General features: G+C 67.9%; 54 protein-coding genes, 1 tRNA gene and 1 pseudogene (2 of these 56 running past the window's edge). 34 read left to right on the top strand and 22 right to left on the bottom strand.

Annotation, left to right across the window (positions count from 1 at the left end):
- Positions 1-1,563, top strand: the 3' portion of a protein-coding gene (locus ASD05_RS28980; protein WP_056600217.1) for an adenylate/guanylate cyclase domain-containing protein. 369 nt of this gene lie to the left of the window's left edge; the window shows 1,563 of its 1,932 coding nt (coding positions 370-1,932); its start codon lies off the left edge, out of view; its stop codon occupies positions 1,561-1,563.
- Between the two features lie 32 nt (positions 1,564-1,595).
- Here the strand turns inward: ASD05_RS28980 and ASD05_RS28975 are convergent, their stop codons facing one another.
- Positions 1,596-3,590 (bottom strand): acetoacetate--CoA ligase, encoded by a 1,995-nt coding sequence (locus ASD05_RS28975; RefSeq protein ID WP_056600216.1) that lies wholly within the window; start codon positions 3,588-3,590, stop codon positions 1,596-1,598.
- A gap of 100 nt (positions 3,591-3,690) precedes the next feature.
- Here ASD05_RS28975 and ASD05_RS28970 point away from each other — a divergent pair, with 100 nt between their 5' ends.
- The 7 genes from ASD05_RS28970 to fahA are packed head-to-tail and all read left to right on the top strand — an operon-like array spanning position 3,691 to position 9,984.
- Positions 3,691-4,443 carry a TetR/AcrR family transcriptional regulator gene (locus ASD05_RS28970; RefSeq protein ID WP_056600213.1) on the top strand — a complete coding sequence of 251 codons (753 nt, stop codon included), beginning with the start codon at positions 3,691-3,693 and terminating at the stop codon, positions 4,441-4,443.
- Positions 4,440-5,384, top strand: a complete 945-nt coding sequence (locus ASD05_RS28965) for an ABC transporter substrate-binding protein (protein WP_056600209.1) — start codon at positions 4,440-4,442, stop codon at positions 5,382-5,384. Before ASD05_RS28970 ends, ASD05_RS28965 begins: the two co-directional genes overlap by 4 nt.
- A complete protein-coding gene (locus ASD05_RS28960) occupies positions 5,381-6,238 on the top strand; it encodes an ABC transporter ATP-binding protein (protein ID WP_056600206.1) in 858 nt (285 codons plus the stop codon). The genes ASD05_RS28965 and ASD05_RS28960 overlap by 4 nt, the downstream gene beginning before the upstream one ends.
- A complete protein-coding gene (locus ASD05_RS28955) occupies positions 6,231-7,001 on the top strand; it encodes an ABC transporter permease (protein ID WP_056600204.1) in 771 nt (256 codons plus the stop codon). The genes ASD05_RS28960 and ASD05_RS28955 overlap by 8 nt, the downstream gene beginning before the upstream one ends.
- On the top strand, positions 6,998-7,792 hold the full coding sequence (locus tag ASD05_RS28950) for an ABC transporter permease (RefSeq protein ID WP_082572484.1): 795 nt from the start codon (positions 6,998-7,000) through the stop codon (positions 7,790-7,792). The genes ASD05_RS28955 and ASD05_RS28950 overlap by 4 nt, the downstream gene beginning before the upstream one ends.
- Positions 7,793-7,844: 52 nt before the next feature.
- Positions 7,845-8,651: a cyclase family protein gene (locus ASD05_RS28945; RefSeq protein ID WP_007832619.1), complete on the top strand. Its 807-nt coding sequence runs from the start codon at positions 7,845-7,847 to the stop codon at positions 8,649-8,651.
- A 10-nt stretch (positions 8,652-8,661) separates the two neighbouring features.
- Complete coding sequence (gene fahA / locus ASD05_RS28940) at positions 8,662-9,984, top strand: fumarylacetoacetase (RefSeq protein ID WP_056600201.1); 1,323 nt, start codon at positions 8,662-8,664, stop codon at positions 9,982-9,984.
- A 52-nt stretch (positions 9,985-10,036) separates the two neighbouring features.
- Here fahA and ASD05_RS28935 read toward each other — a convergent pair.
- The 3 genes from ASD05_RS28935 to ASD05_RS28925 all read right to left on the bottom strand — a co-directional run bounded on the left by ASD05_RS28935 (position 10,037) and on the right by ASD05_RS28925 (position 11,529).
- A tRNA-Gly gene (locus ASD05_RS28935) sits at positions 10,037-10,112 on the bottom strand.
- A gap of 63 nt (positions 10,113-10,175) precedes the next feature.
- The gene (locus tag ASD05_RS28930) at positions 10,176-11,078 is read right to left on the bottom strand and encodes an NAD(P)/FAD-dependent oxidoreductase (protein WP_056600198.1); all 903 of its coding nucleotides are present in this window, start codon (positions 11,076-11,078) and stop codon (positions 10,176-10,178) included.
- Entirely contained in the window at positions 11,068-11,529 is a 462-nt protein-coding gene (locus tag ASD05_RS28925; protein WP_056600195.1) for an RrF2 family transcriptional regulator, read from the bottom strand. The genes ASD05_RS28930 and ASD05_RS28925 overlap by 11 nt, the downstream gene beginning before the upstream one ends.
- A gap of 106 nt (positions 11,530-11,635) precedes the next feature.
- Between ASD05_RS28925 and ASD05_RS28920 the strand changes: the two genes are divergently transcribed.
- The 3 genes from ASD05_RS28920 to ASD05_RS28910 all read left to right on the top strand — a co-directional run bounded on the left by ASD05_RS28920 (position 11,636) and on the right by ASD05_RS28910 (position 14,532).
- Positions 11,636-12,754: a helix-turn-helix domain-containing protein gene (locus ASD05_RS28920; protein ID WP_056600192.1), complete on the top strand. Its 1,119-nt coding sequence runs from the start codon at positions 11,636-11,638 to the stop codon at positions 12,752-12,754.
- Positions 12,755-12,849: 95 nt separating this feature from the next.
- Positions 12,850-13,890, top strand: coding sequence for an alpha/beta hydrolase family protein (locus ASD05_RS28915; protein WP_056600189.1), 1,041 nt, complete (start codon positions 12,850-12,852; stop codon positions 13,888-13,890).
- 177 nt (positions 13,891-14,067) lie between these two features.
- On the top strand, positions 14,068-14,532 hold the full coding sequence (locus ASD05_RS28910) for a hypothetical protein (RefSeq protein ID WP_056600184.1): 465 nt from the start codon (positions 14,068-14,070) through the stop codon (positions 14,530-14,532).
- Positions 14,533-14,609: 77 nt separating this feature from the next.
- On the opposite strand, the gene ASD05_RS28905 is transcribed toward ASD05_RS28910, so the two are convergent.
- The 5 genes from ASD05_RS28905 to ASD05_RS28885 form a co-directional block, all read right to left on the bottom strand.
- Complete coding sequence (locus ASD05_RS28905) at positions 14,610-15,053, bottom strand: MaoC family dehydratase (RefSeq protein ID WP_056600181.1); 444 nt, start codon at positions 15,051-15,053, stop codon at positions 14,610-14,612.
- A gap of 10 nt (positions 15,054-15,063) precedes the next feature.
- A complete protein-coding gene (gene boxA, locus ASD05_RS28900) occupies positions 15,064-16,350 on the bottom strand; it encodes a benzoyl-CoA 2,3-epoxidase subunit BoxA (protein ID WP_056600179.1) in 1,287 nt (428 codons plus the stop codon).
- A gap of 135 nt (positions 16,351-16,485) precedes the next feature.
- Complete coding sequence (gene boxB, locus ASD05_RS28895; RefSeq protein WP_056600176.1) at positions 16,486-17,913, bottom strand: benzoyl-CoA 2,3-epoxidase subunit BoxB; 1,428 nt, start codon at positions 17,911-17,913, stop codon at positions 16,486-16,488.
- Between the two features lie 31 nt (positions 17,914-17,944).
- Complete coding sequence (gene boxC, locus ASD05_RS28890; protein WP_056600174.1) at positions 17,945-19,621, bottom strand: 2,3-epoxybenzoyl-CoA dihydrolase; 1,677 nt, start codon at positions 19,619-19,621, stop codon at positions 17,945-17,947.
- A 403-nt stretch (positions 19,622-20,024) separates the two neighbouring features.
- Positions 20,025-20,972 carry a helix-turn-helix transcriptional regulator gene (locus ASD05_RS28885; RefSeq protein ID WP_056600172.1) on the bottom strand — a complete coding sequence of 316 codons (948 nt, stop codon included), beginning with the start codon at positions 20,970-20,972 and terminating at the stop codon, positions 20,025-20,027.
- Between the two features lie 163 nt (positions 20,973-21,135).
- On the opposite strand from ASD05_RS28885, the gene ASD05_RS28880 reads away from it, so the two are divergent.
- From ASD05_RS28880 to ASD05_RS28840, 9 genes are all read left to right on the top strand, one after another.
- Complete coding sequence (locus tag ASD05_RS28880; RefSeq protein ID WP_056600170.1) at positions 21,136-21,624, top strand: DUF4863 family protein; 489 nt, start codon at positions 21,136-21,138, stop codon at positions 21,622-21,624.
- Positions 21,624-23,174 (top strand): 3,4-dehydroadipyl-CoA semialdehyde dehydrogenase, encoded by a 1,551-nt coding sequence (locus ASD05_RS28875; RefSeq protein ID WP_056600167.1) that lies wholly within the window; start codon positions 21,624-21,626, stop codon positions 23,172-23,174. The genes ASD05_RS28880 and ASD05_RS28875 overlap by 1 nt, the downstream gene beginning before the upstream one ends.
- A gap of 31 nt (positions 23,175-23,205) precedes the next feature.
- Entirely contained in the window at positions 23,206-24,753 is a 1,548-nt protein-coding gene (locus ASD05_RS28870; protein WP_056600165.1) for a benzoate-CoA ligase family protein, read from the top strand.
- Positions 24,754-24,907: 154 nt separating this feature from the next.
- On the top strand, positions 24,908-25,723 hold the full coding sequence (locus tag ASD05_RS28865; RefSeq protein WP_056600162.1) for an alpha/beta fold hydrolase: 816 nt from the start codon (positions 24,908-24,910) through the stop codon (positions 25,721-25,723).
- Positions 25,724-25,848: 125 nt separating this feature from the next.
- On the top strand, positions 25,849-27,018 hold the full coding sequence (locus ASD05_RS28860; protein ID WP_007832653.1) for an ABC transporter substrate-binding protein: 1,170 nt from the start codon (positions 25,849-25,851) through the stop codon (positions 27,016-27,018).
- Between the two features lie 156 nt (positions 27,019-27,174).
- Positions 27,175-28,047, top strand: coding sequence for a branched-chain amino acid ABC transporter permease (locus tag ASD05_RS28855; RefSeq protein WP_056600159.1), 873 nt, complete (start codon positions 27,175-27,177; stop codon positions 28,045-28,047).
- Entirely contained in the window at positions 28,044-28,994 is a 951-nt protein-coding gene (locus ASD05_RS28850; RefSeq protein WP_056600156.1) for a branched-chain amino acid ABC transporter permease, read from the top strand. The genes ASD05_RS28855 and ASD05_RS28850 overlap by 4 nt, the downstream gene beginning before the upstream one ends.
- A 124-nt stretch (positions 28,995-29,118) precedes the next feature.
- Positions 29,119-29,868 (top strand): ABC transporter ATP-binding protein, encoded by a 750-nt coding sequence (locus ASD05_RS28845; RefSeq protein WP_056600153.1) that lies wholly within the window; start codon positions 29,119-29,121, stop codon positions 29,866-29,868.
- Positions 29,868-30,569 (top strand): ABC transporter ATP-binding protein, encoded by a 702-nt coding sequence (locus tag ASD05_RS28840; RefSeq protein ID WP_056600150.1) that lies wholly within the window; start codon positions 29,868-29,870, stop codon positions 30,567-30,569. Before ASD05_RS28845 ends, ASD05_RS28840 begins: the two co-directional genes overlap by 1 nt.
- A gap of 16 nt (positions 30,570-30,585) precedes the next feature.
- Here ASD05_RS28840 and ASD05_RS28835 read toward each other — a convergent pair whose 3' ends face one another.
- Positions 30,586-31,293, bottom strand: a complete 708-nt coding sequence (locus ASD05_RS28835; protein WP_056600148.1) for a Crp/Fnr family transcriptional regulator — start codon at positions 31,291-31,293, stop codon at positions 30,586-30,588.
- Positions 31,294-31,421: 128 nt separating this feature from the next.
- Here ASD05_RS28835 and ASD05_RS28830 point away from each other — a divergent pair, with 128 nt between their 5' ends.
- The 5 genes from ASD05_RS28830 to ASD05_RS28810 all read left to right on the top strand — a co-directional run bounded on the left by ASD05_RS28830 (position 31,422) and on the right by ASD05_RS28810 (position 37,470).
- Complete coding sequence (locus ASD05_RS28830) at positions 31,422-32,342, top strand: 3-keto-5-aminohexanoate cleavage protein (protein WP_056600146.1); 921 nt, start codon at positions 31,422-31,424, stop codon at positions 32,340-32,342.
- Between the two features lie 33 nt (positions 32,343-32,375).
- Positions 32,376-33,584 carry an ABC transporter substrate-binding protein gene (locus tag ASD05_RS28825; RefSeq protein WP_056600143.1) on the top strand — a complete coding sequence of 403 codons (1,209 nt, stop codon included), beginning with the start codon at positions 32,376-32,378 and terminating at the stop codon, positions 33,582-33,584.
- Positions 33,581-34,534, top strand: a complete 954-nt coding sequence (locus tag ASD05_RS28820; RefSeq protein ID WP_056600362.1) for a 3-hydroxyacyl-CoA dehydrogenase NAD-binding domain-containing protein — start codon at positions 33,581-33,583, stop codon at positions 34,532-34,534. The genes ASD05_RS28825 and ASD05_RS28820 overlap by 4 nt, the downstream gene beginning before the upstream one ends.
- A gap of 325 nt (positions 34,535-34,859) precedes the next feature.
- Positions 34,860-36,662, top strand: a complete 1,803-nt coding sequence (locus ASD05_RS28815; protein ID WP_056600141.1) for a feruloyl-CoA synthase — start codon at positions 34,860-34,862, stop codon at positions 36,660-36,662.
- Positions 36,663-36,687: 25 nt separating this feature from the next.
- Positions 36,688-37,470 carry a crotonase/enoyl-CoA hydratase family protein gene (locus tag ASD05_RS28810; RefSeq protein WP_157610337.1) on the top strand — a complete coding sequence of 261 codons (783 nt, stop codon included), beginning with the start codon at positions 36,688-36,690 and terminating at the stop codon, positions 37,468-37,470.
- Between the two features lie 10 nt (positions 37,471-37,480).
- Here the strand turns inward: ASD05_RS28810 and ASD05_RS28805 are convergent, their stop codons facing one another.
- Entirely contained in the window at positions 37,481-38,803 is a 1,323-nt protein-coding gene (locus tag ASD05_RS28805) for a hypothetical protein (protein WP_056600139.1), read from the bottom strand.
- A gap of 91 nt (positions 38,804-38,894) precedes the next feature.
- Between ASD05_RS28805 and ASD05_RS28800 the strand changes: the two genes are divergently transcribed.
- From ASD05_RS28800 to minE, 5 genes are all read left to right on the top strand, one after another.
- Positions 38,895-39,317 (top strand): hotdog fold thioesterase, encoded by a 423-nt coding sequence (locus ASD05_RS28800; protein ID WP_056600136.1) that lies wholly within the window; start codon positions 38,895-38,897, stop codon positions 39,315-39,317.
- 91 nt (positions 39,318-39,408) lie between these two features.
- The gene (locus ASD05_RS28795) at positions 39,409-40,692 is read left to right on the top strand and encodes a solute carrier family 23 protein (protein WP_200955516.1); all 1,284 of its coding nucleotides are present in this window, start codon (positions 39,409-39,411) and stop codon (positions 40,690-40,692) included.
- Between the two features lie 130 nt (positions 40,693-40,822).
- On the top strand, positions 40,823-41,581 hold the full coding sequence (minC, locus tag ASD05_RS28790) for a septum site-determining protein MinC (protein WP_007836826.1): 759 nt from the start codon (positions 40,823-40,825) through the stop codon (positions 41,579-41,581).
- A gap of 64 nt (positions 41,582-41,645) precedes the next feature.
- Positions 41,646-42,461 (top strand): septum site-determining protein MinD, encoded by an 816-nt coding sequence (gene minD / locus ASD05_RS28785; RefSeq protein WP_056600357.1) that lies wholly within the window; start codon positions 41,646-41,648, stop codon positions 42,459-42,461.
- Positions 42,462-42,463: 2 nt separating this feature from the next.
- Positions 42,464-42,736 carry a cell division topological specificity factor MinE gene (minE, locus tag ASD05_RS28780; protein WP_007836823.1) on the top strand — a complete coding sequence of 91 codons (273 nt, stop codon included), beginning with the start codon at positions 42,464-42,466 and terminating at the stop codon, positions 42,734-42,736.
- A gap of 15 nt (positions 42,737-42,751) precedes the next feature.
- On the opposite strand, the gene ASD05_RS28775 is transcribed toward minE, so the two are convergent.
- Together ASD05_RS28775 and ASD05_RS28770 are read right to left on the bottom strand one after the other, a co-directional pair.
- Complete coding sequence (locus tag ASD05_RS28775; protein ID WP_056600132.1) at positions 42,752-43,675, bottom strand: alpha/beta fold hydrolase; 924 nt, start codon at positions 43,673-43,675, stop codon at positions 42,752-42,754.
- Between the two features lie 217 nt (positions 43,676-43,892).
- On the bottom strand, positions 43,893-44,495 hold the full coding sequence (locus ASD05_RS28770) for a TetR/AcrR family transcriptional regulator (protein WP_056600129.1): 603 nt from the start codon (positions 44,493-44,495) through the stop codon (positions 43,893-43,895).
- Between the two features lie 169 nt (positions 44,496-44,664).
- Between ASD05_RS28770 and ASD05_RS28765 the strand changes: the two genes are divergently transcribed.
- Both ASD05_RS28765 and ASD05_RS31130 read left to right on the top strand, forming a co-directional pair.
- Entirely contained in the window at positions 44,665-45,609 is a 945-nt protein-coding gene (locus tag ASD05_RS28765) for a CysB family HTH-type transcriptional regulator (RefSeq protein WP_056600125.1), read from the top strand.
- Between the two features lie 235 nt (positions 45,610-45,844).
- Positions 45,845-46,003, top strand: a complete 159-nt coding sequence (locus ASD05_RS31130) for a hypothetical protein (protein ID WP_413749001.1) — start codon at positions 45,845-45,847, stop codon at positions 46,001-46,003.
- 99 nt (positions 46,004-46,102) lie between these two features.
- Here ASD05_RS31130 and ASD05_RS28755 read toward each other — a convergent pair whose 3' ends face one another.
- Complete coding sequence (locus tag ASD05_RS28755; protein ID WP_056600354.1) at positions 46,103-46,540, bottom strand: RcnB family protein; 438 nt, start codon at positions 46,538-46,540, stop codon at positions 46,103-46,105.
- A gap of 231 nt (positions 46,541-46,771) precedes the next feature.
- On the opposite strand from ASD05_RS28755, the gene ASD05_RS28750 reads away from it, so the two are divergent.
- The gene (locus ASD05_RS28750) at positions 46,772-47,410 is read left to right on the top strand and encodes a GDSL-type esterase/lipase family protein (RefSeq protein ID WP_056600119.1); all 639 of its coding nucleotides are present in this window, start codon (positions 46,772-46,774) and stop codon (positions 47,408-47,410) included.
- Here the strand turns inward: ASD05_RS28750 and ASD05_RS28745 are convergent, their stop codons facing one another.
- From ASD05_RS28745 to ASD05_RS28730, 4 genes are all read right to left on the bottom strand, one after another.
- Positions 47,411-47,926 carry a class IV adenylate cyclase gene (locus ASD05_RS28745; RefSeq protein WP_056600116.1) on the bottom strand — a complete coding sequence of 172 codons (516 nt, stop codon included), beginning with the start codon at positions 47,924-47,926 and terminating at the stop codon, positions 47,411-47,413. It lies immediately after the preceding gene.
- 108 nt (positions 47,927-48,034) lie between these two features.
- Positions 48,035-48,394: a hypothetical protein gene (locus ASD05_RS28740; RefSeq protein WP_056600112.1), complete on the bottom strand. Its 360-nt coding sequence runs from the start codon at positions 48,392-48,394 to the stop codon at positions 48,035-48,037.
- Positions 48,391-48,984 carry a cob(I)yrinic acid a,c-diamide adenosyltransferase gene (locus ASD05_RS28735; RefSeq protein ID WP_056600109.1) on the bottom strand — a complete coding sequence of 198 codons (594 nt, stop codon included), beginning with the start codon at positions 48,982-48,984 and terminating at the stop codon, positions 48,391-48,393. Before ASD05_RS28735 ends, ASD05_RS28740 begins: the two co-directional genes overlap by 4 nt.
- A gap of 14 nt (positions 48,985-48,998) precedes the next feature.
- The gene (locus ASD05_RS28730; RefSeq protein WP_056600351.1) at positions 48,999-49,499 is read right to left on the bottom strand and encodes a DinB family protein; all 501 of its coding nucleotides are present in this window, start codon (positions 49,497-49,499) and stop codon (positions 48,999-49,001) included.
- A gap of 74 nt (positions 49,500-49,573) precedes the next feature.
- On the opposite strand from ASD05_RS28730, the gene ASD05_RS28725 reads away from it, so the two are divergent.
- The gene (locus ASD05_RS28725; RefSeq protein ID WP_056600105.1) at positions 49,574-50,998 is read left to right on the top strand and encodes an FAD-binding oxidoreductase; all 1,425 of its coding nucleotides are present in this window, start codon (positions 49,574-49,576) and stop codon (positions 50,996-50,998) included.
- An 88-nt stretch (positions 50,999-51,086) separates the two neighbouring features.
- Here the strand turns inward: ASD05_RS28725 and ASD05_RS28720 are convergent.
- The 4 genes and pseudogenes from ASD05_RS28720 to ASD05_RS28705 form a co-directional block, all read right to left on the bottom strand.
- Positions 51,087-51,936, bottom strand: a pseudogene (locus tag ASD05_RS28720) (CsgG/HfaB family protein).
- Between the two features lie 115 nt (positions 51,937-52,051).
- Positions 52,052-53,014, bottom strand: coding sequence for a ParB/RepB/Spo0J family partition protein (locus ASD05_RS28715; protein ID WP_056600101.1), 963 nt, complete (start codon positions 53,012-53,014; stop codon positions 52,052-52,054).
- Positions 53,014-53,559: an RBBP9/YdeN family alpha/beta hydrolase gene (locus ASD05_RS28710; protein ID WP_056600098.1), complete on the bottom strand. Its 546-nt coding sequence runs from the start codon at positions 53,557-53,559 to the stop codon at positions 53,014-53,016. Before ASD05_RS28710 ends, ASD05_RS28715 begins: the two co-directional genes overlap by 1 nt.
- A 45-nt stretch (positions 53,560-53,604) precedes the next feature.
- Positions 53,605-54,070, bottom strand: the 3' portion of a protein-coding gene (locus tag ASD05_RS28705; RefSeq protein WP_056600095.1) for a ParA family protein. It continues 455 nt past the right edge of the window; 466 of the gene's 921 nt are visible here — the last part of the coding sequence; its start codon lies beyond the right edge, outside the window; its stop codon occupies positions 53,605-53,607.

Here is a 54,070-nt window from a genome sequence, read left to right as displayed (position 1 = left end):
TCGCCCGAGCTCGACAGCATCTACGTCAGCAACGAGAAGGGCCAGATGCTGATGGCGCTGCGCTACCCGGTGCCGGCCATGCGCCACATCGAGCGCGGCGCGAGGTTCACCACCGAGACGTGGCAGTACATGCTGCCGCTGGACGCCGAGGCCGACGTGCAGCAGCGCTACGCCACGCAGCGCGTCGCATCCTTCCGCAGCAGCTACGACCCGACGCAGCGCGGCTGGTATTTGCAGGCCCGCAAGGCACAGGGGCCGGTCTGGACGCAGCCGTACGTATTCGCCGCCGCGCAGGAGCTGGGCGTGACCTACGCGCTGCCGAGCCAGCGCAGCTATGCGGACAACGCAGCGCAGGCCATGGTGGTGGCGGGCGATGTGTCGCTGGGACGGCTGTCGGAATTCGTGCGCCAGTTCAGCAGCGACGGCTACGGCGACAGCGCACTGCTGAGCGCCGACGCCCGCGTGCTCGCGCGCAGCGACATGCCGGGCGTGCTGCACCAGCTGGAGCCGCCGACCGGCGTGCTCGGCGCCTTGCACGCGAACACGGTGATCGGCGGCACGGCGGGCAGTGGCTCGAACAGGAAGTTCTCCTTCACCTACGAAGGTCGCCGCTACCTGGTGCAGGCCTCGCGCATTCCCAGCACCGGATGGCAGCTCGTGAGCTGGGTGCCCGAAGACATGCTGCTGGGCGAGCTGCACCGCGCGGTGCTGTGGGGCCTGTTGCTGGCGCTGGCCTTCCTGGCGATCGCGCTGTTCATCTCGCTGAAGCTGTCGAAGCTGGTGACCTCGCCGGTGGAGAATCTTTCGCACATCGCGCGCAGCATCGGCCTGCTGGAGCTCGACAACCTGCCGCGCGAACCGAGCCGCGTGCTCGAGATCCAGCACCTGGACCAGGCCCTGGACGACTCGGCGCGCAGCCTGAAGGCCTTCAGCAAGTTCGTGCCGGTGGACGTGATCAACCAGCTGATCGACGCGGGCCATGCGCTCGCGCCCTCCGGTTCGTCGCGCCGCGTGACGGTGATGTTCACCGACGTGGAGGGCTTCACCTCGATTTCGGAATCGCTGGACACCGACGTGCTGGTGAGCATGCTGACGGAGTACTTCAACTTGGCGGCGGGCGTGTTCGCACGGCACGGCGGCGTGGTCGACAAGTTCATCGGCGACGGCATCATGGTGCTGTGGGGTGCGCCCTCCGACCTGAAGGACGCGGAATACCAGGCCTGCGTGGCCGCGTTGGAGCTGCACGTGGAGATGGGCGAACTCAACCGCAAGTGGCACGAGCAGGGGCTGCCGAGGTTCCGCACCCGCATCGGCATCCACACCGGCATGGTGATCGCGGGGGTGCTCGGCTCGAACGACCGGCTGTCGTACACCGCGTTCGGCGACCCGATCAATGTGGCGAGCCGCATCGAGGGCATAAACAAACAGCTCGGCACGCAGACGCTGATTTCCGAGGCCACCTTCGCGGGGCTCGGCGGCCGGCTTCACGCACGCCGCATCGAAGAATTGGTGGAGCTGCGCGGCCGGCAGACGCGCATGGTGCTCTATGAGCTCACGGCCTGAGCTCGCTCGTGGGTGCAAAGCTCATGCGCCCCTCATGCGGAGGCACGCTGCGCGGCAAAGGCCACGAACCAGTCGAGGCTGCCGGGGTTGGCCATCGCCTCGCGGTTCACCACCTTCTCGATCGGCTGGCCCAGCAGCAGCTTCTTGATCGGCAGCTCCTGCTTCTTGCCCGAGAGCGTGCGCGGTATCTCGGCCACCTGGAAGATGTCGTTGGGCGCGAAGCGAGGCGACAGCGAAGTCTTGATGGCGTTGTTGATCTTCGCGCGCATCGCGTCGTCGAGCGCCACGCCGGGGCGCAGCACCACGAACAGCGGCATGTAGCTGTCGCGGCCCAGGTATTCGAGATCGACCACCATCGAGTCGAGCACCTCGGGCAGGCCCTCGACCGCGCTGTAGATCTCGCTGGTGCCCATGCGCAGGCCCTGTCGATTGATGGTGGCGTCGCTGCGGCCGTAGATGATGCAGCCACCGTCGGTGCCGATCTTGATCCAGTCGCCGTGGCGCCAGACGCCGGGATAGGTGTCGAAGTAGCTCGACAGGTAGCGCGCGTTGCCCTCGTCGCCCCAGAAGTAGAGCGGCATCGACGGAATCGGCTTGGTGCACACCAGCTCGCCGACCTCGCCGACGACGGGCTGCCCGTTGTCGTTCCAGCCCTCGACCGAATGGCCCAGCTCGCGGCATTGCATCTGGCCCGGCACTTCGGGCAGGTCGCGGTTGCCGCCGACAAAAGCGCCGCAGAAATCGGTGCCGCCGGAGATGTTGCACCACCACACCTCCTTCGAGCCCGCATCGAGGATCTGCTGCGAGCCCCAGCGCTGCACCTCTTCGGGCAGCGGCGAGCCGGTGCTGCCGAGCGCACGCACGCGCGAGAGATCGCCGCACTCCTTTGCGACGAGGCCCGACTTCATGCAGTTGGTGAAGTAGGCCGCGCCCGCGCCGAAGAAGGTGACGCGGTGCTTCGCAACGAAGCGCCACAGCACGCCCCAGTCGGGCTTCTCCTTGCTGCCCGCCGGATTGCCGTCGTAGATGCAGATGGTGGCACCGAAGGCCATGCCCGAGAGCTGCGAGTTCCACATGACCCAGCCCGTGGAGCTGTACCAGTGGTAGCGCTCGCCGAAGTTGTTGGCGCCGTAGCTCGCGCCTACGTCGTTGTGCAGGCCGCAGGCATGCATGGTGAGGATGATGCCGCCCTGCCCGTGCACGATGGGCTTGGGCAGGCCGGTGGTGCCGCTCGAATAGACGATCCAGATCGGATGGTCGAAGGGCAGCCATTCGGGCTCGAAGGCGGCGACCTCGGCGTCGTTGCGCGCGATGGCCTGTGTCCATTCGACGTCGTGCGGCACGGCGCTGGCGGCATACGGCGACTTCACGAGCAACAGCTTCTGCACGCTGGGCAGCTGGCCGCGCAGCTCCTGCAGCACGGCGCTGCGGTCGAGCGGCTTGCCGCCATAGTGCACGCCGTCGACGGCGATCAGCACCTTGGGTTCGATCTGGCGAAAGCGGTCGGCCACGGCGGCCGTGCCCATGTCGGGCGCGCACACGCTCCAGATCGCGCCGATGCTGGAGCACGCGAGGAACGCGACCATGGTCTCGGGCACGTTGGGCATGTAGGCCGCAATGCGGTCGCCGCGCTGCACGCCGAGGGACTTGAGCATGAGCGCGACCGACGCGACCTGGCGCCGCATCTCCGGCCACGACATCTCGCGCACTTCGCCGCGCTCGTTGTCGCTCACGATGGCAGGCATGCCGGCCGCGTGCGCCGCGTCGACATGGCGCAGCACCTCGCGGGCGTAGTTGACCTGTGCGCCGGGGAACCAGCGCGCGCCGGGCATGCGCGACTCGGCGAGCACGGCCGTGTGCGGGGTGGGCGACTCGATGCGGGCGTAGTCCCAGATGCTCTGCCAGAAGGCGTCGAGCTCGGTGACGGACCAGCGCCACAGGGCGTCGTAGCTGTCGAAGCGAAGGCCGCGCGTCTCGCGCAGCCAGTCTTGATAGAGGCGGATCTGGGGGATGTTGGGGGCGGGCATGGCACGAGCGTAGCGCCGCGAACGAGCGTGCTCAATGGGGGTTGACCTCAGGGTTTGTACGTGTGTTCAATGTTTTTGTACAAGTGTTCAATACGCCCCGATGAGCACCCGCACACCCACCGCAAGGCGCGGCACCTCGCGTGCCGCGACGCCAGCCCCCGCCGCAGTCACCACCGAGACTGCGCGGCCCGACCGCAAGCAGGCGATCCTGCTGGCGGCCGAGAAACTTTTTGCGCAGCACGGCTACCACGTGGTGACGATCCGCCAGATCGCCGAAGAGGCCGGCGTGCCGCTGGCGCTGGTGGGCTACTACTACGGCCAGAAGCACGAGCTGTTTCACGCGATCTTCGAACACTGGAGCCATTCCATCGAGGCGCGGCTCGCAGGACTGGCCGCGGTGAACGTCGACCCCGACGACGCGCGCACGCTGCCGCGCATCATCGATGCCTTCACCGCGCCCGTGCTGGCGCTGCGAGCGAGCGCCGAGGGCGAGTACTACGCGCTGCTGGTGGCGCGCGAGCTCTACCACGCCACCGAGGAAGCCGACCGCGTGCTGCGCAGCTACTTCGACCCGCTGGCCGAGGCCTACATCGACGCGCTGCACCTCGCGCTGCCGCACGCCACGCGCAGCCAGGCGGCCTGGGGCTACCAGTTCGCGCTGGGCGCGCTGCTGCACCACCTGAACGACAGCCGCATCGAACGCCTCACGCGCGGCGAGAACAGGCGCGCCGACCCGGCCGTGGCGCCGATGCTCGTGAACTTCATCGTCGGCGGCCTGCGCGCCGCACTGCCGCGCCCGAAGACCCCCAGAACCCCACGCACGAGAACCACCCCCAGGAGACAAAAGACATGATGAAACGACGCACCCTGCTGTCGGCGCTTGCCGCGGCATCGGCTGCCGCGGCACTGCCTTCGCGCGCCCAGTCCAACCCGAAGATCGTGTTCGGCTACACGGCCGTGACCGACTTCGCCTCGGTGTTCGTCGCGGCCGAAGAGGGCTACTTCAAGAAGCGCAACCTCGATGTCGAGCTCAAGTTCATTCCGCTGAATTCGACGATCCCGGCGGCGCTGCAGTCCGACTCGCTGCAGATTGGCGGGCCCACGCCCTCGGTCTTCCTGCAGGCGGTGGACGGCGGGCTCGACCTCGTGCTGGTGGCCGGCGGCGGCCTCACCTCGAAGACGATCACCGGCTTCGGCCTGGTGGCGCGCGCGGGCTCGGGCATCAAGGGCCCGCAGGACTGCGTGGGCAAGAAGATCGGCGTGCCGGGCCTCGGTGCCTTCCTGCACGTGACCTTCCGCGCGTGGCTGAAGGACAGCGGCGTGGACTACCGCAAGGTGAACTTCGTCGAGGCCGCGTTCCCGCAACACGCCGACCTGCTGCGCGGCGGTTCGGTCGATGCGGTGGTGTCGGCCGACCCGTTCATGAGCCGCATCACCGAGAGCGGTGCGGGCTACGTGGCCTCGTACTACTCGACCTTCCTGCCGGAGAACAACCAGACCATCGTGCATGCGGCCAAGCGCGAGTGGGTGGCGAAGAACCCGGCCGTTGCGCGCGCGTTCCGGGAGGCGCTGGTCGAATCGGCCGCCTTCATGCAGCAGCCGAGGAACGACGCCAAGGTGCGCGCGGCCATCGGCAAGTACATCAAGCTCCCGTCCGAGGTGCTGGCCAAGGTGCAGATCTCGCCGCCCGGCCCCGTGGTGACGGAAAAGCAGCTCGCCTACTGGACCGGGCTGATGAAGGAGCAGGAGATGCTCAAGACGAGCATCGACGTGGCGAAGCTGGTGGCGAAGTGATCGCAGCACCCGCCCCCGTCACCGCGCGCGCCGCACTGTCGGCGAGTGCCTTTCGTTCGCCGACCGTCCCCACGATGCAAGCCACCCCCTTCCTGTGCTTCGACGGCGTGACCATCCGCCTCGGCGGACGCGAGATCCTGTCGCCCACCTCGTTCGACGTGGCGCGCGGCGAGTTCGTCTGCATCGTCGGTCCCAGCGGCTGCGGCAAGACCACGTTGCTGCGTGCGGCCAGCGGGCTCGTCAGCGCGAGCGCGGGCGAGGTGCGGCGCAACGGCGCGAAGATGACCGAGCCTTCGCGCGAAGTGGCTTTCGTGTTCCAGGACTACGGTCGCGCGCTGCTGCCCTGGCGCACGGTGGAAGGCAACGTGAGCCTCGCACTGGAAGCGGCCGGCGTGCCGACAGCGGAGCGCGCGCCGCGCATTGCCGATGTGCTCGCCAAGGTCGGCCTCGCGAAGCATGCGCAGAAGTTTCCGGTGCAGCTCTCAGGCGGCATGCAGCAGCGCGCACAGATCGCCCGCTGCCTCGCGCAGAAGCCCGAACTGATGATGATGGACGAGCCCTTCGGCGCGCTCGACGCACTCACGCGGCAGAGCCTGCAGGACGAACTGGCGCGGCTGGTGCGCGACGACGGGCTCACGGTGCTGTTCGTGACGCACGACCTGGAAGAGGCCATCTACCTCGGCGACCGCGTGATCGCGCTGCAGGCCAACCCTGGCCCCGGTCGGCCGAGCCTCGCGCGGATGATCGACGTGAAGATCCCGCGTCCGCGCGACCAGCTCTCGACCAAGGAGCATCCGGAGTACCTGCACCTGCGGCGCGAACTCTTCGCCTTCATCGAGCAGGGCCATGACTGACAGCCGCCTCTACCGCTGGCTGCGGCCGTGGGTGTTTCCCGTCGTGCTGGTCGGCGCCTTCGAGTGGTACGCGCGGCGCGCGGCCGCACTGGGCAGCGACGCGCTCGCACCGCCCAGCGCTGCGGCCAAGGCCTTCATGGGCGCAGCGACGGACGGCTCGCTCTGGACGGCCACCGGCTTCACGCTGGGCACTGCCGCGCTTGGGTTGCTGCTGGGCGCGGTGCTCGGCATCGCATTGGGCGTGGTGCTCGGGCTCTCGCGCCGCGCGGCGCAGTTGGGGTCGGTCTCCATCGAAGTACTGCGCCCCGTGCCTTCGGTCGCGCTGATTCCGCTCGCCATGCTGACCTTCGGCTTCGGCGTGCGCATGGAGCTGGCCATCGTCGCTTTCGCCACCTTCTGGCCGCTGCTGGTGTTGGTGCAGTCGGCGGTGCAGCAAGTCGAGCCGCGGCTGCTCGAGGTGAGCCGCGTGCTGGGCCTGTCGTCGCGCGAGCGGGCCTTCAAGATCGTGCTGCCGGCCATCGTGCCGCGCCTGTTCGTCGCGCTGCGGCTGGGCGTGGCGGTGGCGCTGGTGGTGGCCGTGACGGTGGAGATCGCGGCCAATCCGAACGGCATGGGCTACGCAATGATGATCGCGCAGCAGAGCTTCGACCCGGCGCTGATGCTCGCGTGGCTGGTGTGGATCGGCGTGGTGGGCTTCGCGGTGAACGCCGGCATGGTGCTGCTGCAGCGCGTGGTGTCGCGGCGCATGGGGGTGCAGCCATGAACGGCAACGGCAACAAGGACCGCATCGGCCTGAACCGGCTCGGCTCGCTGGGCGTTCTGCTGGCGCTCGTCGCGCTGTGGTGGGTCGCGAGCAACGCGGGCTGGGTCAGCCGCGTGTTCCTGCCGACGCCGCAGGCCACGTTCGCGAGCCTTCTCGAAGGACTGAATCTCGCGGGAGGCGATGGCAACGGCGAACTGCTCGGCTTCACGCAGGCCACGGTGGGCCGCATGATCGAAGGCTGGCTGCTCGCGTCGCTCTTCGGCGTGCTGCTGGGCGCGGCCATCGGCGTATCGCCCCAGGTGCGCGCGTGGGTGCAGCCGACGCTGGAATTCATCCGCCCGCTGCCCGCCTCGGCGCTGCTGCCGCTGGCCATCTCCATCTTCGGGCTGAACCCCGGCATGGTGCTCTTCGTGGTCGCATTCGGCGCGATGTGGCCGGTGCTGCTGGCCACGGTGCACGGCTTCGCGGCCGTGGAGCCACGCCTTTCGGAAGTGACGCGCTGTCTGCAGATGTCGCGCGCGGCGTATATCTGGAAGATGGGCCTGCCCAACGCCATGCCCGACATCCTGGCCGGCATGCGGCTCGCGCTGACCATCGCGCTGATCGTCGCGGTGGTGGGCGAAATGATCGCCTCGCAAAGCGGCCTGGGCCAGGCCATCCTGCTGGCTGCGCGCGCCTTCCGCGCCAGCGACCTGTTCGCCGGCATCGTGCTGCTCGGGCTGATCGGCTTCGTGAGCAACGCGCTGCTGGCCCTTGCCGAGCAACGGCTGCTGCGCTGGCAGCGCCCCTGACTCCCCCGATTGCTTCTCCCCCAAACACGAACACCTCACAAGGAGCCTCTTCATGCCACGCAAATTCGTCGACCTCTCGATCTTTCTCGAGAACGATGTGCTCTCCGACCCGCCGGCCTTCGCGCCGAAGATCCAGTACTTCACGCACGAGCAGACCTACGAGCAGATCGAACCCTTCTTTCCCGGCTTGAAAAAGGAAGACCTGCCCGACGGCGAAGGCTGGGCCGTGGAACTGGTGCAGCTGTCGACGCACAACGGCACGCACCTCGACGCGCCCTATCACTTCCACTCGACCATGGACAAGGCGCTGGGCGAAAAGAAGCCCGCCATCGCCATCCACGACGTGCCGCTCGAATGGTGCTTCCAGCCGGGCGTGAAGCTCGACTTCCGGCACTTCGCCGATGGCTACGTGGTCACGGCCGACGACGTCGAGGCCGAACTCAAGCGCATCGGCCACACGCTGAGTCCGCTGGAGATCGTGGTGGTCAACACACGCGCCGGTTCGCGCTACGGCCATCCCGACTACGTGTCGGCCGGCGCAGGCATGGGCTACGAGGCGACGATGTACCTGCTGGAACGCGGCGTGCGCCTCACGGGCACCGACGCATGGAGCTGGGACGCGCCCTTCGTGCACACCGCGAAGAAGTACGGCGAGACGCACGATGCCTCGCTGATCTGGGAAGGCCACAAGGCCGGGCGCGACATCGGCTATTGCCACATCGAGAAGCTGCACAACCTCGAGGCGCTGCCGCCCACGGGCTTCTTCATCAGCTGCTTCCCGCACAAGATCCGCGGCGCGTCGGCCGGGTGGACGCGCGCCGTGGCGATCTTCGACGATGCGTTGATGGCGTCGGTGTGAGGGCCGGTTCATGAACGCGCTCAACCGCACGCACGACGTCCACGCACGCAGCTGGGTCGAATCGGCCAATGCGGCGGGCGGCGACTTCCCGATCCAGAACCTGCCGCACGCTGTGTTCCGCCGCGCCGGCAGCGCCGAGCCGTTTCGCGGCGGCGTCGCCATCGGCGGCGAGGTGCTCGACCTCGCCGCGCTGGTCACGCGCCAGCAGCTCGACGGCCTGGCGCTCGACGCGGCGCGCGCCGCCGCATTGCCGGCATTGAACGACTTCTTCGCGCTCGGCCGCTCCGCATGGAAGGCGCTGCGCCACGCGCTGTTCGACCTGCTGAAGAACGACGCGCCCGTGGCCACGGTGCAGGCCGTGCGCGAATGCCTGGTGCCGCAGGCCGAGGTCGAATACACCGTGCCCGCGCGCATCGGCGACTACACCGACTTCTACACATCGATCGACCATGCACTGAACATCAGCCGCCTGATGAACCCCGACGGCGACGTGACGCCCAACTTCCGCTGGATTCCGACCGCGTACCACGGGCGGGTGTCGACCATCGGCGTGAGCGGCCAGCGCTTTCACCGGCCGATGGGGCAGGCGATGGCTCCGGGCGCGAAGGCGCCCACGTACCAGGCCTGCGCGCGGCTCGACTACGAGCTGGAGCTCGGCGTGTGGATCGGCACCGGCAACCCGCAGGGCGAGCCCATTCCGCTCGAACGCGCGGAAGAACACATCTTCGGCATCTGCCTGCTCAACGACTGGTCGGCGCGCGACATCCAGTTCTGGGAGATGGCGCCGCTCGGGCCGTTCCTGGCGAAGAACTTCGCGACCACGATCTCGCCGTGGATCGTGACGATGGAAGCGCTCGCGCCCTACCGTCAGGCCTGGACGCGGGCGGCCCACGAGCCCCAGCCGCTCGCGTATCTGGAAAGTGCGGCGAACCGCGAGAGCGGCGCGCTCGACATCCGCCTGGAGGTCTGGCTCGAAAGCGAGAAGGCGCGCAAGGACAAGGCCGGGCCGTCGCGCCTGTCGTCCACGAGCTTCAGGCACCAGTATTGGAGCGTCGCGCAGATGGTGGCGCACCACACGATGGGCGGCTGCAGCCTGAACCCGGGCGACCTGTTCGGCAGCGGCACGATCTCGGGGCCCGGCGCGGGCGAGGCTGGCGCGATCATCGAGCTGACGCGCGCAGCGCAAAGCCCGGTGACGCTGGCCAATGGCGAGCAGCGTGGTTTTCTTGAAGACGGCGATGCGGTGCTGCTGCGCGGCTGGTGCGAGAAGCCGGGGCATGCGCGCATCGGTTTCGGGGAGAGCCGTGGAACGGTGCTGCCGGCCAGGAGTTGAGCAGAAGCACCAAAGAAAAAGGCCACCCGATGAGGTGGCCTTTTCTTTAATTTGGAGCGGGAGAAGAGTCTCGAACTCTCGACCTCAACCTTGGCAAGGTTGCGCTCTACCAACTGAGCTACTCCCGCGTGGAGCCCTCGATTATAGGGTGAATTTAGATCGGTTTTACCGAGCCCGAGAAAAAAGTTCGTTCAAGCACCGAATACCAGCGACCGATGCATCGACACGCCGGCCATCAACCCATCGGCCGAGGCCAGCGTGGCATTGCTGAACGCCATGGCGAGGTCGCCTGCCGCATAGACGCCGGGCACCGTCGTCATCTTCATCGCGTCGACGCGCAGCACGCGGCCCATCGGGCCGTCGTCGAAGGCGCAGCCGAGTTGTTCGGCGAGCGGACTGGCCGGGCGCGTGTGCGGCGCCACGAACATCGCCTCGACCGGCACGAGCCGGCCATCGTCGATGCGCACGCCGGCCAGGTCCGTCCCTTGTCCTTCCAGGCCGGCGATGCGTCCCGGCTCGATGGCCACGCCGCGCGACCGCAGCCTCGCACGCACTTCGGCGTCGGGCCCTTCGCCGCCATTGAGGAAGAGCGTGGTCGGGCCCCACTCGGCGATCAGCAGCGCATGGTCCGCCGGCGCGCCGCTGTGGAAAAGCAAGCCCAGCGAGCGGCCGCCGAACTCGTAGCCATGACAGTAGGGGCAGTGCAGCACGCTCTTGCCCCAACGCTCGCCGATACCGGCGATGTCGGGCAGGCCGTCCTGCACGCCGAACGACAGCAGCAGCTTGTGCGTCGAGATCCTTTCCCCGCCGTGCAGCGACACCGTGAAGCCATCGGCGCCATCCGCGCTCGCGGCCACCACGCTGCCCTTGATGAACTCGACGGACGGATAGGCGAGCAGCTTGTCGCGCGCGTCGGCAATCATCTTCAGCGGCGGCGTGCCGTCCTGTCCGAAGAAGCCGTGCGACGCTGCGGCGAAGCGGTTGCGCGGCGCGCCCGCGTCGACGACGCACACGTTCCTGCGCGCGCGAGCCAGCTGCATTGCAGCGGAAAGGCCGGCAAAACTGCCGCCCACGATCAAAGCGTCATGGCGCATGTTCAATGTCCTTCTGCGTGAAGCCGCCGCCTGTCATGCGGCGGTGGAAGTCCCTGGAAAGATCGGCCAGCGTGATGCTGTTGAAGCGCTTCAGCAGCAGCGCCTCGGCGTCCTGGAGGGCGCCGTCGAGCGCCGCGTTCACGGCCTGCTCGACGATGCAGCCCGGGCTCTCGGTGCGGTTGCCCATGGCCAGCAGCGCGGGCGCGCCGACGGCGTTGTGGATGTCGCCCAGCGTCACCGCCGCCAACGAGCACGACAGCACCCAGCCGCCGCCGTGGCCCTTGGCCGAACTGACGAACCCCGCCTGCCGCAGGCCGGCCATGACGCGGCGCACGACAACCGGGTTGGTGTGCATCGCGGCCGCCAGCGACTCGGACGTGACGGGGGCGTTCATCTCGGCCATGTGCAGCAGCACATGGAGAACGCCTGAAAGCTTGCTGTCTCGTTTCATGCAACATTATTAGTTGCATAAGTTTTCCATGGCATGCCGAAGGGTCTTCGGGAGTTCGGCATGCCGCATCGTTTGTCACGGCACAGGCACGAGAATCGACCCCGCCATGACGTCCACACCGACCACCCTGCTCGACGCCGTCCTGCGCGGCGTGCTGCTGGCCCTGCTGCTCGTGCTCGCGCTGGTCCTCGGGCGCGACCGCCCTCGCCTGACGGTCGCGCGGGCGGGCGTACTGCTCGCGCTCGGCCTGTGCATGCAGGCCATCGGCTCCGCGCCGCTGTTCGAAGCGCTCGTGCCGCGCGGGTGGCAAGCGCCCTTTGTCGCGGTCTCCGTCGGCAATGCCGTGCTGTTCTGGGTGTTCGTGCAAGCGCTGTTCGACGACGACTTCCGGCTGCGGCCGCTGCACGTCGCCGCGTGGCTCGCGGTGGCTGCGCTGGCGGCACTCAATTGCGCGGTCGTGGCAGGCAGCGCCTCGGTGCTCGCGCCGGTGACGATGGGCCTGCAGCGCGCGGTGCCGCTGGTGTTCGCGGTGCTGGCTGCGATGGCGGCGGCTTCGCAGTGGCGGGCAGACCTGGTGGAGGGACGGCGTCGGCTGCGCGTGTTCATCGTGGTGGCGGGCGTCGGCTACAGCGTCGGCATGCTGGCCGTGCGGCTGGCCTCGCCGCAGGGCCGGCTGTCGAGCCTGTCGGCGACGGCCGATGTGGCGATGCTGCTGCTGATCGTGGCCGTGGTGGCGTGGCGGATGGTGCGGCTGGCGGGATCGGAGCTGTTTCCGGCTTCACGGGCGCCCGTTGCGATTCCCGCGCACGAGGCCGTCGCACCAGTCCCTGTCGCGCCTGCGGAACCCGAGCCCGAACAAGCCCCCGACCCCGCCGAGGACCGCCTCGCGGAATCCTTGCGGCACGCCATGGCGGTCGAACATGCCTACCGCAGCGAAGACCTGAGCATCGCCAACCTGGCCGCCCGGCTGTCGGTGCCGGAGTACCGCCTGCGCCGCCTCATCAACCAGCGGCTGGGCCACCGCAACTTCAACGCCTTCGTCAACGGCCTCTGCCTGGCCGAAGCGATGGCGGCGCTGGCCGATCCTTCCAAGCGCGAACTGCCGGTGCTCACCATCGCGTTGACCGCGGGCTTCCAGTCCATCGGCCCGTTCAACCGCGCATTCAAGGTCGCCACGGGCCTCACGCCCTCCGAATTCCGCAGGCAGAAGCTGGCCGAATCCTGAAAATCTCTCGCCGAAACCCGCACTTGCGGCTTTCGGCAAGACGCGGCAGCGGCGCCCCGGCATCGTGCGGACCTCCAAAGGCAAGGAACCACCCGATGCGACGTTTTTCTTTTTCCTCTCTCTTCTTCCTGCTCCTCGCGCTTTGCTGCGGCTGGGCGCGAGCCTCGATGGGCATGGTGGAACTTCCCGCCGCGCCCGGCGACGGCCCGGTCACGGTGTTCTATCCGTCCGCCGATGCGGCGCAGCCGATCAAACGGGCCCGCTTCACGCTCGACGTCGCCGTTCAAGGCACGCCGGCACCCGGCAACGGCCGGCTGGTGATCGTCTCGCACGGCTCGGGCGGCGCGCCGTGGGTGCATGCGGACATCGCGCGCAGCCTGGTCGAGGCCGGCTTCGTCGTCGCCATGCCCGAGCACAAGGCCGACAACTACAAGGACGACAGCGATCCCGGCCCCGACAGCTGGACCATGCGCCCCGCCGAGGTGTCGCGCGCCATCGACGCGGTGGCGCGCGACCCGCGCTTCGCACCGCTGCTGCGGCTCGACAGGGTCGGCATGTACGGCATGTCGGCGGGTGGCCATACGGCCCTGAGCCTCGCGGGCGGGCGCTGGTCGCCGGCCGCGTTCGCGCGGCACTGCGAAGCCGACCTGGTGAACGACTTCCAGTCCTGCGTAGGCCTCATCACGCGGCTGACCGGCGGGCCGCTCGACGGCATCAGGAAATGGGCCGCATTGCTCGTCATCCGCCACCGCTTCGGCGACGACGCTGCGCCGCGCGAGCACATCGATCCGCGCATCGCGGCCATCGTGGCGGGCGTGCCCTCTTCCGCCGATTTCGACATGGCCTCGCTCGCGGCGCCGCGCGTGCCGCTCGGCCTGATCACCGCCAGGCAGGACCGCTGGCTGATCCCGCGCTTCCACAGCGACCGGGTGCTTGCGGCCTGCCTGCCGCGCTGCGAGCTGATCGCGGACATGCCGACCGGCGGGCACGGCTCGCTGCTGTCTCCGCTACCGCCGGACCTCACGGGACTGGTCGGCGACATGCTCAACGACCCGCCTGGTTTCGACCGCGCCAGCCTGTTACCGGAAGTTAACCGGAAGACAACGGCCTTCTTCAGCGCGCATCTGCTGCCATGAATCGCACCGCGGGGCCAACGTTCGAGCCTCCTGTTTCGCCGACAGCCAGTTCCCACACGCGTGGGCGACTGTGGCGCACATGGCGACAAAGGCCGGCCCGGCCATGGTTGCACCCGAGCCGACCGAACCCCGGTCGGTTCTTGAAATCGTGACCAGCTACGAAAGGAAAAGTCACCCATGAAGCAACAGCAACACAACCGCATCTTCCTCGGCGCCGTGCTCGCAGGCCTCCTGGCCGTCGGCGGCGCAGCCCAGGCGCAAGGCGTCGGGGTCGGCGTGGGGGTCAATGCAGACGTGAACACCTCGGGCGCTGCAGGCGCCGGCTCCACCCATGGCGGTGCCGCGGCACGCACAGGTGCGGCCGCAGGCGCGAACACGAATGCCGGCGCTGCCACGTCCGACACGGCCGGCAGCGCGACAGGCGGTGTGGGCAACGCCGTCGGTGGCGTGCTGGGCGGTGCCACTGGCGCGGTCAGCGGTGCTACGAATGCGGCAGGCGGCGTGACGAACACCGTAGGCAGCACGCTGAATGGCGCAACCGGCGCCGTGGGTTCGGCTACCAATGCCGTGAAGCCGGGGAGCGCTGGCGCGAAGGCGAGCGGCAAGGCCCAGGGCTCGGGCGCCGTCGACATCAAGAAGTAATCAATCGGCCCGCCGGCCCAGGCCGGACAAAAGCCCGCAGCGCTCGCGCGTTGCGGGCTTTTTTTCGGGCAAACGCCTCAGTCGGCTGGCTTGAGCTTGAACAGGCTGGTGACCGCCACGTCGAGCACCATCAGCTCGCGCTGGTTGAAGAGCCGCCAGCGCCAGCGCAGGATGCCGAGCGTCGGGCGCTTTTCGGAGCGGCGCACCTCGGCCACGTCGGCCACCAGCCGCAGCGCATCGCCGGGCCGCACGGGATTCGGCCAGCGCACGTGGTCGAGCCCGGGCGAGGCGAACGATTCGGAACCGGCAAGCGCTGCGTCGACGGCCAGCCGCATCGCGATCGAGCACGTGTGCCAGCCGCTGGCGATCAGCCCGCCGAAGGAGCTGCCGGCCGCCGCCTCGGCATCCGTGTGGAACCACTGCGGGTCGTAGGCCCGCGCGAACTGCAGGAGCTCCGTTTCGGTGAGCACATAGGGCCCGGCCTCGATGACCTGGCCCACATGGAAGTCGGCGAACTTCATCCGCCGCAGCCTAGTACGTTTCGAGGTGCAGGCGGCCTTCGCGCTTCAAGGCGGCGCCGACCGTGTCCCAATCGAGCCCCGCTTCCTTCGCCACGTCGCGCAGTGCGAGCACCACGCCCTCTTCCATGCTCTTCAGGCCGCACACATAAAAGTGGCTCGCGCCATCTTTCAGCAGCGCGGCCAGGTCGGCGGCACGCTCGCGCATCAGGTCCTGCACGTAGCGCTTGGGGCTTCCCGGCGTGCGCGAGAACGCGAGGTTGATGTCGATGAAGTCCTTGGGCAGCGACTGCAGCGGACCGAAGTACGGCAGCTCCTGCTGCGTGCGCGCGCCGAAGAACAGCATCAGCTTGCCGCCCTCGAACTTGCCGCTCTTGCGCAGGCGGCGGCGCCATTCGGTCATGGCACGCATCGGCGCGCTGCCGGTGCCGGTGCAGATCATCACGATGTGCGACTTGGGGTGGTTCGGCATCAGGAACGACGAGCCGAAGGGCCCGACCACCTGCACCGTGTCGCCCACCTTCAGGTCGCACACGTAGTTGGAGCACACGCCGCGCACCGGGTCGCCTTCGTGGTCCTCGGTCACACGCTTCACGGTGAGCGACACGTTGTTGTAGCCGGGCCGCTCGCCGTTGCGCGGGCTGGCCACCGAGTACTGGCGCGCATGGTGGCGCTTGCCGATGGCGTCAACGCCCGGCGGCACGATACCGATCGACTGGCCTTCGAGCACCGGGAACGGCACCACGCCGAAGTCGAGCACGATGTGGTGGGTCTCGCTGTCGAAGCCCGCCTCGGTGCAATTGAAGTTGCCGACCACGGTGGCGGTCGTCGGCGTCTTCGGCGGGAAGAGATTGGTGTACGCGTGCGCGGCCGACCAGGGCGGCACGGTGGCGCCGTATTGCGCCGAATTGAAGGCCGGCTCGATCGATTCGGCGGCCGCCTGGGCTTGCGTCTGGGCGGGCAAGGCGGCCGCGGGGTCGCCGGCCACTTCCGCGGACACGCCGGCGGCTTCGAGCTCTTCCGGCGAGAGTTCGGCGGGCAGCGATTCCCAGGTGAGCTGTTCCTCGATCGAGTACGCGCGCACCACCGGCATCGTGCGCCAGTTGTCGATCGAACCCGTCGGGCACGGCGAGATGCAGGCCATGCAGCCATTGCAGACGTCCGCGCGCACGACGTAGTTGTTGTCGTCGTGCGTGATCGCGTTGACGGGGCAGATGGCCTCGCAGGTGTTGCAGCGGATGCAGATCTCGGGGTCGATCAGGTGCTGCTTGATGATCCCGGCTTCAACGGCCATGTCCATGTTGTTCTCCTAGAGCCCTCCCCCTCTGGGGGAGGGTTGGGTGGGGGCAAACGGCCTCTGTCGTGGGCGCTATCGCCGCTTGCCCCCATCCCAGCCTTCCCCCAGTGGGGGAAGGAGCAATACCGAAATACCCGATCAGCCGAAACGCACGTACTCGAAATCCACCGGCTGGCGGTTGATACCCATCACCGGCGGCGAGATCCAGCCGGCGAACTTGCCCGGCTCGACCACGCGTCCCATCAACGATGCCACGAAAGCGAAGTCCTCGGAACTCGGCAACCATTCGTCGCGCTTGGCGGCCCATTCGATGTCGTTCACCACGCGGCCTTCGGGCGACATCTTGATGCCGGCGAGCGCACCGATCTGGCGGTTGAAGGCCTTGTGCGGCACGGTCAGGCGGGTCGGGATGCCAGCCTTCTCGAGCACCTTGTTCCAGCGGCCGACGCCGGCCACGGAGTCCTTGATGAAGTCGTCGCGCAGCACTTCGTTCAGCGCGTTGAGCATCGGCACGTCCTTCTCGACGAGCTGGCCGTCCTTCACCTCGAGCACCTTGTAGGTCTGGCCCTTGAGCACGTGGTCGTCGTCGCGCTTGCCTTCTTCGTAGCGGCCCTTCAGGCCCGAGCTGTAGAAGATGGCGGCGTTGCTCGACTGGTCGGCGCCGAACAGGTCGATGGTCACGCTGTAGTGGAAGTTCAGGTAGCGCTGGATGGTGCCCAGGTCGATGCAGCCGGCGGCGCGGATCTTCTGCGCGTCGTCGGTCTTGAGCTCGTTCATCACCTGCGCGGTGCGCGCGATGACGCGCGACACGCCGCTCTCGCCCACGAACATGTGGTGCGCTTCTTCGGTCAGCATGAACTTCGTGGTGCGCGCCAGCGGGTCGAACGCGCTCTCGGCCAGCGCGGCCAGCTGGAACTTGCCGTCGCGGTCGGTGAAGTAGGTGAACATGAAGAACGCGAGCCAGTCGGGCGTCTTCTCGTTGAAGGCGCCCAGGATGCGCGGGTTGTTGGCGTCGCCCGAGGTGCGCTGCAGCAGCGCGTCGGCTTCTTCGCGGCCATCGCGGCCGAAGTGCTTCTGCAGCAGATAGACCATGGCCCACAGATGGCGGCCTTCTTCCACGTTGATCTGGAACAGGTTGCGCAGGTCGTACATGCTGGGCGCGGTCAGTCCCAGGTGGCGCTGCTGCTCGACCGATGCGGGCTCGGTGTCGCCCTGCGTCACGATGATGCGGCGCAGGTTGGCACGGTGCTCGCCGGGCACGTCCTGCCAGGCTTTTTCACCCTTGTGGTCGCCGAAATGGATCTCGCGGTTGGCGTCGCCCGGGTTCAGGAAGATGCCCCAGCGGTAGTCGCGCATCTTCACGTGGCCGAACTGTGCCCAGCCCTGCGGATCGACGCTCACGGCCGTGCGCAGGTACACCTCGTGGTTGGTCGAGCCCTCGGGGCCCACGTCGTCCCACCAGTTGATGAAGTTCGGCTGCCAGCCTTCGAGCGCGCGCTGCAGCGTGCGGTCTTCGCCGAGGTTGACGTTGTTGGGGATCTTCTCGCTGTAGTTGATCGTGCTCATCGTTGTTCCTTGGGTTGTTCAGGCTGCCAGTTCAAACGCGGTTCATGTCGAAGCCGGCCTTCTCGCCGGTGCCGTAGACCTTCAGCGCACCCTTTTCACCGACGGCGTTGGGGCGGTTGAAGATCCAGTTCTGCCAGGCGGTGAGCCGGCCGAAGATGCGGGTGGCCATGTTCTCCTTGCTTGCGAAGCGCAGGTTGGCTTCGAGGCCGGTGAGCGCGTCGGGCGACATGGCGGCGCGCTCTTCGATGGCGATGCGGATCTCGTCGTCCCAGTCGATGTCGTCGGGCGCGGCGGTCACGAGGCCGAGCTTCAGCGCCTCGTCGGCGTCGAGCGGCTTGCCGGCGGCGGTGCGCGCGGCCTCGAGCGGCGCGGCTTCTTCATAGAAGCGGCGCTGCAGGCGGCTCTGGTCGTTCACCATCGGGAAGAAGCCGAAGTTGAATTCGTTCAGCGTGAGCTTCGGTGCCCGATCGGCGTCGTCAGGCAGCGCGAGCATGTAGGTGCGGTCGGCCGCGAAAGCCAGCTCGGCCAGCGTGCCGGCGAAGCACGAACCGGCCTCCACCAGCGCGAACAGGCTGCGCGACGACACGTCCAGCCGCGCCAGCGTGCGGCGCAGCGCGCCGATGGTTTCGCGCACCAGCCAGTGGTCCTTGTTGGCGAGCATCACTGCGTCCGACGCGAGCACGGCGGCAGCGTCGCCCTCGGTCTTGAGCAGCCAGGTGCCGATGTCGAGCTCGTTGGTGCGCAGGTTGAGGATGGCGTCGTCGAGTTCGCGGCACATGGCGAGCGGCCACCAGGCGGCACCCGCAGCTTCGATGGCGGCGATGTCGGTCGGCTGCGCGCCGGTGGGCGCCTTGATGGTGATGGTCGCGGTGCGCTTGCTGCGGTCGATCTGCACGTTGACGTTCGAGTACGCGATGCCGTCGGCGCTGTCGGTGCGTTGCAGGCGGGTCAGCGCCACGCCCTTGCCGTTGGCCGGGCGGTCGCTGCCGGCCGCGAGTTGCGAAGCGCGCTCCTGCACCGCGGCGGCGAACTGCGCGGGCTTGGCCACCGCGTCGACCAGGCGCCAGTCGACCGCGCGCTGCCCGCGCACGCCTTCGACGCTGGTGCAGAAGATGTCGGCCAGGTCATGGCGCACGTGGCGCTTGTCGGTCACGCGGGTCAGGCCGCCGGTGCCGGGCAGCACGCCGAGCAGCGGCACTTCGGGCAGCGAGACGGCGGAGGAGCGATCGTCCACCAGCAGGATCTCGTCGCAGGCCAGCGCCAGTTCGTAGCCGCCGCCGGCGCAGGCGCCGTTCACGGCCGCGAGGAACTTCAGGCCCGAGTGCTTCGAGGTGTCTTCGATGCCGTTGCGGGTCTCGTTGGTGAACTTGCAGAAGTTGACCTTCCAGGCATGGCCGGAGACGCCGAGCATGAAGATGTTGGCGCCCGAACAGAAGATGCGGTCCTTGCCGCTGGTGACGATCACGCTGCGCACTTCGGGGTGCTCGAAGCGCACGCGGTTGAGCGCGTCGTTCAGTTCGATGTCCACGCCCAGGTCGTAGCTGTTGAGCTTGAGCTTGTAGCCGGGGCGGATGCCGCCGTCTTCCGCGATGTCGAGCACGAGGCGCGCGATGGCGCCGTCGAAGCTCAGCGACCAGTGGCGGTATCGGCCGGGCTCGGTGCGGTAGTCGACGCGCGGGGGCGCCTGGAGCGTGGTGATGTCGGTCATGCGGAAGTCTCCTGTGGGGCAGTGTTCGGAAACCGTGAACAGGAAAGATAATGCACTTTACTGCTCCGATGACATGCATCATGATGCATGCATTCAGGCAAGTCAATGCCTGTTGTGCTTTTTTTCAGATTTCGGGCTGGGTTGAGGATTCGGGGAAGTGCTTCGGGGAAGTGCGCAGGCCACCGGGTACTCCCCTCCGCGAATGTCCCCCGCCCTTCGGGCTCCTCCTTTATTTCGCTGCGGGGAGCACCCGATGCCCTGCGCACAGGGCACGCTGCTGGTTTGCAGAACGATCACGACGGCGGGGTGCCTTGCGCAGCGAAATAAAGGAGGAGGCCGCAGGCCGGGGGACATTCGCGGAGCAAGGTACCCCGTCGGCGTGAGCGAGCCCCGAAGACTCAGCTCAAGCGCCCAGCCCCATCGATTGGCGGGTCGCGGCCCGCAGCGCCTGGAAGCTCTGCGCCAGCGTCTTGCCGCTGGTGTCCACCGACAAGTCGGCCTTCGAATAGAAGGCGGCGCGGCCGTTCAGGATGCGGCGCAGGTCTTCCATCGCTTCCTTGCTGGCGGCCATCGGGCGGGTGTCGCCCTGTGCGGCCACGCGGCCCATGTGCTCCTCGGGCGCGGCCTGCAGCCACACGGTGGTGCAGTGCGCGAGCAGCTCGTTGAAGGTGGCCGGGTCGGAGACGATGCCGCCCGGCGTGGCGATTACCACCTCACTGTAGATCTGCACCGCTTCTTCGAGCGCGCGGCGCTCGTAGCGGCGGTAGGCGTTGGTGCCGTACAGGTCGTGGATCTCGCGCACGCTGCAGCCCGCGAGCTTCTCGATCTCGCGGCTCAGTTCGATGAACGGGATCTCGAGGTCTTCCGCCAGCATCTGCCCCAGCGTCGACTTGCCCGCGCCGCGCAGGCCCACGAGCGCGATGCGGCGGTGCCGCGCCGGATCGACCGAGGCCGTGCCCAGCAGTTCGCCGAGCGCCACGCGCACGCGGCGCAGGTCGGCTTCGCTGCGGTGCTCGAGCAGCTCGCGGATCAGCAGCCACTCGGGCGAACTGGTCGTCACGTCGCCCACCAGCTCGGCCAGCGAGCAATGCAGTGCGCCGGCCACCTGCTGCAGCACGAGGATCGACGCGTTACCGATGCCGTATTCGAGATTGGCGAGGTGGCGCTCCGACACCTCGGCCGCGACGGCCACGGCCTTGCGCGTGAGGCCGCGCTGCGCGCGCAGGTTGCGCACCCGATCGCCCAATGCCGCCAGCAGCGGGTTCTTCGCCTCTCCTGCGGGCCCAACGCCGTTGCCGGGGCCGCCACTTTCCGGCGCGGTGGCCAGCACCGCGTCTACATGCTCGTTCATGCAATTCCTCGTTCTTCGCCGGAATTGTGCGCGCTCAGGGTAAACACCATAGATGCACTATATTGCTTGACACTCATTGTCTCGATGCTTATCGTTCGGCCACACGCAAGATACTGCACGCGCAGCGATTCTGCAAGGTAGTTCAAAAGCTCGAGGCCCCACGATGTCCGACCGAAGCACCGCCGCCACAGGCAAGGAAGCATTTCACCAGCTGATTGCAGGCTTGACCGCCGAGATCGCCGGCAGGCCGCTCGACAGCGCGCTCGACCAGTGGCTCAACGCCACCCACGGTGCAGGCAGCGCCCGCTTCGAGCAGCTGCGCCAAGCATGCATCGGCGGCGTCGCCGAAGGCTGGCTGTGCGAGCGCGAGGGCGGCGGCATCCGATACGGCCGCGTCTTCAAGGCCGAGGACGCGCTGCACCGCTTCTCGGTCGACGTGGTCGACATGCAGGACATCGCCGGCCCGCACCACACGCATCCGAACGGCGAGATCGACCTGATCATGCCGCTGGACGACCACCCCGCCACCTTCGACGGACGGCCTGTCGGCTGGTGCGTCTACGGTCCGGGCACCGCGCATCGCCCGACCGTGGCCCAGGGCCGCGCACTCGTCCTTTACCTGCTGCCCGAAGGGCAGATCAAGTTCTCCTGATGACCGAACTCCTCCAAAACCACGTCGCCGGCCGCTGGCAAAGCGGATCGGGCACCGGCACGCCTCTGTTCGACCCGGTGCTGGGCACCGAGCTCGCACGCGTCGACGCCACCGGCCTCGACCTGCCCGAAGCCTTTGCCTTCGCCCGCGAACAGGGCGGCAATGCGTTGCGCGCCCTCACCTACCGCCAGCGCGCCGGGCTGCTTGCAGCCATCGTGAAAGTGCTGCAGGCCAACCGCGACGCCTATTACGACATCGCCACCGCCAACTCCGGCACGGTGAAGAACGACTCGGCGGTCGACATCGACGGCGCGATCTTCACGCTCGGCCAGTACGCCAAGTGGGGCGACGCACTCGGCGACGTGCGTGCGCTGCGCGACGGCGAGGCGGTCAAGCTCGGCAAGGAGCCGGTGTTCTTGTCACAGCACCTGCAGGTGCCGACGCAAGGCGTGGCGCTGTTCATCAACGCCTTCAACTTCCCGTCGTGGGGCTTGTGGGAAAAGGCCGCGCCCGCGCTGCTGTCGGGCGTGCCCGTGATCGTGAAGCCCGCCACGGCCACCGCCTGGCTCACGCAGCGCATGGTGAAGGACGTGGTCGATGCGGGCGTGCTGCCCGCAGGCGCGCTGTCCATCGTCTGCGGCAGCTCGGCCGGATTGATGGATGCGCTGCAGCCCTTCGACGTGGCCTCGTTCACCGGCTCGGCCGAGACGGCTGCGGTGATCCGCTCGCATCCTGCGGTGGCCGAGCGCTCGGTGCGCGTGAACATCGAGGCCGACAGCCTCAACAGCGCCCTGCTGCTGCCCGGCGCCGCGCCTGGCAGCGAGGCCTTCAACCTGCTCGTGCGCGAAGTGGTGCGCGAGATGACGGTGAAGTCGGGCCAGAAGTGCACCGCCATCCGCCGCATCCTGGTGCCGGCCGAGGTGTACGACGCCGCGGCCGAAGCCATCGGCGCCAAGCTCGCGGGCATCACGGTGGGCAATCCGCGCAACGAGAGCGTGCGCATGGGCTCGCTCGTGAGCCGCGCTCAGCTGAATGCGGTACGCGACGGCCTCGACGCGCTGGCCACGCAGACCACCGTGCTGCACGACAGCCGCAACAAGCCGCTGATCGATGCCGACCCGAAGGTGGCCGCCTGCATCGGCCCCGTGCTGCTGGGCGCGCGCGACGCCGATGCGGCGCAGCGTGTGCACGATGTGGAAGTGTTCGGGCCGGTGGCCACGCTGCTGCCGTACCGCGATCTCGCGCACGGCATCGCACTTGCACACCGCGGCCAGGGCTCGCTCGTGACCTCCCTGTATGGCAGCGACGACGCAGCGCTCGCGCAAGCCGCGCTGTCGGTCGCACCGAGCCACGGCCGCGTGCACGTCATCACCCCCGAGGTGGCGCAGGCCCACACGGGCCACGGCAACGTGATGCCGATGTCGCTGCACGGCGGTCCCGGCCGCGCGGGCGGCGGCGCCGAACTGGGCGGCCTGCGCGCGCTCGATTTCTATCACCGCCGAAGCGCGGTGCAGGCAAGCCCCGGCGTGCTCACCGCACTCGGCCTCTAGAACGAGAGACACGGCCGAAGGAGACAAGACCATGACCCTGCCCACACGATTCAACTTCGCCGAGCACCTGTTCGCCCTCAATCGCGGCCGCGCCGATCGCACCGCCTACATCGACGACCGCGGCACGCTGAGCTACGGCCAGCTCGAAAACCGCGCGCGCCGCCTCGCCGCCGCATTGAAGGCGGCAGGCATCCACCGCGAAGAGCGCGTGCTGCTGCTGATGCTCGACGGCAACGACTGGCCGGTGAGCTTTCTCGGCTGCCTCTATGCCGGCGTGGTGCCCGTGGCCGTCAACACGCTGCTCACGCCCGACGACTACGCCTACATGCTCGATCACAGCCGCGCGCAGGCCGTGCTGGTGTCCGGCGCACTGCTGCCGACGCTGCAGCAGGCGATGGCGCGCGGCGGCCATGAAGTGCAGACGCTGATCGTGTCGCAGCCCACGGGTGCGCTGCCCGAGGGCGCACAGGAATTCGAAGCCGCGCTCGCCGGCGTCGAGCCCCTGGCATCGCCCGCGGCGACCGCTTCCGACGACCCCGGCTTCTGGCTCTACTCCTCCGGCTCCACCGGCAAGCCCAAAGGCACGGTCCACACGCATGCCAACCTATGGTGGACGGCCGAGCTCTACGGCAAGCCGGTGCTCGGCCTCACCGAGAACGACGTGTGCTTCTCGGCCGCCAAGATGTACTTCGCGTACGGGCTCGGCAACGCGCTGACCTTCCCGCTGTCGGTCGGCGCCACCGTGGTGCTGATGGCCGAGCGGCCCACGCCCGACGCCACCTTCCGCCGCTGGGTGGAGCACAAGCCCACCGTGTTCTTCGGCGCGCCCACCGGCTTCGCTGGCATGCTCGCCTCGCCGAAGCTGCCGGCGCGCGAAGCCGTGGCCCTGCGCATGTGCTCCTCGGCCGGCGAGGCGCTGCCCGGCGAGCTCGCGCAGCGCTTCAAGGCGCACTTCGGCTGCGAGATCATCGACGGCATCGGCTCGACCGAGATGCTGCACATCTTCATCTCCAACCGTCCCGGCGACGTGCGCTACGGCACCACCGGCCGGCCGGTGGAGGGCTACGAGGTCGAACTGCGCGGCGAGGACGGCCGACCCGTGGCCGACGGCGAGGTGGGCGACCTCTACATCCGCGGCCCGAGCTCGGCGCTGATGTACTGGAACAACCGCGAGAAGTCGCGCGAGACCTTCCAGGGCGGCTGGACCAAGAGCGGCGACAAGTACACGCGCGACGCCGACGGCTACTACACCTACGCCGGGCGCAGCGACGACATGCTGAAGGTCAGCGGCATCTACGTGTCACCGTTCGAGGTCGAGGCCACGCTGATGCAGCACCCGGCGGTGCTTGAGGCCGCGGTGATCGGCAAGGAGGACACCGAAGGGCTGACGAAGACCAAGGCCTTCGTCGTTCTGAAGGACGGCGCCGCGGTGACCGAGGAAGAGCTGAAAGCCTTCGTCAAGGAACGCCTCGCGCCGTACAAGTACCCGCGGTTCCTGGAGTTCGTGAGCGAGCTGCCGAAGACGGCGACGGGGAAGATCCAGCGGTTCAGGCTGCGCGAGCGGGAAAAGCAGGCGTGATACGCACCCCGTCTTCCTCTTTCCCCCTCCCCCGCTGGGGGAGGGCCGGGGTGGGGGCATCGGCCTTCATGCACGCGCAGCCCTTGCAGGCGCCGCTTGCCCCCATCCCAACCTTCCCCCAAAGGGGGAAGGAGCAACAGCCGGAGGCCGCGCAATGACCCCCCACTTCGCCACCATCGACTGGCGCGGCCGCCCCGTGCAGATCGAGTGCCAATGGATCTCCCCCGAACGCACCAATGCGCCATTGATCGTCTTCCTCCACGAAGGCCTCGGCTCCATCGCCATGTGGAAGGACTTCCCCGCGAAGGTCTGCGAAGCCGCCAACGCCCGCGGCCTCGTCTTCTCGCGCCCGGGCTACGGCCGCTCCACCCCGCGCGCCCGCGACGAGACCTGGGACGTCGACTTCATGCACCGCCAGGCGCATGAAGTGCTGCCCGCCCTCTTCGCCGCGCTCGACCTCGACGACGAGAAGCCCTGGCTCTTCGGCCACAGCGACGGCGCCTCGATCTCAATGCTGTATGCGGCGCGCTTCCCCGAGCGCGTGGCCGGCCTGGTGCTGCTGGCGCCGCACATCTTCGTCGAGGACGTGACGGTGGCCAACATCGAGCAGGCCCGGTTGGCCTACCTGGAGACCGACCTGCCGAAGAAGCTGGGCCGCTATCACGACGACGTCGATTCGGCCTTCTGGGGCTGGAACCGCGTCTGGCTCCATCCGCCTTTCAGGCAATGGAACATCGAAGCCGAGCTCGATGGCATCCGTTGCCCGATTCTTGCTATGCAGGGTATCGACGATGAGTACGGCACACTCGCGCAGATTCGCGGCATCGCCAGGCGCGTGCCGGGCACCGAGCTGCTGGAGCTGCCTGACTGCGGGCATTCCCCGCATCGCGACCAGCCGGAAAAAGTGATAGTGGCGACCGTTTCATTCGTGGAGGACCGTAATCCCCGGTCAGGGAAAACTCGTGTTTGAGAGATAAATGATTTACCCTTAAAGTATCTACGCCAGCGGCAGCGCGTCGTGAAGACACGCGCCCCAACCCGTCGCCCGTCTTCAAGCCGTTCCCCTTTTATTTCAATATCACGCCAGGAGATCACATGAGCACCCGCATCGCCCGCACCACCCTGACGGCCCTCGCCCTGGCCTGCATCGCCACGCTGGGCCACGCCCAGCAAGGCAAGCTCAAGGTCGGTCTGATGCTGCCCTACAGCGGCACCTACACCGCCCTGGGCGTGGCCATCGAGAACGGCTTCAAGCTCTACGTGGACGAGCACGGCGGCAAGCTCGCCGGCCGCGAGATCGAATACTTCAAGGTCGACGACGAGTCCGACCCTGCCAAGGCCACCGACAACGTCAACAAGCTCATCAAGCGCGACAACGTCGACGTGATCGTGGGCACCGTGCACTCGGGCGTCGCCATGGCCATGGCCAAGGCCGCGAAGGAAAGCGGCACCGTGCTGATCGTGCCCAATGCCGGTGCCGACGCGGTGACCGGCCCGATGTGCGCGCCCAACATCTTCCGCAGCTCGTTCAGCAACTGGCAGCCGGCCTACGCCATGGGCGAGGTGGCGGCCAAGCAGCAGGGCAAGAAGAAGGCGATGACCATCACCTGGAAGTACGCGGCCGGCGACGAGTCGGTTGCAGGCTTCAAGGAAGGCTTCGAGAAGAACGGCGGCAAGGTCGACAAGCAGCTCACGCTGCCCTTCCCCAACGTGGAATTCCAGGCGCTGCTGACCGAGATCGCGGCGGCCAAGCCCGATGCGGTGTACGCCTTCTTCGCCGGCGGCGGCGCGGTGAAGTTCGTGAAGGACTACCAGGCCGCCGGCCTGAACAAGACCATTCCGCTGTACGGCCCCGGCTTCCTGACCGACGGCACGCTCGATGCGCAGGGTGAATCCGCACAGGGCATGCTGACCACGCTGCACTATGCCGATGGCCTGAACACCGCGCGCGACAACACCTTCCGCGTCGGCTATGCCAAGGCGTTCAAGCTGCAGCCCGACGTGTACGCGGTGCAAGGCTACGACGCGGCGCAGATGCTGGGCGTGGGCCTTGCCGCCACCAAGGGCGACATCTCGAAGAAGGCCGAGTTCACGGCCGCTATCGAGAAGGCGAAGATCGACAGCCCGCGCGGCACCTTCACGGTGAGCAAGTCGCACAACCCGGTGCAGGACATCTACCTGCGCAAGGTGGAAGGCAAAGAGAACAAGCTGGTGAGCACGGCGATCAAGGGCCTCGCCGACCCGGCCCGCGGCTGCAGGATGTAGGCACTCCCCCAGGCTACGCGCACTTCGTGTCGCTTCGCCTTCCCCCTCGCCGGGGGCGACACCTGCGGCCCGGCAAAGCCGGTTCCGCGGTGTCTCCCGAACATCGCGGGCGCCATCGCGCCACGCTCTCTTTCGGTCTCACAGGGATGACCTAACGTGGATTTCGGAACCTTCTTGGTCCAGTGCCTGAACTCTGTTCAGTACGGACTTCTGCTCTTCCTGGTGGCCTCGGGGCTGACGCTGATCTTCGGGATCATGGGCGTCATCAACCTCGCCCACGGAAGCTTCTACATGATCGGCGCGTACATGGCGTTCTCGCTGGCGCCGCTGTTCGGCGACCAGTTCCTGCTGATGCTGGTGGCCGGCGTGGTGCTGGCCGCGATCTTCGGCTACGTGCTGGAGTGGGCCTTCTTCAGCTACCTCTACCAGCGCGATCACCTGCAGCAGGTGCTGATGACCTACGGGCTCATCCTGGTGTTCGAGGAGCTGCGCTCCATCCTCGTGGGCAACGACGTGCACGGCGTGAAGGTGCCGGCATGGCTCGACGGCAGCTTCGCGCTGGGCAACGTCATGAGCTACCCGTGGTATCGCCTCTTCGCCTCGGCCGCCTGCATCGTGCTGGCCGTGGCGCTGTACTGGGTGGTCAACCGCACGCGGCTGGGCATGATGATCCGCGCCGGTGCGAGCAACCGCGACATGGTGCGCGGCCTGGGCATCGACGTGAAGCGGCTGTACCGCATCGTGTTCGCGGCTGGCGTGGCGCTCGCCGCGCTGGCCGGCATGATCGCGGCGCCGATGTCCTCGGTGTATCCGAACATGGGCGCGAGCGTGCTCATCATCTGCTTCGTGCTGGTGGTGATCGGCGGCATCGGCTCGATCACGGGCGCGCTGGTGGCCTCGCTGCTGGTGGGCTTCGTCGATACCTTCGGCAAGGTGTTCTTCGCGGACCTGAGCGGCATCGGCATTTACCTGCTGATGGCCATCGTGCTGATATGGAAGCCTGAAGGGCTGATGGGGAGACGGCCATGAAGAAGACCGCATTCCTCGTGCCGGTGCTGTGCGCCGTGCTCATCGGCGTGGCGGGCCCGTTCATGGGCAACTATGTTTCCGACTTCGTCGTGAAGATCATGATCCTGTCGATCTTCGCGCTGAGCCTGGAGCTGCTGGTCGGCATGACGGGGCTCGTGAGCCTGGGCCATGCGGCGTTCTACGGCATCGGTGCATACGTCACGGTGCTCGCTTCGGGCAGCGAAGGCGGCAACTTCGTGCTGCTGCTGCCGCTGGCCATGGGTGCGGCGGCGCTGTATGCGCTGTTCGTCGGTGCATTGAGCCTGCGCACGCGCGGCGTGTACTTCATCATGGTGACGCTGGCCTTCGCACAGATGGCCTTCTTCGTGTTCCACGACACCAAGGTCGGCGGCGGCAGCGACGGTATCTACATGTACGTGCGGCCTGCCCTCGGCGCGCTCGACATGGAGAACCGCACGGTGCTGTTCTACGTGGTTCTGGGGTCGCTGGTGTTCACCTACGTGCTGCTGGCGCTCATCCGCCGCTCGCGCTTCGGTGCGGCGCTGGCGGGCATCCGCGTGAACGAGCAGCGCATGCGCGCGGCGGGGTTCTCGGTGTATGCCTACAAGCTCGCGGCCTTCGTGCTGGCGGGTGCATTGGCCGGGCTTGCCGGCTTCCTGCTGGCCTCGCGCGACGGCGTGGTCAACCCGGAACTGATGGCATGGCACAACTCGGGCGAAGTGCTGCTGATGGTGATCCTCGGCGGCCTCGGCCACCTGCGCGGCGCGGTGATCGGCGCGATCGCGTTCACGCTGCTGAAGGAGATCTTCTCGACGCAGGCGGTGATGGGCCCGATGGCGGACCACTGGCAGCTGACGCTGGGCCTGACGATCATCGTGTTCGTGGCGCTGCTGCCCAAGGGACTGATCGGGCTTGTGAAGCGCCTCTCGCCGAAAGGAAGCACATGACCCGCATCCTGACTTCCTCCCTCCCCCGCTGGGGGAGGGCCGGGGTGGGGGCAAGCGGCGCCTCCATCGCGCGCTCTGCCTGCCCTCATCCCAACCTTCCCCCAGAGGGGGAAGGAGCAACACCATGAACGCACTGCTCTCCGTCGAAAAGCTCACCCGCCGCTTCGGCGGCCTCACCGCCGTCAACGCCGTCACACTCGACCTGCACGTCGGTGAGGTCCACGCGGTGATCGGCACCAATGGCGCCGGCAAGTCGACGCTGATCAACATGCTTTCCGGCGAGCTCGAAGCCTCCGAAGGCCGCATCGCGCTCGACGGCGTGGACATCACCGGCCGCGCCCAGTCGAAGCGCGCGCGCGACGGCGTGGGCCGCAGCTACCAGCGCACGACCATCTTCCCGGAGTTCAGCGTGCACGAGAACTGCCGGCTCGCCGCGCAGGCCGCCACGCCCAGGCCCTGGGCCTTCTGGCAGCCGTCGCAGGACTGCGCCACCAGCAACGCCACGGCCGACGCCGCGCTCGAAGCCGCCGGCCTCGCCCACGAAGCGCACCGCATCGCCGGCACCATGAGCCACGGCGCGCAGCGCCAGCTCGAAGTGGCGATGTGCCTGGCCACGAACCCGCGCGTGCTGCTGCTCGACGAGCCGCTCGCCGGCATGGGCGCCGAAGAAACCGACCGCATGCTCACGCTGCTCGCGCGGCTGAAGGCCACGCACGCGATCCTGCTGGTGGAGCACGACATGGACGCGGTGTTCCGCATTGCCGACCGCATCACGGTAATGGTGAACGGCACCGTCATCGCCACGGGCAACCCCAGGGAGATCCGCGAGAACCCCGAAGTGCGCACCGCCTATCTGGGCGAGGAACAACACTGATGCTGATCGTTCGCGACCTCAACACCTACTACGGCAACAGCCACATCCTGCGCGGCGTGCACGCCGGCATTCCCACGGCCACTTCGGTGGGCCTGCTCGGGCGCAACGGCATGGGCAAGACCACGCTGATTCGCACGATGATGGGCTACGTGCGTCCCGCCTCGGGCGAAGTGCAGGTCGACGGCCGCACCGTCACCGGCCTGCCGCCCGAGAAAATGGCGCGCCTGGGCATCGGCTACGTGCCCGAAGGGCGCGGCATCTTCCCCAACCTGTCGGTGCGCGAGAACCTCGTGATGAGCGAACGCGCCGGCATCGACGGCCGGCGCGCCTGGACCTTCGACCGCGTGATGGCCACCTTTCCGCGCCTGTCGGAGCGGCTGTCGCACGGCGGCCAGCAGCTGTCGGGCGGCGAGCAGCAGATGCTGTCGATCGGCCGCGCGCTGATGACCAACCCGCGCCTGCTGATCCTCGACGAGGCCACCGAAGGCCTGGCGCCGCTGATCGTGGCCGAGATCTGGCGTGTGATCGGCGAGATCCGCGCGACCGGCATCGCGACGCTGATCGTCGACCGCGATTACCGCAAAGTGCTCGCGCATACGGACCTCGCGGTGGTGATGGAGAAGGGGCAGATCGTGCGGCATGGGGCCTCGGCGGATCTGCTCGCCGAGCCGCAGGCGCTGGAAGAATTGCTGGGCGTGTGAAGGCAGGGAGCCGGCGCTACTCGATGAACCGCCGCAGCCCTTCAAGATCGATCACGGTGATCCCGCCGTACTCGATCCGCAGGAACCCCGCTTCCTTCAACCGGTTCAACGCCGCATTGCACCGCTGACGCGACACGCCCGAGAGATTCGCAATCTCCTCCTGCGAAGTCTGCAGGTGCGGTTCGCTCCCCGGATGCAGCCACGGGTGGAACAGCCCCGCCAGCGCGCGCGCCACCTGGCTGTCGGTGTCGAGCAGCCGGTGCGCCGCATAGTTGCCCATGAACCAGTGCAGCCGCTCGTTGATCTGCTGCAGCAGGAAGTGATCGAAGCCACGCTGCGTGCGGTGCAGCCACTCGAAGGTTTCCAGCGGCAGCTGCGCCACCCGGCTCGGCCGCAGCGCGATGATGTCGGCCGAGCGCGGCAGCGCGCGCAGCAGCGTGCCTTCGCCGAACCAGCTGCCCACCGACAGGCCGCCGAAGGTCACCGAGCGCCCGTCGCTCGAGGTGATCGACCACTTGAGCAGCCCTTCGAGCGTGCCGTACCAGTGTACCGGTGTGTCGCCGCGCCGGCACAGCGCGGCGCCGGCCGCCACCTCGACCTCGCGCATCTCGTCGAGCACGCGCTCGCCCGCCGCCACGTCGAGCAGCGGGAACCAGGCCGAGCCTTGCAGCAATTGCGGAATCGTCAGCGATGCCGCCTGGGGGGCCGGCTTCGTCGTGGGCATGGAATGAAAGCTCCTGAAGGCGCGGGTGCGTAAACCCTGAGCCCAAATGTCGTCGCGATGACTGAGTGTGCTCGCGCAGCAAAAAATAATAACGCGCCCCCCATGAAAGACACCAGGAGCCACCGACCATGTCGAAGCGCAAAGTGATCGTGACCATCGCCCCCACCGGCGGCATGGCGCACAAGTCGCAGAACCCCCACCTGCCCACGCAGCCCGCCGAGATCGCCGCCGACGTGCTGCGCTGCTGGAACGCCGGCGCGAGCGTGGTGGCCATCCACGCGCGCCGCCCCGACGACGGCGCCACCTGCAACGCCGAGGTGTACCGCGACATCAACAGCCGCATCCGCGCGCTCGGCAGCGACATCGTCATCAACAACTCCACCGGCGGTGGCGTGCACGGCGACATGGTGAAGCCGCTGGCCGGCGAGCGCTGGGAGATCGCGTGGGAAGAACGCATCAAGGGCATGGACGCGGGCGCCGAGATGTGCACGCTCGACGCCACCACGCTCAACCTGAGCTTCGAGGGCAAGCAGATCCTGATGGACACGCCCATCACGCGCGGCCGCGAACTGGCGGCCGGCATGAAGGCGCGCGGCATCAAGCCCGAGTGGGAGGTGTTCAGCCCCACGCACATCCTGCAGGACACGACCACGCTGATCGAGGAAGGCCACGACGACGAGCCCTACTTCATCAACCTCGTGATGAACGTGCACCGCAACTTCCAGAACGCGATGCCCTACTCGCCGCGCAACCTACAGATGATGGTCGACACGCTGCCCAAGGGCAGCATCTTCGGCGTGAGCGGCATCGGCATGTCGCAGCTCGAGGCCAACGTCGCGGCGCTGCTGCTGGGCGGCCATGCGCGCGTGGGCCTGGAAGACAACCTCTACTTCCGCCAGGGCGAGCTGGCCACCAACGTGCAGCTCACCGAGCGCATCGTGCGGGTGATCCGCGAGCTCGACATGGAAGTGGCGACACCGGCCGAGGCAAGGCAGATCATGGGCCTGCCGCGCACGGGCGGTCCGCGGCCCGAGTTCGCACTCGGTTGAAGACAGTCGGGAACAACGAAGGAGACACGGCACATGAACATTCCCCGCACCGCACCGGCCCTCGCGCTCGGCGCCCTTTTTGCAGCGAGCGCCGTCGCCCAGGTGTCGGACGACACCATCCGCATCGGCTTCATCAGCGACATGTCCGGCATCTACCGCGACTACGACGGCCCGGCCGGCGCCGAGGCGATCCGCATGGCCATCGCCGACATGGGCGGTGCCATCGGCGGCAGGAAGATCGAACTGGTCACGGCCGACCACCAGAACAAGCCCGACATCGCCGCCGCCAAGGCGCGCGAATGGTTCGACGTGCAGAAGGTCGACATGCTGATCGGCGGCGTCAACTCGGGCGCGGCCATTGCCATGGCAGGCGTGGCGGCCGACAAGAAGAAGCCGTACTTCGTGGTGGGCTCGGGCGCGTCGAGCCTCACCAACGAGTACTGCTCGCCCTACACGGTGCACTACGCCTACGACACGGTGGCCATGGCGCGCGGCACCGCAAGCGCGGTGGTCAAGGCCGGCGGCAAGAGCTGGTACTTCGTGGCGGCCGACTACGCCTTCGGCGCGGCGCTGCAGAACGACGCCACGAAGACCGTGCAGGCCGCGGGCGGCACGGTGGCCGGCTCGGTCAAGCATCCGCTGGGCGCGAGCGATTTCTCGTCGTTCATGCTGCAGGCGCAGAACTCGAAGGCCCAGGTGCTGGCACTCGCCAACGCGGGCGGCGACACGGTCAACGCGATCAAGTCGGCGGCCGAGTTCGGCCTCGGCAAGAACATGAAGCTCGCCGGCATGATCATCACCATCAACGACGTGCATGCGTTGGGCCTGAAGAGCTCGCAGGGCATGTACCTCACCGACAGCTGGTACTGGAACCAGAGCCCCGAGTCGCGAGAATGGGCGCGGCGCTTCTTCGACAAGCACAGGCGCATGCCCTCCTCCTTCCACGCCGGCGACTATTCGGCCGCGCTGCAGTACCTGCAGGCGGTGAAGGCAGCGGGCAGCGACGATGCCGACAAGGTGATGGCGCAATTGCGCAAGACGAAGTTCAACGACATGTTCGTCAAAGGCGGCTGGCTGCGCGAAGACGGGCTGATGGTGCACGACATGCACCTGATGCAGGTGAAGGCCCCGGCCGAGTCGAAGGAGCCGTGGGACTACTACAAGGTGGTCGAGCCGATCCGCGGCGAGGCCGCATGGACGACGAAGGCGGAGAGCCGCTGCGCGCGGTGGAAATCGGCATGAGCACATCTTCTTTCCCGGACGTGAAGCGCGTGGCGGTGGTCGGCACCGGCGTGATCGGTGCGAGCTGGGCCGCGTACTTCCTGGCGCACGGGCTCGACGTGAATGCGACCGATCCGTCGCCCGGCGCGGAAGAACGGCTGCGCGAAGCGGTGGCACAGCACTGGCCGACGCTGCAGCGCTTCGGGCTGGCCGAGGGCGCGTCGATGGACCGCCTGCGCTTCCACGACAGCCTGGAAGACGCGGTGTCCGTGGCCGACTTCGTGCAGGAGAACGGCCCCGAGCGCATGGACTTCAAGATCGACCTGTTCCGCCGCATGGACGCGGCCGCGCCGCCAGACACCATCCTCGCGTCAAGCTCGTCGGGCCTGGCGATCAGCGGCGTGCAGTCGGGCTGCGCGCACCCGCAGCGCGTGGTGCTGGGGCATCCGTTCAATCCGCCGCACCTGATTCCGCTGGTCGAGGTGATCGGTGGCGACCAGACTTCGGCCGAAGCCATCGAACGCACGATGGCGTTCTACGCGGCCATCGGCAAGCGGCCGATCCACGTGAAGCGCGAGGTGAAAGGCCACATCGCGAACCGGCTGCAGGCCGCACTATGGCGCGAGGCGTTCCACCTGGTCAACGAAGGCGTGGCGAGCGTGGCCGACATCGACACGGCCATCGCCCACGGCCCCGGCCTGCGCTGGGCGGTGATGGGGCCGTTCATGAACCTGCATCTGTCGGGCGGCGCGGGCGGCATCGAGCACCTGCTCGCGCATTTGGGCGGGCCGATCGAGGACTGGTGGAAGGACTTGGGTGCGCCGTCGATGACGGCCGAACTCAAGCAGAAGGTGGCGCAAGGCGTGTCCGAGGAATTGGGCGCTCGACGCACGGCCGACCTCGAAGCCGCCCGCGACACCCTGCTGTTAGACCTGATTCGCGCCAAGGCTGACAGCGGCAAGCTCGACTAGATGAAATCCCGCTTTTCGAATCGTCTCGTTGCGCGGTGGGTTCGGTGTTCGGGGTGCGCTCACACCGACGGGGTACCTTGCTCCGCGAATGTCCCCCGGCCTGCGGCCTCCTCCTTTATTTCGCTGCGCAAGGCACCCCATCGGCGTGATCGTTGGACAGAGCAGTCGTTGATCAGCGATGCACCCAGAGCGTGCCCTCGTGCACAGGGCACCGGGTGCTCCCCGCAGCGAAATAAAGGAGGAGCCCGAAGGGCGGGGGACATTCGCGGAGGGGAGTACCCGGTGGCCTGTGCACGCACCCCGAACAAAACCCCGGAACACTGAAATGACCGACTTCCTCCAGGACGAAAGCCTGATCGCCCCGCCCCGCACCGTGCGCATCGACTTCGACGATGGCTCCTTCGCGCTGCGTTCGCCGATGGCGCTGAAACCCTATGCACGCTGCATCGGCGAATGGATCGAGCGCTGGGCGCATGAGACACCCGACGCACTGGCCTTCGCCGAGCGCGACGAAACAGGCGAAGGCTGGCGCAAGCTCGACTACCGCGCGCTGCGTCACGCCGTGGGCGCCGTCGCTCAGGCGCTGCTCGACATGAACCTGCCGCCGGGCCAGCCGGTCGTGATCCTGTCGGACAACGCCATCGACCACGCGGTGCTGATGCTGGCCGCCATGCACATCGGCCGCACCGCGTGCTCGCTGTCGAGCGCCTACTCGCGCATGGCGAAAGACCCGTCGCGGCTGCACGGCATGCTGCAGGCGCTGAAGCCGGCGCTGATCTACGCATCGGATGCGAAGGTGTACGGCAGCTCGCTCGAAGGATGCGGCGTCGAGGCCGTCACCGTGTTCAGCCGCAACGCCGAGGCGCATCCCGGCGCGATGGCGTTCGACCGACTGCTCGCGGTGAAGGAAACGCCCGCCGTCATGCAGGCCTTCGCCGACGTGCTGCCCGACACGCACGCCAAGTACCTGCTGACCTCCGGCTCCACCGGCAAGCCCAAGGTGGTCATCAACACGCACCGCATGCTGTGCGCCAACCAGCAGATGATGGCGCAGACCTGGCGCTTCCTCGCGCGGGAAGCACCGGTGCTCGTCGACTGGCTGCCCTGGAGCCACACCTTCGGCGCGAACCACAACCTGAACATGGTGCTATGCCACGGCGGCGCGCTCTACATCGACGAGGGCCGGCCCGCGCCGGGCCTGATCGAGAAGACGGTGCGCAACCTGCGCGAGGTGAAGCCCACGCTGCTGTTCAACGTGCCGCGCGGCTTCGACATGCTGCTGCCTTTTCTCGAATCCGACGACGCGCTGGCCGCAGAGGTGTTCTCGCGCCTGCGGCTGGCCTTCTACGCAGCGGCGGCGCTCGCGCCTTCCACCTGGCAGCGGCTCGAAGCGGTGGCTGCGCGCGTGCGCCCGACGCGGCCGCTGTGGCTCACCACCTCGTGGGGCGCAACCGAGACCTCGCCCGCCATCACCTCCGCGCACTGGAAGCTCGACGGTGCCGGCTGCATCGGCGCGCCGCTGCCGGGGCTGGAGCTGAAGTTCGTGCCCAACGGCGAGAAGCTGGAGATGCGCGTCAAGGGCGTCTCGGTGTTTCCGGGTTATCGCGATGCACCGCGCGAAACGGCGCAGGCCTTCGACGAAGAAGGCTACTACCGCATCGGCGACGCCGGCTTCCTCGCGAACCCGACCGAACCCGCGCAGGGCGTGATCTTCAACGGCCGCGTGGCGGAAGACTTCAAGCTCTCCACCGGCACCTGGGTGTCGGTGGGCACGCTGCGCGTGAAGCTGGTGTCGCTGCTCGCGCCGCATGTGCAGGACGTGGTGCTCACCGGCCACGACAGCGACGAGATCGGCATGCTGGTGTTTCCCAGCCCGCAAGGCGCTGCGCTCGCGCCCGAGGCCCTGCGCGAACGCATCGCCGGCGTGCTGCGCGCGCTGCGCGACGAAGGCGCGGGCTCCTCGCAATGCCCGGCCTGCGCATTGGTGCTGGCCGAGCCCCCGAGCCTCGACGCGGGCGAGATCACCGACAAGGGCTACATCAACCAGCGCGCCGTGCTGGTGCGCCGCGCGGCCGACGTGGCGCGGCTGCATGCGTCCGGCGACGCGCAGGTGGTGCGCCCGGGCTGAACCCCGAATCCCGACCCTTGGAGACATGGCCATGCAGCACGTCACATACGACATCGAAGACACGGTGTGCACGATCACGCTGAACCGCGCGAACAAGCGCAACGCCGTCGACGGCCGCATGGCCGCCGAGCTGCGCGAAGCCTTCGAGCGTTTCGAGGCCGACGACGCGCTGCGCGTCGCGGTGCTGACCGGCGCGGGCGGCAATTTTTGCGCGGGCGCCGATCTCTCAGCCGTGGGCGATCCGGCCCGCCGCAACGAGCTCGATCCCCAAGGCGGCGGCAGCGGCCCGATGGGGCCGACGCGCATGGCGCTGTCGAAGCCGCTGATCGCGGCGGTGAACGGCCACGCGGTGGCGGGCGGCCTCGAACTCGCGCTGCTGGCCGACCTGCGCGTGGCCGACGAGGACGCGGTGTTCGGGGTGTTCTGCCGCCGCTGGGGCGTGCCGCTGATCGACGGCGGCACGGTGCGGCTGCCGCGCATCGTGGGCATGGGCCGCGCACTCGACATGATTCTTTCGGGCCGTGCGGTGGGCGCGGCCGAGGCGCTGGCGATGGGCCTCGTCAACCGCGTCACGCCACCGCGCGGCGCGCTGGCCGCCGCGCAGGAACTGGCCCGCCAGCTCGCTGCGTTCCCGCAGCAATGCATGCTGGCCGACCGCCGCAGCGCCTACGAACAATGGGACCTGCCGCTGGCCGAAGCGCTGCGCCGCGAAGGCGCGCTGGGCGTGCCGATGGTCTTCGCCGAGGGCGAAGCCGGCGCCGCGCGCTTCGCAGGAGGCGCCGGTCGCCATGGCGAGTTCGGGCACTGAGCGCCTGGCTTCAGCGCCTGGGCGTGGCCTTCTTCTTCGGCTCGCTTCCGCCGAACAGCTTCTCCACCTGCTGCCCCACCCGCGCCCCGATCGCCGTGCCCACGCCCGGCAGCACCGCGCTGCCGATGGCCGCGCCGGTGAGCGCGGCGCCGGTCAGCGACAGCTCGGGGTCGCTCATGGTGCCGCTCACCTTGAGCGGGACGCCGACCACGCCGTCGACGAGGTCCACCGCGATCTCGCCGTCGAGCCTGCGATTGAACAGCTTCAGGTTGCCGCTCGCGGTGAGCACCCCGGAGCGGGCCTTGAGGTTGCTGTACTGCATCACCACGCCGTCTTCGGTGCCCTGGGTGTCGAGCGTGCCGGTGAGCTCGTCCAGCGCAGTGGTGCCCCCGCGGCTGATGCCGACGGTGGTGACGGCCTTGGCCACGTCCAGCCGCGTGAGCGTGGCGGGCTGCACCGAGAAGGTGGTGCGGGTGTGCAGGCCGCGGATCAGCGCGCCCAGTTCCTCGGCATCGCCGGCCTCGGTCCTGAGCGTGGTGTGGCCCGAGACCTTGCCCGCCACCGAGGTGCGGCGGCCGAAGGCGTGCACCAGGCTTTCGATGTCGACCTGGCGCGGCTCCAGCTCGGCCGACACCCGCAATTTGCCGCCGGGCGGCGTCTCGAGGCGGGCGACGCCGTTCCACGTGCCGCCGCCCACGTCGATGCGGGTGCGCCAGCGGTCCTGCCCGTCAAGGCGGTCCAGCCGAAGGCGCGTGAGCGTCGCGGCGCCGGCTCGCTCGAGCCGGACTTGGCGCGGGCGCCAGCCGGGGTCGAAGCGGATGTCGCCGTCGTAGGCCAGCGCAATATCGCGCCGGTCGATCCAGACCACGTCGCGCCAGCGCAGCTGTTCCAGCGGCACGGGGGCCAGCGTCCATGGCGCGGGCAGCGCCACCAGGTTGCCGCCGTCCTCCTGCGGCTTGGGGCCCCTGCCCCGGAACGCCCGCACCGAGGCGCGCGGCAGCACCAGGCTTTCGATCTCGAGATCGTCCACGGCAACGACGCGCTGCAGCAGCGGCGCGAGCTTCAGCCGCAGGGTCAGGCGGCGCAGCGTGATGGGGCGCGGCTGGTCGGTGGCGATCTCGGACAGCGCCAGCACGGGCACCGGCAGCAGCGACCAGTGGGCGCCGCCGATCTTCAGGGCAACGCCGAAGCGCTTCTCGAAGCCTTCGGCGATCTTCGCAGCCACCTCTTCGTCGGTGGGCAGGCGCACGCTCACCACCCACACCAGCGCGCCCACGCCCAGCAGCAGCGTTGCGGCGATGCCGAGGAGCCAGCGGCGGACGGGATGCTTCATCGGTGCAAGCTAGCACGCAAAGGCGACTCGGTTTGTCAGTCGCCATCGCTATAGTTTTGAGTCCCCCTTACAGGCAAGAAGGAAGTACCGAATGCGTATCTGGAAAAAAGAAGTCTCCGTCGAGGAGCTGACCCGCAACCACGTCGGCACCGCCGTCTCTGCGCTGGGCATGGAATTCCTGGAGGTGGGCGACGACTTCATCCGCGCCCGCTGCCCGGTGGACGAGCGCACCCGCCAGCCCTACGGCATCCTGCACGGCGGCGTGTCGGTGGTGCTGGCCGAGACGCTGGGTTCCTGCGGCGCCCACTACTCGGCGCCCGAGGGCGACCGCGCCGTGGGCCTGGACATCAACGCCAACCACATCCGCTCCGTCACCAGCGGCTGGGTCATCGGCACGGCGCGGCCGGTGCACCGCGGCCGCAGCACGCAGGTCTGGCAGATCGACCTGACGAACGAGGCGGGTGAGCTGACCTGCGTGTCGCGCATCACCATGGCCGTGCTGCAGGCGCGCTGAGCGCCGCTCTTTCCTCCTTCTCTTGCGGCGGTGTTCAGGCCGGGGTTCATCGACCACAATCACGCCCCACCAACAAGAGGAGATGAAAGCAATGTTCAAGTGGACTGAAAGGCCCGCGTCCGCGCTGGCCAACGGCGCGGTCATCGCGCCCGACGAGCGCCTGCCCTGGCTGCAAACCGGCGCCATGGGCGTGCAGCACGTCATCGCGATGTTCGGCGCCACGGTGCTGGCACCGATCCTGATGGGCTTCAGCCCCAACATCGCGATCCTGATGAGCGGCATCGGCACGCTGATCTTCTACTTCGTCACCGGCGGCAAGGTGCCCAGCTACCTGGGCTCGAGCTTCGCCTTCATCGGCGTGGTGATCGCGGCCAGCGGCTATGCGGGCAAGGGGCCCAACGCCAACATCGCGGTGGCGCTGGGCGGCATCGTGGCCTGCGGGGTGGTGTACATCCTGATCGGGGCGCTGGTGCAGGCCATCGGCACCGGCTGGATCGAGCGCGTCATGCCGCCGGTGGTCACGGGCGCCGTGGTGGCGGTGATCGGGCTCAACCTCGCGAGCGTGCCGATCAAGAACATGGCGGCCAGCAACTTCGACTCGTGGATGCAGGCCGTGACCTTCCTCTGCGTGGGGCTGGTGGCGGTGTTCACGCGCGGCATGCTGCAGCGCCTGCTGATCCTGGTCGGGCTGGTCCTGGCCACCATCGTCTACGCGGTGCTGACCAACGTCCTGGGCATGGGCAAGCCGGTCGACCTGAGCGGCATCGCCAATGCGGCCTGGTTCGGCCTGCCGACCTTCACGGCGCCGGTGTTCACGGCCAACGCGATGCTGCTGATCGCGCCCGTGGCGATCATCCTGGTGGCGGAGAACCTCGGCCACCTGAAGGCGGTGACGGCCATGACGGGCCGCAACCTCGACCCGTACATCGGCCGCGCCTTCATCGGCGACGGCATCGCCACAGTGGTGAGCGGCGCGGCCGGCGGCACGGGCGTGACGACCTACGCCGAGAACATCGGCGTGATGGCGGCCACGCGCATCTACTCGACCGCGGTGTTCGTGGTGGCGGCGCTCATTGCGCTGGTGCTGGGCTTCAGCCCCAAGTTCGGTGCGCTGATCCAGGCGATTCCGCTGCCGGTGATGGGCGGCGTGAGCATCGTGGTGTTCGGCCTGATCGCGATCGCGGGCGCCAAGATCTGGGTCGACAACAAGGTCGACTTCTCGCAGAACAAGAACCTGATCGTGGCGGCCATCACGCTGATCATCGGCACCGGCGACTTCACGCTGAAGTTCGGCGACTTCGCGCTCGGTGGCATCGGCACCGCGACCTTCGGCGCGATCCTTCTTTACGCGCTGCTGGGGCGCTCGAAGAACTGACGCAAGGCACCCCGGAAAAGTGCAACCTCGTGAAAGAAGTGTTGTCCCGGGGGCCTGAAGCAGGGCCTGTTCATTGGGGTTTGGCCCGCGCCCGTTAGACTCCAACGCTTTTCGCACCGACGTTTTCCCAATGGCCGATGTCTCCGCCGCGCGCACCAAGGCGGTTTTCGAATTCAAGAGCGCCACGCTGCCGCTGATCGCAGTGATCCTCAAGACGTCCGACCTGGACGTGCTGGCCGAGGCGCTCGACGCCCAGCTGGCCGATTCGCCCGACTTCTTCGAGCAGGAGCCGGTGGTGATCGATCTCTCGCTGCTGCAGGAAGAGCAAGGCGAGGGCGAACTCGACTTCGCCGCCCTGCGCGGCCTGCTGGCGCGCCACCAGACCCAACCCATCGCCGTGCGCGGCGGCAACGCCGGGCAGAACGCCGCAGCGCGCGCCGCGGGCCTCTCGGTGGCGGCCATGCCCGCGGCCCCCGCGCCCCGTGCGCCGGCGCCGCCAGCCGAAGCGCCCGCATCGGAAGCCCCGCAGATCGTGCGTGAAGTGCCGGTGCCGGCCAACGGCACGCTGCTGATCGACAAGCCGCTGCGTTCGGGCCAGCAGGTCTACGCCCGTGGCGGCGACGTGGTGGTGACCGCGGTGGTGAGCTTCGGCGCCGAAGTCATCGCCGACGGCAACGTGCATGTGTACGCACCGCTGCGAGGCAAGGCCATTGCCGGCGCGCGCGGTAACACCGAGGCGCGGATCTTCTCGACCTGCATGGAAGCGCAGCTGGTGGCCATTGCGGGCATCTACCGGACCAACGAAGTCGCGCTGCCCGACACGGTGCTGGGAAAATCGGCCCAGGTGCGCCTGGACGGCAAAAAAATAGCGATCGACCCGATTCCCTGAGCCCCCTCACGAAACGCGGCGATCCTGACAACCAACAACTGAATCGAAACAAGAAGGAATGGCCATGGCCAAAATTGTGGTGGTGACTTCGGGCAAGGGCGGCGTCGGCAAGACGACGACGAGCGCCAGCTTCGCGTCGGGCCTCGCGCTCGCGGGCAAGAAAACGGCGGTGATCGACTTCGACGTGGGCCTGCGCAACCTCGACCTGATCATGGGCTGCGAACGCCGCGTGGTGTACGACCTGATCAACGTCATCCAGGGCGAAGCCAACCTGAGCCAGGCACTCATCAAGGACAAGCAGTGCGACAACCTGTTCGTGCTGGCCGCCTCGCAGACGCGCGACAAGGAAGCGCTGACGCAGGACGGCGTCGAGAAGGTGCTGACCGACCTCGCCGCGATGGAGTTCGACTACATCGTCTGCGACTCGCCCGCGGGCATCGAGACCGGCGCCATGATGGCCATGCACTTCGCCGACGAAGCGCTGATCGTCACCAACCCCGAAGTCTCCTCGGTGCGCGACTCGGACCGCATCCTGGGCATGCTCAGCAGCAAGACCAAGCGCGCCAAGGAAGGCGGCGACCCGATCAAGGAGCACCTGCTGATCACCCGCTACAACCCGAACCGGGTGGCGGGCGGACAGATGCTCTCGCTGGAAGACATCCAGGACATCCTGCGCATCAAGCTCATCGGCGTGATCCCCGAGTCGGAAAGCGTGCTGCATGCCTCGAACCAGGGCGTGCCCGCGATCCACGACAAGGAAACCGACGTGGCGCAGGCCTACAGCGACGTGGTGGCGCGGTTCCTCGGAGAGGACAAGCCGATGCGCTTCGTCGACGCCGAGAAGCCCAGCTTCTTCAAGCGGATCTTCGGAGGCAAGTAGGCATGTCGTTTCTCTCGTTCCTGCTTGGCGAGAAGAAGAAGACTGCAAGCGTCGCGAAAGAGCGCCTGCAGATCATCCTCGCGCACGAGCGCTCCAGCCTCAGCGGCAAGAAGCGCCCCGACTATCTGCCCGAACTCCAGCGCGAGCTGGTGGCGGTGATTTCCAAGTACGTGTCGATCAACGCCGACGACATCAAGGTGCACCTGGAAACCCAGGACAACCTCGAAGTGCTCGACATCAAGATCGAGCTGCCCGACCCGGCGCCGGCGCGCTGACGGGTTTCGCGGACCTCAGTGCACGGGGTCCGCAAGAAAGCGCAGCACCTGCTCGAGCACCTCCGGCGTCTGGAGGATGCGGCGGTGCCCGAGCCCCTGCGTGGCCGCCAGCTGGGCGCCGCGGATCGCATCGCGGTAGGCCTCGGCATCGGCGAAGCGGTTCACGCGGTCGTCTCGGTCGTGCACGATCAGCGTCGGCTGCACGATGCGCGGGCCCACGGCGGCCGGCTCCAGCTGCGCCATCAGGACCCCTTCACGCGATTCGAGCAGCCGCTGCATCGCCCCCCGCGTGGCTTCGCTGAGGCCGAAGGTGTGCGCGAAGTAGCGCGTGTATTCGCGCGGCGAAGCAGGCGGCGCGAGCAGCACGAGGCGCTCCGCCGGAAGGCCGCGCGCCGCTGCAAGAGCGAGCCCGTTGGCGCCCAGCGAATGCGCGACGGCGGCGCGCAACGCGTGGCCATCGGCCGCGAGCCGGGCTGCCACGTAGGCGATGGCGCGCGCGAACTGCGGCGAGTTGCTCATCGTGCCCGCGCTGCGGCCGTGCGCCGGCAGCTCGAGCAGCACGGGCCGCAGCCCTGCCGCAGCCACGGCCTGCGCGAGCGGCAGCATCTGCCCCGCGTGCCCGCCCCAGCCGTGCACCAACAGCACCACGGGCGCCGACTCCGCACCCGAGTCCTGCGCGGCCAGGTGGTAGATGCCGACGCCCGCGTCCTCGAAGGCCCAGCTCTCGCGCCGCCATTCGGCGCCGGGGCCCTGGCCGCGATAGAGCCACTTGGGCGGCAGCGGCGTGCCGAACAGGCGGTACGCGGCGCGCACGCCGAGTGCGGGCCAGAGGCGCTGCGAGGTGCTCAGGCCGAAGCGCAGCGCGCGCATCGTGCGGCTGGGCCGGTAGTAGTTCGACTGCGCGGCGTGGCCGGCGGCCGGTGTGGAAGTGGTCGTCATGGCGAGGCGTTCTTTCCGGGCGTTCAGTACCAGACCCAGTCGCGGTTGCTGCGAGGCAGGCTGCGCAGGGTGTCGCGCAGGCCCTTCGCGCCGAGGACGGCCGCATAGGCGGCGAGAAAGAGGGCGATGATCAGCATGGTGCTTCTCCTTTTTATCGCACAGTCGTGCGAAATTCTGGCAAATGGAAACGTCGAGAGCCGCCTGCTTCGTGGCCGGCTCAGGCGAGATAACTGGAAAGAAGCCGCTGCCAGGTCTGCGCGGCGCGCTCGGCGGCCTGTGGATCGCGCAGGAAGCGCGCGTCGTGCAGCTGGGTCATGGTCACGCCGTTGAGCTCGCTCACGAGCTGCGCGGGGTCGGTGTCGGCCTTGAGTTCGCCGGTCTCGATGGCCTGCAGCACGGTGCGGCGCAGTGCGGCGCGCCAGCGCGTAATCTCGTCGAACAGCATGTCGCGCAGCTCGCCCTCGCGGTCGTCGAACTCGAAGGCGCCGGCCATGTAGAGGCAGCCGGTGTGCATCTCGACGTCGCGCGTGCGGGCGATCCAGCGCGCGACGATCTCGTTGAGCCGCGCCAGGCCCTTCGGCTTCTGCATAGCGGGCACGAACACCTCGGCCAGGAAACCGCGGCCGTATTCCTCGATGACGGCCTTCTGCAGCGCCTCGCGCGAACCCACGCGGGAGAACACGCCGCTCTTGGAAAGGCCCAGCCGGCTCGCGACGGCCTGCAGCGTGATCGCCTCCAGGCCTTCCGCCAGCGCAAGATTCATCGCCGCGCCGACGATGGCGGTGCGGGTGAGTTCGCTTTTCTGGGTCTTGGCATCCATGCGGCAAACTTTAGCACACTCGTGCGAAATTGCAAACAAGCCCTGCTGGAGTGCCTTAAAGATGTTTTGCTCATGTGAAACCAACAAACGCATCGTTCCCCGAACGAGCCCTTGTGCCGAGAATCCGCGGTCGGCCCCAGCCGGGGCCCCATGACTCTTCTCGCGCCAGATGAACTTCCAGCAACTGCGCTCGGTACGCGAGGCCGTTCGTTGCGGCTTCAACCTGACCGAAGTCGCCCACACCCTTCACACTTCGCAGCCCGGCGTGAGCCGGCAGATCCGCGAGCTCGAGGAAGAGCTCGGCATCGAACTCTTCGTGCGCGCGGGCAAGCGGCTCACGGGGCTCACCGAGCCGGGCGGGCACGTGCTGCCGATCATCGAGCGCATGCTGATGGAGAGCAGCAACCTCAAGCACGCGGGCCAGGAGTTCGTCGCCCAGCAGAGCGGCCTGCTCTCGGTGGCGGCCACGCACTCTCAGGCGCGCTATGCGATGCCGGTGGCGGTGCAGGAATTCCGCGCGCAGTTTCCGAACGTGAAGCTGCACCTGCACCAGGGCTCGCCCAAGCAGATCGCGCAGATGCTGCTCGACGGCGAGGCCGACGTGGGCATTGCCACGGAAGCACTGGGCGACTACCCGCAGCTTGTGGCCCTGCCCTGCTACCGCTGGACGCATTCCGTGGTCGTGCCGCCGGAGCACCCGCTGCTCGATGCACCACTGACGCTCGACGCGCTCACGCGCTATCCGCTGATCACCTACGACACGGGCTTCACGGGCCGCTCACGCATCGACGAGGCCTTCGGGCAGCGCGGGCTGCAGCCCAACATCGTGCTCGCCGCGATGGACGCCGACGTGATCAAGACCTACGTGCAGCTGGGCCTTGGCGTGGGCATCGTAGCCGGCGTGGCCTACGAGGCCGAGCGCGACACGCAGCTGCGCGCGCTCGACGCGGGGCGGCTGTTCGGCATCAACCTCACCAAGCTCGCGGTGCGGCGCGGCACCTACCTGCGCAAGTACGTGTACGCGTTCATCGAGTCGTTCGCACCCACGCTGACGCGCGCAGTGGTCGAAAAGGCTCTGGGAGACGAAGAAAGAGCCTCTCACTACGAAATCTAGGCTTTGTCCAGAAGCTGAGGGCGGGTGTGTACTGCGGACGACAGAATGGTTAAAAAAGAAGAATGCAGCTTCACACAGGCGGCGTACATTCGGGTTAATTCCCTGGCTTCCTGGAAATGGATCAGCAATGGCATCGTCGACCTCGCAGCAGCAACAACAGCAAACAAGGGCCTCCCAGAGGGCGGCCGATGCAGCGGAGCGGCGGGAACGGCTGAGACGGGCTCTGCCCGCCACGGTGGAACTGCTGCAGAGCCGCCAGGCCGACCGCATCGACGACGCCGACATTGACGCGTACGTGAGCCTCAACTGGCTCGAATGGCATGGTGGCGGCCTTCGGCTGACCATCACCGGGCGCAACGTCTGCGCCCAGTCGGTGCCCACCGCGCTGGTCTGAAGACCGGCTCCGGCGTTCGCTTCCTCGACCTCTCAAAAGAAAAACCGCCACGGTTGCCCGTGGCGGCTTCGTGCTGCCTGGTTGGATGGTGGTGCGCGCTTACTGGCCGGCGATGATGTTCGCGATCACGCCGGTGGCGATGGCCGCGAGCACGAAGTCGCCACCCACGCCCACCCACTGATAGCCACGGGGCGGCTGCTGGAGCCTGTAGGCGCGCCAGTCCTGCACCACGTAGTTGCGGCCACGATACTCCTGCGGCACGCGGCCACCGCGGCGCCATTCCGTATGCGGCTGCGGGAAGCCACGGCGGTCGAACTGGCGGCCATCGCGGAAGTCCTGGTTGCCGCGGTAGTAGTCGCCTTGCGGACCGTGCCGGTCGAAGTTGCGGTCATGCTGGTCTCGCTGATCCCGCTGTTCGTAGCGGCCGTCGCCCGGACGACCATCGCCGTGGCGGTCCTGCGCAATGGCGCTCCCCGCCGCCATGCACATCGCGAGTGCTGCAGCGACAACGGCCATGCTCTTTGAATTGGTGATCATCTGGAAATCCTTCATGCGTTGATGACGAATTCATTGTGGGCCGCGCATGTGTCCGCTACGGACGCTTCGGGTCGCGGACAGGTGAAGTCCGGTAAGCGCCGGTATCCGCGCGGCGCCTTGTCCTTCAAGGTGGCGCATCGAGCCTCTCGCAGGAGTGCCGCCGCCCTCCTCCATTCACTGGCAAGGGACAAGCGCCTGCGCCCTGCGAGCTGCGTTTAAGCTGCGCGCCACATGAAGCGAAGACACCTCCTGCACCTGCTGGTCAGCGCGCCTGCCATGGCCGTTCTGGTGGCCTGCGGCAAGCGCAGGGGCTCGGCCGCTGCATTGAAATCCGATGCCCGCGTGCTGGCCTTGGGCGACAGCCTGACCTACGGCTACGGCGCGCCGCCCAATGCGGCGTGGCCCGTGAAGCTGGGCGAACTCACGGGCTGGCAGGTCGAGAACGCTGGCATCAACGGCGACACCTCTGATGGCGCGCTGCAACGCCTGCCGGGGCTGCTGGGCGCGGGCAGCTATGACGCGATCCTGATCGGCATCGGCGGCAACGACATGCTGCGCGGCATGTCGGCCGCGGCCACGCGCGACAACATCGCGGCCCTGGTCAGCGAGGCGCGGGCGCACACGCCATACGTCGCGCTGCTGGCCACGCCGGCGCCCGACGCCATGCGCGCGGCGATCGGCTCGCTCAGCGATGCGCCGTTCTACGAAGAGATCGCGAAGTCGGGGCAGGCGCTGCTCGTGGCGAACGTTTATTCGAGCGTGCTGTCGGATGCGTCGCTGCGCTCCGATCGCATCCATGCCAATGCACGAGGCTATGAAAAGGTCGCGCAGCTGCTGGCGGACCAGCTCAAGGCCGCGGGCTGGCGCTGATCAGGCATTCAGCAAGTCGACGTAGGCACCCTGCACCAGTTGGTCGGCGCCCACGCCCAGCTGCGCCATGAGCGCATGCGCTTGCGCGATGCCGGCCTCGGACGATTCGCCTTCTTCCAGCACCACCTCGAGCTCGAGGAAGTCACCAAGGCCTTCCACACGGTCGAGGTGCACGCGCGTGCGGCCGACCAGGAACAGCCGGCGCTGCTTGCGCACGCGGCCCGCCTGGCCCCACGCGAGCGTGAGCGATTCGCGCAGCACGTCGGGCGTGGTGCACGGCGTGATCAGGTAGAACGATTCCTTCGGGCCGCTACTGTTGGCGCGGCGATAGAAGATCAGCTCCGCGCGGTCGGGCGCGAAGGTGCGCAGCTTGAGGCGGTCTGCGCTGTCGGCGCAGCGAAAGAAGGTGTCGTCCTGCGCGATCTCGATGGGGCCTTGGTCGGCCAGCGTCCCGGCGATGCGCGCCACGCGTTCCACGCTGTCGATGCGGGCCTTGATTTCGAGGTTTCTTGCCATCAGGCTCTCCCCCAGGCTTCGCGCACTTCGTGTCGCTTCGCCAACCCCCTTCCGGGGGCAACACCAGTGGCCCGGCAAAGCCGGTTCCACGGTGTTCCTGGATGATGGTCAAGGCGCGCTGCCCTGCGGCCCCACGGACGGCGGCGCCGCGCGACCGCTCGAGCCCGGCGAGAGCTTGCGGCCGAAGGCCTCACCCACGTCGCGCACCGGCCGGCTGGCTTTCTCCGACACGTTGTTGACCCCGCGCCGCGTGGCCGCATCCGCGCGGTTGACGCTGCGGCCCGCGGCGTTGGTGCCGCGCTGCACGCTGCCCACGACCTTGCCGCCGCGCGAGGGTGACTTGAGGGTGTGAGCGCGTTGGGCCTGCGGCGGGTTGTCCGCGCTCTGGGCTTGCGCGCCCACCGGCAGCCACAGTGCTGCGGCCATCGCCACGACGAGCGATGCGCGAAAGGTGTTCGAGAGTTTCATGGAGTCTCCTTGGTGTCGTCTGCTTCCGCTGCGGCCGCGCGTGCCATGCGCTCGCTCTTCCAGTACACGTCGTCGCCGCCGTCCATCCGGTTGAGCACGCGCGCAAGCACGAAGAGCAGGTCGCTGAGCCGGTTGAGATATTGGCGCAGTGCGTCGTTGAGTTCGGCCGCCGTACCGAGCGCGACCACCGCACGCTCGGCCCGTCGCGCCACCGTGCGGCACACATGCGCGAGCGAGGCTGCGCGCGTGCCCGCGGGCAGGATGAATTCGGCAAGGCGCGGCAGCGCGGCGTTGTGCTCGGCCAGCGCGTTGTCGAGCTGCAGGAGCGCATCGGCCTTCAGCAGCGTGAAACCCGGCATCGACAACTCGCCGCCGAGATTGAAGAGCTGGTGCTGCACGTCGACCAGCAGCTCGCGCACGGGCTCCGGCATGGGCTCGCACAGCAGCAGGCCGATCTGCGAGTTGAGTTCGTCCACGTCGCCCATCGCGTGCACGCGCAGGTGGTCTTTCGGCACGCGCGTGTTGTCGCCGAGGCCGGTGGTGCCATCGTCGCCGGTGCGGGTGGCGATCTGGGAAAGTCGGTTGCCCATGGTGGCTCCTGTTTTTACAGCTCGACGGTCGAGGCGTCTATCTTGCCCGCGAGCCATTGCAGGCCCGCAAGATGCTGCTGGTCGTGGCTGCAGAGGTAGTGGATGAGGCTGCGCATCGTGAGCGGGCCATAGCCTTCGAACACGGCCGTACGCGCGAGCTGTGCGTCGCTCAGGCTGGAGATGATTTCCATCGTCTGCGCGCGCGCCATGCGGAAGTCGGCCAGCACCTTCGCCGCGTCGGCCGTGCCGTATGCACGCGCGATGGCCAGCGGCTCGCTGTCGATCGAGGCCAGCGTCGGATGCGTCTCCTGCAGCGTGCGGCGAAAGCGCACGTGGTAGCCCTCGATCTCGATGTCGCGCACGTGGCAGAGCTGCTCGATGGCGGTGAAGGCCTCGCTGGGCACACCCTCCCACGAGGGCGGCGCCCAATGCCGGAAGGCCGTGGGAATGGCTGCGTAGTGGGCTTCCAGCTGCGACGGGAAGGCGGCGAGAGCGCTGAGGGTCGTGGGGTTCATGTTTTTTCCGAAGCGCATTATGGTGCTCGCTCCGTAGAATGGCCGATCACCCTCACGCTGCCAGGAGACCCACGATGAACGCCCCGACCTCCACCTCGCACCTGATGCCGGAGCTTCATCTGCGCGACGTGCCCGCGGCCCTGATCGACGGACTGAAGGAGCGCTTCGGCGCCAACTGTTCCACGGCCATGGCGGTGCGCACCCAGCACGGGCGCGACGAATCTTCCTTCGATGCGCCGCCGCCCGCCGCCGTGGTGTTCGCAGAGAGCACGCAGGACGTGGCCGACGCGGTGAAGCTCGCCAGCGAGCACAGCGTGCCGGTCATTCCCTTCGGCGTGGGCTCGTCGCTCGAAGGCCACCTGCTGGCGGTGCAGGGCGGCATCAGCATCGACGTGTCGCGCATGAACAAGGTGCTGTCGATCAACGCCGACGACCTCACGGTGACGGTGCAGCCCGGCGTCACGCGCAAGCAGCTCAATGAAGAGATCAAGAGCACGGGCCTGTTCTTCCCCATCGACCCGGGTGCCGACGCTTCCATCGGCGGCATGACGGCCACGCGCGCCAGCGGCACGAATGCGGTGCGCTACGGCACGATGCGCGAGAACGTGCTGGCGCTCGAAGTGGTGACGGCCGCGGGCGACGTCATCCGCACCGGCACGCGCGCGAAGAAGTCGTCGGCCGGCTATGACCTCACGCGCCTCATGGTGGGCAGCGAAGGCACGCTGGGCGTGGTCACCGAGATCACGCTGCGCATCTACCCGCTGCCCGAGGCGGTGTCGGCGGCGATCTGCTCGTTCCCGAGCATTGAGGCGGCCGTGCGCACCACCATCGAGACCATCCAGCTCGGCGTGCCGATCGCGCGCGTGGAACTGATCGACGTGAACACGGTGCGCATGGTGAACGCCTACGCCAAGCTGAACCTGCGCGAAGAGCCGATGCTGCTGATGGAATTCCACGGCTCGCCGGCCGGCGTGAAGGAGCAGGCCGAGACGGTGCAGGAACTGGCCAGCGGGCATGGCGGCAACGCCTTCGAATGGGCCAGCACGCCGGAAGAACGCACGCGCCTGTGGACGGCGCGGCACAACAGCTACTTCGCAGCCGTGCAGTCGCGCCCCGGTTGCCGCGTGATCTCGACCGACACCTGTGTGCCGATCTCGCGACTGGCCGATTGCCTGCTCGACTCGGTGGCCGAAGCCGATGCGAGCGGCATCCCCTACTTCCTCGTCGGCCACGTGGGCGACGGCAACTTCCACTTCGGCTACCTGCTCGACCCGAACATTCCCGAAGAGCGCGTGAAGGCCGAGGCGCTGAACCATGCGCTGGTGAGCCGCGCACTGGCGCTCGAAGGCACCTGCACCGGCGAGCACGGCGTGGGGCTGCACAAGATGGACTTCCTGGTGACCGAGGCCGGCGTCGGCGCGATCGACATGATGCGCACGATCAAGCGCGCGCTCGACCCGAAGAACATCATGAACCCCGGGAAGATCTTCAGCCTCTGATCCGTTCGGGCGGCGCCCATGAAAAAGCCCGGCGGCTCGCGAGAGCCCCGGGCTTTTTTGTCGACGGTGCGACGACCGACGAGCGCGCTTACTTGCGGCGGCGTGCCGGTGCCTGCTCCGCCGGCACATAGGTCTGCGACGGCGCAGCACCGCCATCCACGCCCAGTCGGCCACCACCCCCGAGGCCCTGGCCGCGCACCGTCTGCGCCTTGTAGTTGCGCAGCGAACGAACCATCTGGTTGAAGGCGTCCATGAAGGCCGCGGCAATCACCTTGCCCTGCGCGGTGTTGGTATAGCCGCCGAGGCCGCCGCCCGCGCTGCGGCCGGCCAGCGCGCCGAAAGCGCCGAAATCGGTCTTGGAGGCACTGCCTTCGGAGGCCGCGACCTGCACGCCCGAACGGTTGTCGATCAGCGTCAGCAGGGCGCTGGCTTCCTTGGTCTGCATGTTGCCGCCGATGGCCGCCAGTGCGCGGCCACGGCCGCCACCCACCAGGCCGCCCAGCGCCCCGCCGATGCCGCCGGCATCGCTGTTGCTGAACACGATCTCGGGCGACAGGCCGTAGTCGGAGGCCACCATCTGGCCGCGGCCGAAGTCGCGTCATCGCGTTCATGCCGGCCGCGCCGCGCTCGACCACGATGAAGCAGTTCGATTGCTGCACCAGCAGGCGCAGCAGGTTGGCCGTGGGCGGCAGGCGGTATTCGCCGGTGAGGATGGTGTACCAGCCCGCGCTCTGGTTTTCGATCAGCGAGACCGTGCCGAGCGGCGATTCGCAGCGCTCGAGCTGGCTGCTTTCGCCTGCGGTGGCGCTGCCTGCGGCGCTGCCGGTGGCCATGGTCTTGGCCGACTGGCTGCCCATCTGCATGTCGGTCGCCGCGCAACCGGTGAGGAGAAGCGCGCCGACGGTGACGGCCGCGAGCGGGAACTTGGTGAACAGCATGGTGGACTCCCTCCGTTTATTCAAGAAATCTGGGGTTGGAAAAACAGCGGTCGAGGATACGCGCAAAGGATTGCAGGAATCAATCAAACGAACGCCAGCCCCCCGGTTCACAACACTAGGCCGTTCGGCGGATGCGCTCGATCAATCCGTTGAGGGCCTCGATGGAGCCGAAGTGGATGGCGAGCTCGCCGCTTTCCTCGACACGGCCGCCGCGCTTGCTGCGCTTCTTGATGCGCACCTCGACCTCGGCGGTGAGCAGATCGGCCAGTTCTTCTTCCACGCGCTGCAGGTCGCGCGACTTCTCGCCGTCGTTGCTGCGCCGCGATGGCGTGAGCGTGAACTCGGCCGCGAGCTTCTTCACCAGCGACTCGGCCTCGCGCACCGACATCTTCCTGGCGGCGATCTGGTTGGCCGCCGTGATCTGCGTGCCGCGGTCGAGCGACAGCAGCGCGCGGGCGTGGCCCATGTCGATGTCGCCGGCCATCAGCATCTGCTGTGCGGGTTCCGCCAGGTTCAGCAGGCGCAGCAGGTTGCTGGCCGCGCTGCGCGAGCGGCCCACAGCCTGCGCCGCTTGCTCGTGAGTGAGCCCAAACTCGCTCACCAGGCGTTGCAGACCTTGGGCTTCTTCAAGCGGGTTGAGGTCTTCGCGCTGGATGTTCTCGATCAGCGACATCGCCGCCGCGGCCTCGTTGGGCACGTCGCGCACCAGCACTGGCACGCTGTCGAGACCGGCGAGCCTGGCGGCGCGAAAACGGCGCTCGCCCGCGATGATTTCGTATTCCGCGTTCTTGGTGGCAGCCGATTCGGCATCGAGCCGGCGCACCAGGATCGGCTGCATGATGCCCTGCACCTTGATGCTCTCTGCCAGCTCGTAGAGCGCGCCTTCGTCCATGCGCGTGCGCGGCTGGTAGACGCCAGCAACCATCTGCTCGAGCATCAGCGTGCTCGGGTTCCTTGGCGCGCCGCCCTCTTCCGGACCCGCGTTGCCATTCAATCCGTTGTCGACGGAAGGCGCGGCCGTCGGGCCGAGCAGCGCCTCAAGGCCGCGGCCCAGGCCCTTGGGTTTCTTGGTCGCCATCAGTTCTTTTCTTTCGAGATTTCGTTCAGGAGCTTCCGGCCCTCGGGCCAGTCGCCCAAGCCGGATTCGGCATTCAGATGACCGCCCGGGCCGGCATCGATGAAGCGCGCGCCCCAATCCCTGGCGAGCTGCTGCGAGCGCGAGGCTTCGCAGTACGGATCGTCGTTGGCGGCGATCATCACCGCCGGAAACGGCTGCGGCTTGCGCACGATCGGTGCCCAGCCCGGGATCAGCTGGCGCAGGTCGTCGCGCTCCACATCGCCAGGCGCCACCAGCAGCGCACCGCGCACCTTGTGCGTGTTGCGCGAATGCGCGGCCCAGGCGGCGACGAGGATGCAGCCGAGGCTGTGCGCCGCAAGAACCACCGGGCCGGGCGAGGCCAGCACCTCTTCCTCGAGCCGTGCAGACCAGTCGCCGCGCAGCGGTCGCATCCAATCGTGCTGCTCGACACGGCGATCACCGTGGACGGACTCCCAAAGGGTTTGCCAATGGCCGGGGCCGCTGTTCTGCCAACCTGGCAGCAGCAGGATGCGAGGATCTGTCATTTGCTACTACTAACTCGATAGCGCATTGCCAGCCGGTGGCAAGCGTCAGGCGTTGTTTTCACTGGTGGAATCGGATGCTGGCGCGACAGCAGGCGCCATCACGTCATCGGGAATGGGCAGGTCCGGCGCAATGCGCGCGACCGGTGCGATTGGCGGCGCCACCGCACCCGAGGCAAAAGCGCTTGCGGGCGGCATCTTGTCGATCAGCTCCTGGGCAAAGGCAATGAAAGCCTGGCTGCCGCGGGCGGCCGGATCGAACACCACGCCCGGCAGTCCGTAGCTTGGTGCCTCGGCCAGCCGCACATTGCGCGGAATCACCGTGTCGAACACCTTGTCGCCGAAGTGGGACTTGAGTTGCTCGCTCACTTGCTGCTGCAGCGTGATGCGCGGATCGAACATCACGCGCAGCAAGCCGATGATCTGCAGGTTCTTGTTGAGGTTGGCGTGCACCTGCTTGATGGTGTTGACCAGGTCGGTCAGCCCTTCGAGCGCGAAGTATTCGCACTGCATC

Origin of the sequence: Variovorax sp. Root434 (genome assembly GCF_001426595.1) — a bacterium.
Taxonomy (GTDB): domain Bacteria; phylum Pseudomonadota; class Gammaproteobacteria; order Burkholderiales; family Burkholderiaceae_C; genus Variovorax.
The sequence above is the reverse complement of the archived record's forward strand: the minus strand, read 5'-3'. Positions and strand labels throughout refer to the sequence as shown.

Coding starts and splice junctions, on each gene's coding strand:
- ASD05_RS28975 (WP_056600216.1), bottom strand. CDS start 3,590: ATGCCCGCCCCCAACATCCCCCAGATCCGCCTCTATCAAGACTGGCTG.
- ASD05_RS28970 (WP_056600213.1), top strand. CDS start 3,691: ATGAGCACCCGCACACCCACCGCAAGGCGCGGCACCTCGCGTGCCGCG.
- ASD05_RS28965 (WP_056600209.1), top strand. CDS start 4,440: ATGATGAAACGACGCACCCTGCTGTCGGCGCTTGCCGCGGCATCGGCT.
- ASD05_RS28955 (WP_056600204.1), top strand. CDS start 6,231: ATGACTGACAGCCGCCTCTACCGCTGGCTGCGGCCGTGGGTGTTTCCC.
- ASD05_RS28950 (WP_082572484.1), top strand. CDS start 6,998: ATGAACGGCAACGGCAACAAGGACCGCATCGGCCTGAACCGGCTCGGC.
- ASD05_RS28945 (WP_007832619.1), top strand. CDS start 7,845: ATGCCACGCAAATTCGTCGACCTCTCGATCTTTCTCGAGAACGATGTG.
- fahA (WP_056600201.1), top strand. CDS start 8,662: ATGAACGCGCTCAACCGCACGCACGACGTCCACGCACGCAGCTGGGTC.
- ASD05_RS28930 (WP_056600198.1), bottom strand. CDS start 11,078: ATGCGCCATGACGCTTTGATCGTGGGCGGCAGTTTTGCCGGCCTTTCC.
- ASD05_RS28925 (WP_056600195.1), bottom strand. CDS start 11,529: ATGAAACGAGACAGCAAGCTTTCAGGCGTTCTCCATGTGCTGCTGCAC.
- ASD05_RS28920 (WP_056600192.1), top strand. CDS start 11,636: ATGACGTCCACACCGACCACCCTGCTCGACGCCGTCCTGCGCGGCGTG.
- ASD05_RS28915 (WP_056600189.1), top strand. CDS start 12,850: ATGCGACGTTTTTCTTTTTCCTCTCTCTTCTTCCTGCTCCTCGCGCTT.
- ASD05_RS28910 (WP_056600184.1), top strand. CDS start 14,068: ATGAAGCAACAGCAACACAACCGCATCTTCCTCGGCGCCGTGCTCGCA.
- ASD05_RS28905 (WP_056600181.1), bottom strand. CDS start 15,053: ATGAAGTTCGCCGACTTCCATGTGGGCCAGGTCATCGAGGCCGGGCCC.
- boxA (WP_056600179.1), bottom strand. CDS start 16,350: ATGGACATGGCCGTTGAAGCCGGGATCATCAAGCAGCACCTGATCGAC.
- boxB (WP_056600176.1), bottom strand. CDS start 17,913: ATGAGCACGATCAACTACAGCGAGAAGATCCCCAACAACGTCAACCTC.
- boxC (WP_056600174.1), bottom strand. CDS start 19,621: ATGACCGACATCACCACGCTCCAGGCGCCCCCGCGCGTCGACTACCGC.
- ASD05_RS28885 (WP_056600172.1), bottom strand. CDS start 20,972: ATGAACGAGCATGTAGACGCGGTGCTGGCCACCGCGCCGGAAAGTGGC.
- ASD05_RS28880 (WP_056600170.1), top strand. CDS start 21,136: ATGTCCGACCGAAGCACCGCCGCCACAGGCAAGGAAGCATTTCACCAG.
- ASD05_RS28875 (WP_056600167.1), top strand. CDS start 21,624: ATGACCGAACTCCTCCAAAACCACGTCGCCGGCCGCTGGCAAAGCGGA.
- ASD05_RS28870 (WP_056600165.1), top strand. CDS start 23,206: ATGACCCTGCCCACACGATTCAACTTCGCCGAGCACCTGTTCGCCCTC.
- ASD05_RS28865 (WP_056600162.1), top strand. CDS start 24,908: ATGACCCCCCACTTCGCCACCATCGACTGGCGCGGCCGCCCCGTGCAG.
- ASD05_RS28860 (WP_007832653.1), top strand. CDS start 25,849: ATGAGCACCCGCATCGCCCGCACCACCCTGACGGCCCTCGCCCTGGCC.
- ASD05_RS28850 (WP_056600156.1), top strand. CDS start 28,044: ATGAAGAAGACCGCATTCCTCGTGCCGGTGCTGTGCGCCGTGCTCATC.
- ASD05_RS28845 (WP_056600153.1), top strand. CDS start 29,119: ATGAACGCACTGCTCTCCGTCGAAAAGCTCACCCGCCGCTTCGGCGGC.
- ASD05_RS28840 (WP_056600150.1), top strand. CDS start 29,868: ATGCTGATCGTTCGCGACCTCAACACCTACTACGGCAACAGCCACATC.
- ASD05_RS28835 (WP_056600148.1), bottom strand. CDS start 31,293: ATGCCCACGACGAAGCCGGCCCCCCAGGCGGCATCGCTGACGATTCCG.
- ASD05_RS28830 (WP_056600146.1), top strand. CDS start 31,422: ATGTCGAAGCGCAAAGTGATCGTGACCATCGCCCCCACCGGCGGCATG.
- ASD05_RS28825 (WP_056600143.1), top strand. CDS start 32,376: ATGAACATTCCCCGCACCGCACCGGCCCTCGCGCTCGGCGCCCTTTTT.
- ASD05_RS28820 (WP_056600362.1), top strand. CDS start 33,581: ATGAGCACATCTTCTTTCCCGGACGTGAAGCGCGTGGCGGTGGTCGGC.
- ASD05_RS28815 (WP_056600141.1), top strand. CDS start 34,860: ATGACCGACTTCCTCCAGGACGAAAGCCTGATCGCCCCGCCCCGCACC.
- ASD05_RS28810 (WP_157610337.1), top strand. CDS start 36,688: ATGGCCATGCAGCACGTCACATACGACATCGAAGACACGGTGTGCACG.
- ASD05_RS28805 (WP_056600139.1), bottom strand. CDS start 38,803: ATGAAGCATCCCGTCCGCCGCTGGCTCCTCGGCATCGCCGCAACGCTG.
- ASD05_RS28800 (WP_056600136.1), top strand. CDS start 38,895: ATGCGTATCTGGAAAAAAGAAGTCTCCGTCGAGGAGCTGACCCGCAAC.
- ASD05_RS28795 (WP_200955516.1), top strand. CDS start 39,409: ATGTTCAAGTGGACTGAAAGGCCCGCGTCCGCGCTGGCCAACGGCGCG.
- minC (WP_007836826.1), top strand. CDS start 40,823: ATGGCCGATGTCTCCGCCGCGCGCACCAAGGCGGTTTTCGAATTCAAG.
- minD (WP_056600357.1), top strand. CDS start 41,646: ATGGCCAAAATTGTGGTGGTGACTTCGGGCAAGGGCGGCGTCGGCAAG.
- minE (WP_007836823.1), top strand. CDS start 42,464: ATGTCGTTTCTCTCGTTCCTGCTTGGCGAGAAGAAGAAGACTGCAAGC.
- ASD05_RS28775 (WP_056600132.1), bottom strand. CDS start 43,675: ATGACGACCACTTCCACACCGGCCGCCGGCCACGCCGCGCAGTCGAAC.
- ASD05_RS28770 (WP_056600129.1), bottom strand. CDS start 44,495: ATGGATGCCAAGACCCAGAAAAGCGAACTCACCCGCACCGCCATCGTC.
- ASD05_RS28765 (WP_056600125.1), top strand. CDS start 44,665: ATGAACTTCCAGCAACTGCGCTCGGTACGCGAGGCCGTTCGTTGCGGC.
- ASD05_RS28755 (WP_056600354.1), bottom strand. CDS start 46,540: ATGATCACCAATTCAAAGAGCATGGCCGTTGTCGCTGCAGCACTCGCG.
- ASD05_RS28750 (WP_056600119.1), top strand. CDS start 46,772: ATGAAGCGAAGACACCTCCTGCACCTGCTGGTCAGCGCGCCTGCCATG.
- ASD05_RS28745 (WP_056600116.1), bottom strand. CDS start 47,926: ATGGCAAGAAACCTCGAAATCAAGGCCCGCATCGACAGCGTGGAACGC.
- ASD05_RS28740 (WP_056600112.1), bottom strand. CDS start 48,394: ATGAAACTCTCGAACACCTTTCGCGCATCGCTCGTCGTGGCGATGGCC.
- ASD05_RS28735 (WP_056600109.1), bottom strand. CDS start 48,984: ATGGGCAACCGACTTTCCCAGATCGCCACCCGCACCGGCGACGATGGC.
- ASD05_RS28730 (WP_056600351.1), bottom strand. CDS start 49,499: ATGAACCCCACGACCCTCAGCGCTCTCGCCGCCTTCCCGTCGCAGCTG.
- ASD05_RS28725 (WP_056600105.1), top strand. CDS start 49,574: ATGAACGCCCCGACCTCCACCTCGCACCTGATGCCGGAGCTTCATCTG.
- ASD05_RS28715 (WP_056600101.1), bottom strand. CDS start 53,014: ATGGCGACCAAGAAACCCAAGGGCCTGGGCCGCGGCCTTGAGGCGCTG.
- ASD05_RS28710 (WP_056600098.1), bottom strand. CDS start 53,559: ATGACAGATCCTCGCATCCTGCTGCTGCCAGGTTGGCAGAACAGCGGC.